This window comes from Gordonia lacunae (assembly GCF_002149015.1).
In the GTDB taxonomy this organism is placed as follows: domain Bacteria; phylum Actinomycetota; class Actinomycetes; order Mycobacteriales; family Mycobacteriaceae; genus Gordonia; species Gordonia lacunae.
The window spans coordinates 1-57,671 of the sequence record NZ_NGFO01000020.1; the positions used below are offsets into that span (position 1 = coordinate 1).

Annotated in this window: 54 protein-coding genes; 14 read left to right on the plus strand and 40 right to left on the minus strand. The window is 68.2% G+C overall.

The window, feature by feature from the left end; translation table 11 throughout:
* Window positions 1-416: 416 nt before the first annotated feature.
* The 13 genes from CA982_RS16775 to hrcA form a co-directional block, all read right to left on the minus strand.
* A complete protein-coding gene (locus tag CA982_RS16775; RefSeq protein WP_086536415.1) occupies window positions 417-830 on the minus strand; it encodes a hypothetical protein in 414 nt (137 codons plus the stop codon).
* On the minus strand, window positions 827-1,648 hold the full coding sequence (locus CA982_RS16780) for an isoprenyl transferase (protein ID WP_086536416.1): 822 nt from the start codon (window positions 1,646-1,648) through the stop codon (window positions 827-829). The genes CA982_RS16775 and CA982_RS16780 overlap by 4 nt, the downstream gene beginning before the upstream one ends.
* Window positions 1,629-2,432 carry a DNA repair protein RecO gene (gene recO, locus CA982_RS16785; RefSeq protein WP_086536493.1) on the minus strand — a complete coding sequence of 268 codons (804 nt, stop codon included), beginning with the start codon at window positions 2,430-2,432 and terminating at the stop codon, window positions 1,629-1,631. The genes CA982_RS16780 and recO overlap by 20 nt, the downstream gene beginning before the upstream one ends.
* 79 nt (window positions 2,433-2,511) lie before the next feature.
* Window positions 2,512-3,924, minus strand: a complete 1,413-nt coding sequence (locus CA982_RS16790; protein WP_086536417.1) for a YhgE/Pip domain-containing protein — start codon at window positions 3,922-3,924, stop codon at window positions 2,512-2,514.
* 56 nt (window positions 3,925-3,980) lie between these two features.
* Entirely contained in the window at window positions 3,981-4,892 is a 912-nt protein-coding gene (gene era / locus CA982_RS16795) for a GTPase Era (RefSeq protein ID WP_086536494.1), read from the minus strand.
* Window positions 4,885-5,229, minus strand: a complete 345-nt coding sequence (locus tag CA982_RS16800; protein ID WP_086536418.1) for a cytidine/deoxycytidylate deaminase family protein — start codon at window positions 5,227-5,229, stop codon at window positions 4,885-4,887. The genes era and CA982_RS16800 overlap by 8 nt, the downstream gene beginning before the upstream one ends.
* Window positions 5,226-6,695 carry a hemolysin family protein gene (locus CA982_RS16805; RefSeq protein ID WP_086536419.1) on the minus strand — a complete coding sequence of 490 codons (1,470 nt, stop codon included), beginning with the start codon at window positions 6,693-6,695 and terminating at the stop codon, window positions 5,226-5,228. Before CA982_RS16805 ends, CA982_RS16800 begins: the two co-directional genes overlap by 4 nt.
* Window positions 6,692-7,279: an rRNA maturation RNase YbeY gene (gene ybeY / locus CA982_RS16810; RefSeq protein WP_086536420.1), complete on the minus strand. Its 588-nt coding sequence runs from the start codon at window positions 7,277-7,279 to the stop codon at window positions 6,692-6,694. Before ybeY ends, CA982_RS16805 begins: the two co-directional genes overlap by 4 nt.
* The gene (locus CA982_RS16815; RefSeq protein ID WP_086536421.1) at window positions 7,276-8,358 is read right to left on the minus strand and encodes a PhoH family protein; all 1,083 of its coding nucleotides are present in this window, start codon (window positions 8,356-8,358) and stop codon (window positions 7,276-7,278) included. The genes ybeY and CA982_RS16815 overlap by 4 nt, the downstream gene beginning before the upstream one ends.
* Window positions 8,359-8,513: 155 nt before the next feature.
* Window positions 8,514-9,293, minus strand: a complete 780-nt coding sequence (locus CA982_RS16820; RefSeq protein WP_086536495.1) for an alpha/beta hydrolase family protein — start codon at window positions 9,291-9,293, stop codon at window positions 8,514-8,516.
* The gene (locus CA982_RS16825; protein WP_086536422.1) at window positions 9,290-10,039 is read right to left on the minus strand and encodes a 16S rRNA (uracil(1498)-N(3))-methyltransferase; all 750 of its coding nucleotides are present in this window, start codon (window positions 10,037-10,039) and stop codon (window positions 9,290-9,292) included. The genes CA982_RS16820 and CA982_RS16825 overlap by 4 nt, the downstream gene beginning before the upstream one ends.
* Before the next feature lie 63 nt (window positions 10,040-10,102).
* Complete coding sequence (gene dnaJ, locus CA982_RS16830; protein WP_086536423.1) at window positions 10,103-11,269, minus strand: molecular chaperone DnaJ; 1,167 nt, start codon at window positions 11,267-11,269, stop codon at window positions 10,103-10,105.
* Window positions 11,270-11,453: 184 nt separating this feature from the next.
* Window positions 11,454-12,488 (minus strand): heat-inducible transcriptional repressor HrcA, encoded by a 1,035-nt coding sequence (gene hrcA, locus CA982_RS16835; RefSeq protein ID WP_010841232.1) that lies wholly within the window; start codon window positions 12,486-12,488, stop codon window positions 11,454-11,456.
* Window positions 12,489-12,650: 162 nt separating this feature from the next.
* Between hrcA and CA982_RS16840 the strand changes: the two genes are divergently transcribed.
* Entirely contained in the window at window positions 12,651-13,109 is a 459-nt protein-coding gene (locus CA982_RS16840) for a type II toxin-antitoxin system VapB family antitoxin (protein ID WP_086536424.1), read from the plus strand.
* A gap of 18 nt (window positions 13,110-13,127) precedes the next feature.
* Here CA982_RS16840 and hemW read toward each other — a convergent pair whose 3' ends face one another.
* Window positions 13,128-14,294, minus strand: a complete 1,167-nt coding sequence (gene hemW / locus CA982_RS16845) for a radical SAM family heme chaperone HemW (protein ID WP_244176337.1) — start codon at window positions 14,292-14,294, stop codon at window positions 13,128-13,130.
* A gap of 400 nt (window positions 14,295-14,694) precedes the next feature.
* On the opposite strand from hemW, the gene CA982_RS16850 reads away from it, so the two are divergent.
* Genes CA982_RS16850 through CA982_RS16870 form a run of 5 tightly spaced genes read left to right on the plus strand, consistent with a single transcriptional unit; the run spans window position 14,695 to window position 20,216 of the window.
* A complete protein-coding gene (locus tag CA982_RS16850; protein WP_086536426.1) occupies window positions 14,695-16,470 on the plus strand; it encodes a nitrite/sulfite reductase in 1,776 nt (591 codons plus the stop codon).
* The gene (locus tag CA982_RS16855; protein ID WP_086536427.1) at window positions 16,467-17,216 is read left to right on the plus strand and encodes a phosphoadenylyl-sulfate reductase; all 750 of its coding nucleotides are present in this window, start codon (window positions 16,467-16,469) and stop codon (window positions 17,214-17,216) included. Before CA982_RS16850 ends, CA982_RS16855 begins: the two co-directional genes overlap by 4 nt.
* Window positions 17,198-18,187, plus strand: coding sequence for a sulfate adenylyltransferase subunit CysD (cysD, locus tag CA982_RS16860; RefSeq protein ID WP_208617977.1), 990 nt, complete (start codon window positions 17,198-17,200; stop codon window positions 18,185-18,187). Before CA982_RS16855 ends, cysD begins: the two co-directional genes overlap by 19 nt.
* The gene (locus CA982_RS16865) at window positions 18,187-19,482 is read left to right on the plus strand and encodes a sulfate adenylyltransferase subunit 1 (protein WP_086536429.1); all 1,296 of its coding nucleotides are present in this window, start codon (window positions 18,187-18,189) and stop codon (window positions 19,480-19,482) included. Before cysD ends, CA982_RS16865 begins: the two co-directional genes overlap by 1 nt.
* Window positions 19,479-20,216 (plus strand): sirohydrochlorin chelatase, encoded by a 738-nt coding sequence (locus CA982_RS16870; protein WP_086536430.1) that lies wholly within the window; start codon window positions 19,479-19,481, stop codon window positions 20,214-20,216. The genes CA982_RS16865 and CA982_RS16870 overlap by 4 nt, the downstream gene beginning before the upstream one ends.
* A 539-nt stretch (window positions 20,217-20,755) precedes the next feature.
* Here the strand turns inward: CA982_RS16870 and CA982_RS16875 are convergent.
* The gene (locus CA982_RS16875) at window positions 20,756-20,956 is read right to left on the minus strand and encodes a hypothetical protein (protein WP_004023035.1); all 201 of its coding nucleotides are present in this window, start codon (window positions 20,954-20,956) and stop codon (window positions 20,756-20,758) included.
* 148 nt (window positions 20,957-21,104) lie between these two features.
* On the opposite strand from CA982_RS16875, the gene CA982_RS16880 reads away from it, so the two are divergent.
* Window positions 21,105-23,123, plus strand: coding sequence for a glycoside hydrolase family 15 protein (locus tag CA982_RS16880; protein ID WP_086536431.1), 2,019 nt, complete (start codon window positions 21,105-21,107; stop codon window positions 23,121-23,123).
* Window positions 23,124-23,144: 21 nt separating this feature from the next.
* On the opposite strand, the gene CA982_RS16885 is transcribed toward CA982_RS16880, so the two are convergent.
* The 7 genes from CA982_RS16885 to lepA all read right to left on the minus strand — a co-directional run bounded on the left by CA982_RS16885 (window position 23,145) and on the right by lepA (window position 32,537).
* Window positions 23,145-24,140 carry a sulfate/molybdate ABC transporter ATP-binding protein gene (locus tag CA982_RS16885; protein ID WP_086536432.1) on the minus strand — a complete coding sequence of 332 codons (996 nt, stop codon included), beginning with the start codon at window positions 24,138-24,140 and terminating at the stop codon, window positions 23,145-23,147.
* Between the two features lies 1 nt (window position 24,141).
* Window positions 24,142-25,080 carry a sulfate ABC transporter permease subunit CysW gene (gene cysW / locus CA982_RS16890; RefSeq protein ID WP_086536433.1) on the minus strand — a complete coding sequence of 313 codons (939 nt, stop codon included), beginning with the start codon at window positions 25,078-25,080 and terminating at the stop codon, window positions 24,142-24,144.
* Window positions 25,077-25,958, minus strand: a complete 882-nt coding sequence (gene cysT / locus CA982_RS16895; protein WP_086536434.1) for a sulfate ABC transporter permease subunit CysT — start codon at window positions 25,956-25,958, stop codon at window positions 25,077-25,079. The genes cysW and cysT overlap by 4 nt, the downstream gene beginning before the upstream one ends.
* Window positions 25,955-27,007, minus strand: a complete 1,053-nt coding sequence (locus CA982_RS16900) for a sulfate ABC transporter substrate-binding protein (protein WP_208617980.1) — start codon at window positions 27,005-27,007, stop codon at window positions 25,955-25,957. Before CA982_RS16900 ends, cysT begins: the two co-directional genes overlap by 4 nt.
* Window positions 27,008-27,603: 596 nt before the next feature.
* The gene (locus tag CA982_RS16905) at window positions 27,604-28,512 is read right to left on the minus strand and encodes a cation diffusion facilitator family transporter (protein ID WP_086536436.1); all 909 of its coding nucleotides are present in this window, start codon (window positions 28,510-28,512) and stop codon (window positions 27,604-27,606) included.
* Between the two features lie 13 nt (window positions 28,513-28,525).
* On the minus strand, window positions 28,526-30,583 hold the full coding sequence (locus tag CA982_RS16910) for a M3 family metallopeptidase (RefSeq protein ID WP_086536437.1): 2,058 nt from the start codon (window positions 30,581-30,583) through the stop codon (window positions 28,526-28,528).
* A 34-nt stretch (window positions 30,584-30,617) separates the two neighbouring features.
* Window positions 30,618-32,537: a translation elongation factor 4 gene (gene lepA, locus CA982_RS16915; RefSeq protein ID WP_425269087.1), complete on the minus strand. Its 1,920-nt coding sequence runs from the start codon at window positions 32,535-32,537 to the stop codon at window positions 30,618-30,620.
* Between the two features lie 162 nt (window positions 32,538-32,699).
* On the opposite strand from lepA, the gene CA982_RS16920 reads away from it, so the two are divergent.
* Together CA982_RS16920 and CA982_RS16925 are read left to right on the plus strand one after the other, a co-directional pair.
* The gene (locus CA982_RS16920; protein WP_086536439.1) at window positions 32,700-33,389 is read left to right on the plus strand and encodes an alpha/beta hydrolase family protein; all 690 of its coding nucleotides are present in this window, start codon (window positions 32,700-32,702) and stop codon (window positions 33,387-33,389) included.
* Window positions 33,386-33,811 (plus strand): type II toxin-antitoxin system PemK/MazF family toxin, encoded by a 426-nt coding sequence (locus tag CA982_RS16925; RefSeq protein ID WP_086536440.1) that lies wholly within the window; start codon window positions 33,386-33,388, stop codon window positions 33,809-33,811. Before CA982_RS16920 ends, CA982_RS16925 begins: the two co-directional genes overlap by 4 nt.
* A 15-nt stretch (window positions 33,812-33,826) precedes the next feature.
* On the opposite strand, the gene CA982_RS16930 is transcribed toward CA982_RS16925, so the two are convergent.
* The 4 genes from CA982_RS16930 to CA982_RS16945 form a co-directional block, all read right to left on the minus strand.
* Window positions 33,827-34,675, minus strand: a complete 849-nt coding sequence (locus tag CA982_RS16930) for a transglutaminase family protein (protein ID WP_086536441.1) — start codon at window positions 34,673-34,675, stop codon at window positions 33,827-33,829.
* The gene (locus CA982_RS16935) at window positions 34,672-35,649 is read right to left on the minus strand and encodes an alpha-E domain-containing protein (RefSeq protein WP_086536442.1); all 978 of its coding nucleotides are present in this window, start codon (window positions 35,647-35,649) and stop codon (window positions 34,672-34,674) included. The genes CA982_RS16930 and CA982_RS16935 overlap by 4 nt, the downstream gene beginning before the upstream one ends.
* The gene (locus tag CA982_RS16940) at window positions 35,646-37,508 is read right to left on the minus strand and encodes a circularly permuted type 2 ATP-grasp protein (RefSeq protein WP_086536443.1); all 1,863 of its coding nucleotides are present in this window, start codon (window positions 37,506-37,508) and stop codon (window positions 35,646-35,648) included. Before CA982_RS16940 ends, CA982_RS16935 begins: the two co-directional genes overlap by 4 nt.
* Before the next feature lie 92 nt (window positions 37,509-37,600).
* The gene (locus tag CA982_RS16945) at window positions 37,601-38,752 is read right to left on the minus strand and encodes a sulfotransferase family protein (protein ID WP_086536444.1); all 1,152 of its coding nucleotides are present in this window, start codon (window positions 38,750-38,752) and stop codon (window positions 37,601-37,603) included.
* Window positions 38,753-38,991: 239 nt separating this feature from the next.
* Here CA982_RS16945 and rpsT point away from each other — a divergent pair, with 239 nt between their 5' ends.
* Window positions 38,992-39,252 (plus strand): 30S ribosomal protein S20, encoded by a 261-nt coding sequence (gene rpsT, locus CA982_RS16950; RefSeq protein WP_004023072.1) that lies wholly within the window; start codon window positions 38,992-38,994, stop codon window positions 39,250-39,252.
* A gap of 279 nt (window positions 39,253-39,531) precedes the next feature.
* Here the strand turns inward: rpsT and holA are convergent, their stop codons facing one another.
* Window positions 39,532-40,500 carry a DNA polymerase III subunit delta gene (gene holA, locus CA982_RS16960; RefSeq protein ID WP_086536496.1) on the minus strand — a complete coding sequence of 323 codons (969 nt, stop codon included), beginning with the start codon at window positions 40,498-40,500 and terminating at the stop codon, window positions 39,532-39,534.
* 164 nt (window positions 40,501-40,664) lie between these two features.
* Here holA and CA982_RS16965 point away from each other — a divergent pair, with 164 nt between their 5' ends.
* Window positions 40,665-42,077, plus strand: a complete 1,413-nt coding sequence (locus tag CA982_RS16965) for an amino acid permease (protein ID WP_086536446.1) — start codon at window positions 40,665-40,667, stop codon at window positions 42,075-42,077.
* 95 nt (window positions 42,078-42,172) lie between these two features.
* Here CA982_RS16965 and CA982_RS16970 read toward each other — a convergent pair whose 3' ends face one another.
* From CA982_RS16970 to CA982_RS17025, 12 genes are all read right to left on the minus strand, one after another.
* Window positions 42,173-42,985: a potassium channel family protein gene (locus CA982_RS16970; protein ID WP_086536497.1), complete on the minus strand. Its 813-nt coding sequence runs from the start codon at window positions 42,983-42,985 to the stop codon at window positions 42,173-42,175.
* Between the two features lie 199 nt (window positions 42,986-43,184).
* Window positions 43,185-44,582: a ComEC/Rec2 family competence protein gene (locus CA982_RS16975; RefSeq protein WP_086536447.1), complete on the minus strand. Its 1,398-nt coding sequence runs from the start codon at window positions 44,580-44,582 to the stop codon at window positions 43,185-43,187.
* Window positions 44,583-44,585: 3 nt separating this feature from the next.
* Window positions 44,586-45,581 (minus strand): ComEA family DNA-binding protein, encoded by a 996-nt coding sequence (locus CA982_RS16980; protein WP_086536448.1) that lies wholly within the window; start codon window positions 45,579-45,581, stop codon window positions 44,586-44,588.
* 119 nt (window positions 45,582-45,700) lie between these two features.
* Window positions 45,701-46,561 carry a DegV family protein gene (locus CA982_RS16985; protein ID WP_086536449.1) on the minus strand — a complete coding sequence of 287 codons (861 nt, stop codon included), beginning with the start codon at window positions 46,559-46,561 and terminating at the stop codon, window positions 45,701-45,703.
* Window positions 46,562-46,592: 31 nt separating this feature from the next.
* On the minus strand, window positions 46,593-47,402 hold the full coding sequence (gene octT, locus CA982_RS16990; protein WP_086536450.1) for a diglucosylglycerate octanoyltransferase: 810 nt from the start codon (window positions 47,400-47,402) through the stop codon (window positions 46,593-46,595).
* A gap of 13 nt (window positions 47,403-47,415) precedes the next feature.
* Window positions 47,416-48,129, minus strand: a complete 714-nt coding sequence (locus CA982_RS16995) for a histidine phosphatase family protein (RefSeq protein WP_086536451.1) — start codon at window positions 48,127-48,129, stop codon at window positions 47,416-47,418.
* Window positions 48,126-48,488 carry a ribosome silencing factor gene (gene rsfS / locus CA982_RS17000; protein ID WP_004023080.1) on the minus strand — a complete coding sequence of 121 codons (363 nt, stop codon included), beginning with the start codon at window positions 48,486-48,488 and terminating at the stop codon, window positions 48,126-48,128. The genes CA982_RS16995 and rsfS overlap by 4 nt, the downstream gene beginning before the upstream one ends.
* Window positions 48,489-48,498: 10 nt before the next feature.
* The gene (nadD, locus tag CA982_RS17005; protein WP_086536452.1) at window positions 48,499-49,278 is read right to left on the minus strand and encodes a nicotinate-nucleotide adenylyltransferase; all 780 of its coding nucleotides are present in this window, start codon (window positions 49,276-49,278) and stop codon (window positions 48,499-48,501) included.
* A gap of 48 nt (window positions 49,279-49,326) precedes the next feature.
* Window positions 49,327-50,724, minus strand: a complete 1,398-nt coding sequence (locus tag CA982_RS17010) for a vWA domain-containing protein (protein WP_086536453.1) — start codon at window positions 50,722-50,724, stop codon at window positions 49,327-49,329.
* Window positions 50,724-51,668 carry an AAA family ATPase gene (locus CA982_RS17015; RefSeq protein ID WP_208617978.1) on the minus strand — a complete coding sequence of 315 codons (945 nt, stop codon included), beginning with the start codon at window positions 51,666-51,668 and terminating at the stop codon, window positions 50,724-50,726. Before CA982_RS17015 ends, CA982_RS17010 begins: the two co-directional genes overlap by 1 nt.
* On the minus strand, window positions 51,668-52,978 hold the full coding sequence (locus CA982_RS17020) for a glutamate-5-semialdehyde dehydrogenase (protein ID WP_086536498.1): 1,311 nt from the start codon (window positions 52,976-52,978) through the stop codon (window positions 51,668-51,670). Before CA982_RS17020 ends, CA982_RS17015 begins: the two co-directional genes overlap by 1 nt.
* Before the next feature lie 111 nt (window positions 52,979-53,089).
* A complete protein-coding gene (locus CA982_RS17025) occupies window positions 53,090-53,380 on the minus strand; it encodes a metal-sensitive transcriptional regulator (RefSeq protein ID WP_208617979.1) in 291 nt (96 codons plus the stop codon).
* 127 nt (window positions 53,381-53,507) lie between these two features.
* On the opposite strand from CA982_RS17025, the gene CA982_RS17030 reads away from it, so the two are divergent.
* The 3 genes from CA982_RS17030 to CA982_RS17040 are packed head-to-tail and all read left to right on the plus strand — an operon-like array spanning window position 53,508 to window position 56,772.
* Window positions 53,508-55,673 (plus strand): MMPL family transporter, encoded by a 2,166-nt coding sequence (locus CA982_RS17030; RefSeq protein WP_086536455.1) that lies wholly within the window; start codon window positions 53,508-53,510, stop codon window positions 55,671-55,673.
* A 53-nt stretch (window positions 55,674-55,726) separates the two neighbouring features.
* The gene (locus tag CA982_RS17035; RefSeq protein WP_086536456.1) at window positions 55,727-56,131 is read left to right on the plus strand and encodes a DUF302 domain-containing protein; all 405 of its coding nucleotides are present in this window, start codon (window positions 55,727-55,729) and stop codon (window positions 56,129-56,131) included.
* A 35-nt stretch (window positions 56,132-56,166) separates the two neighbouring features.
* Window positions 56,167-56,772, plus strand: coding sequence for a mycothiol-dependent nitroreductase Rv2466c family protein (locus CA982_RS17040; RefSeq protein WP_086536457.1), 606 nt, complete (start codon window positions 56,167-56,169; stop codon window positions 56,770-56,772).
* A gap of 36 nt (window positions 56,773-56,808) precedes the next feature.
* Here the strand turns inward: CA982_RS17040 and CA982_RS17045 are convergent, their stop codons facing one another.
* Entirely contained in the window at window positions 56,809-57,597 is a 789-nt protein-coding gene (locus CA982_RS17045; RefSeq protein WP_086536458.1) for an HNH endonuclease family protein, read from the minus strand.
* Between the last annotated feature and the right edge of the window lie 74 nt (window positions 57,598-57,671).

Sequence of the window (57,671 nt, forward strand, 5' to 3'; positions counted from 1 at the left end):
CCCCTGAGGAGCGAGCTAGCGACCGTCACCCCCGCTCCCTGAGGAGCGAGCGTCACCCCCGCCCCCTGAGGAGCGAGCTTGCGAGCGTCACGAAGGGTCCTGGCGAGATGGGTGGCAGACCCTTCGTGACGCGCCCTCCGCAAGCTCCGGGCGCTCCTCAGGGAGCAGAGATTTGGCGCTTCCGCAAGCGTCCGGGCGCTCCTCAGGGAGCAGAGATTTGGCGCTTCCGCAAGCGTCCGGGCGCTCCTCAGGGAGCAGAGGTTTGGCGCCTCCGCAAGCTCCGGACGCTCCTCAGAGAACAGAGGTTTGGCGCTTCCGCAAGCTCCGGACGCTCCTCAGAGAACAGTGATTGGCCGCGCCCTCCGCAGGCTCCGGGCGCTCCTCAGGGGGCGGGGGGCGCTCACGCTCCTCGGTCGTCAGGGAGCGGAGGCCGGGCCGACCAGCCGCTCGGCGGCGTCGACACCGGCGGCGAGCACGATGTGCAACACCGTCAGCAGCGGCACGTCGTCGAGCTGGCTCGCCGGAAACGTGTAGTACTGCAACACATCTGTGGTGACCCCCGCACGATCGGAGCGTCGGAGGCTGCCGAAGCTGAGCTGGGCGGCGCACGCCTCGACGTCGTCGCGGAGCGTCGGGGTGTTGGGCAGGTCCATCGCGACCATCTGCGTCAAGGCCAGCACGTCGAGGCCGTCGGCCAGCGTGAGTACGCGGATCGACGCGCGGGTCGGACCGACCTGCACCACCAGCGAGTCGGCGTCGGGACGGTCGACGGGCCCGAGTTCGGCGACGATCTCGGCGGTCCGGTCGAGGAGGGCGGCGGCGTCGGTCACGACGGCTTCACCCCGCCGAAACGCCGGTCGCGCGAAGCATATTCGAGGCAGGCGGCCCACAGGTCCCGACGGTCGAAGTCGGGGAAGAGCTTCTCCTGGTAGACCATCTCCGCGTACGCCGACTGCCACAGCAGGAAATTCGAGATGCGTTGCTCGCCCGAGGGCCGCAGGAACAGATCGACGTCGGGCATGTCCGGCTCGTCGAGGTATCGCGCGAACGTCGACTCCGAGATCCGCTCGGGATCGATCTCGCCGCGTGCCGCACGCCGTGCGATCTCTCGTGCGGCATCGGCGATCTCGGCGCGGCCGCCGTAGTTGACGCACATCGTCAGCGTCATCGCGGTGTTGTCCTTTGTCATCTCCTCGGCGATCTCGAGTTCACGGATCACACTGCGCCACAGGCGCGGACGACGACCGGCCCAACGTACGCGAACGCCCATCTCGTGCATCTCGTCACGCCGACGACGGATGACGTCGCGGTTGAAGCCCATGAGGAACCGCACCTCGTCGGGGCTGCGGGACCAGTTCTCGGTGGAGAAGGCGTAGGCCGACAACCAGCCGACCCCCAATTCGATACAGCCACAGACGGTGTCCATCAGCACGGCCTCGCCGCGCTTGTGCCCCTCGGTGCGCGGGAGCCCGCGATCGGTGGCCCAGCGGCCGTTGCCGTCCATCACCAGCGCGACGTGCTTCGGCACGAATTCGGCGGGAATGGCGGGTGGCCGCGCACCGCTCGGGTGCGGATCGGGTGGGCGGATCTCGGTGCGGAGGTTCGCGGCCTTGCGCGCCTTCGCCGAACTACCCGGCCGCAACGCCATCGTCGACCCTCCTCACACCCGTGTCCACACCCGTCTCCATCAGCCTATGAGGGGCGGTGCGTTCGATCAGCGGCAGGGTTCGGAGCTGACGTTCCAGATGCCACTGCAGATGTGCGGCCGTGAGCCCGCTGGCCTGGCGACGCAGCGACGGAGTCGCGTCGACCACGTCGTCCCACCGGCCGCGGAACAGGGCCTCCATGAGGTCGAGCACGCCGGGCGACGGGGTCGCCGATCCGGGCGGGCGACACGGCAGACAGACGGCGCCGCCCGCGGCGACATGGAAGGCCCGATGCGGGCCGGGCGTCGCGCACCGCGCGCACTCCTCCAGCGCCGGCATCCAGCCCGCGCTGTACATGGCACGCAGCAGATAGGCGTCCAGGATCAGTTCTCGAGGCCGGCGGTCGTCGGCCAGTGCCGCCAGAGCCCCCACCGTCAGCCGGTGCAGCTGACGGGTGGGCGCTCGTTCTTCGCCCGCGAGCCGCTCCGCGGTCTCGAGGACCGCACACGCCGTCGTGTAGCGCCCGTAGTCGGCGACGATGGCATCGGCGAAGGCGTGCAGGCTGTGCACCTGGGTGACCACGTCGAGACTGCGGCCGGGATACAGGTGCACGTCGATGTGGGCGAAGGGCTCGAGCCGGGCCCCGAACTTCGACCGCGTCCGCCGGACGCCCTTGGCCACCGCGCGCACGAGACCGTGTTCGGCGGTGAGCAGCGTGATGATGCGATCGGCCTCGCCCAGCTTGTGCTGGCGCAGCACGACGGCCTCATCCCGGTAGAACCTCACCGCCACATTCTCCCACCGGGCACCGACACAGCAGTCCCCGACATGCCCGCCGACCCACCCCGGATCGATGTCGAATGGGTCAGCCGGCGTTGACGATCTTGTCCAGCCTCGGCGGCAGCGTCATCCCGCCGGGATAGCGGTGCCAGCCCTTGCGGTCGTAGTACTTGGTGCCGAGCAGACCGAGGAGCACGCCGACGAGCAGACCGATGAAGCACTGGATGATCGACCGGCCCAAGCCCGCCGACAGGTCGGCGTCGAAGTACAGGACCGCCCGCACACCGAGATAGATCACATGCATCGGCTCGATCGCGGCGATCCACTCGAAGAAGCGCGGACTCGCCTCGAGCGGAAGCGTCCCGCCCGACGACGGCAGCCCGAACACGACGAAGAAGAGCAGATTGAACAGCAGCCCGGCATTGCCGAACACCGCCATCATCGCGCTGGCGCTCACGCCGACGGCGAAGATGCCGAGTACCGAGAGCATCCAGAGCACGAATCCGTTCGGGATCGATGTCCCGACCATCGCGCCGACGGCGATGAACAGGGTCGAGAGCACCACCGCGACCAGGAACATGATCGTCCACTTCGCCGCGAGCGTCGCCCACCGGCTGATCGCGAGCCGCTCGCGCAGCTGATAGAACGGCCCGTATTCGATCGGGGTCTGGCCGAGCATGCCGTCGACGACGATGCTGACCATCATCGCCCCGGTGAAGCCGGCGAGGACGAGCAGCAGGGTCAGGTAGAACGCCGACAGGCCGTTGCCCGCACCGTTCGGGAGCGGCGTCGGCTCGGACACCTCGACGGCCACCGGGCTCGCGAGCGCGAGCTGCGCGGCGCCGGTGAACGTGATGTCGTTGCGATCGAGCTGCGTGCGGACCTGCTCGGTCAGCTGCGCGCCGACCTGATCGTTGACGCGCGTACGCACCTGGTCGGCGAGGGTGGTGGTGATCGACGACGCGAACGCCCCGGAGCCCCGGTTGATGAAGATGTCGATGGTCGGTTTCGCCGGTTCGGCGGTGAGGACCGTCGACCGGCCCAGTGCGACAGCCCGATTCGTGAAGTTCGAGCCGACGACGATGACGCCGTACACCTTGCCGCTGTTGAGTTCGGACAGGGCGGTCGACCGGTCGGTCCGGCTCACGACGATCCCGTTCTCCGCCGCCGAGGAGATGATGCCCTCGGCGACCTGGTCACCGAAGTTCTGCTGGGTGGACTGTCCGTCGGCGTTCTGCACCTCGCCGCCGGCGTCCTCCTGCACCAGTGCGACCGGGAAGTCGTGCAGGTGGCGCTGCGGGTCGACGACCGCCGCCATGTACAGCGCGGCCATCAGCGAGAACATCACCGCCACCAGCGCGAGTGGGGCGAGCCAGAAGCGTGGCGACCCCAGCACTCCCGCGATCGTGCGACCCGTCGGCTGATCGGCGTCCGGCGCTTCGTGCGCTCCCCTGCCGAGTGCGTCTCCCGGCTGTTCCGGCGACTCGTGCGTTCCCATCGGCGTACCTCCCCGCAGGCCGCCCCTGCCGGCGTCAGGCCGTCAGGAACACGCTGCTAGAAACCCAATCGACGCAACTGCTTGGGGTCGCGTTGCCAGTCCTTGGCGACCTTCACATGCAGATCCAGGTACACCTTGGTCCCCAGCAGCCGCTCGATCTGTGCGCGGGCAACTGTACCGACCTCTTTCAGACGCGCACCCCTGTGCCCGATGATGATGCCCTTCTGGCTGTCGCGCTCGACGAACAGCACGGCGTGGACGTCGACCATCGGCGGCAGCTTCGGATCCCGGTCCTCGCGGTCGATGACTTCCTCGATCACGACGGCCAGTGAGTGCGGCAGTTCGTCGTGCACGCCCTCGAGAGCGGCTTCACGGATGAATTCAGCCATCAGGACCTGCTCGGGCTCGTCGGTGAGTTCACCGTCCGGGTAGAACGCGGGGCCCTCCTCCATGAGGCTCACCAGCACGTCGGACAGCACGTCGAGCTGCTTGCCCGACTTCGCCGACACCGGGACGACCTCCGACTCCGGGCCGAGTACCTGCGACAGCGCCAGCAACTGCTTCGCGACCTGCTCGGGAGCGACGCGGTCGATCTTGGTGACCACGCCGATGATCGTCGTGCGCGGAGCCATCTCGCGCACCTGCGAGATGATCCAGCGGTCACCGGGTCCGATCGCCTCGTCGGCCGGTATGCAGACACCGATGACGTCGACCTCGGAGTATGTGTCGCGGACGAGGTCGTTGAGCCGCTGGCCGAGCAGGGTACGCGGGCGATGCAGACCGGGGGTGTCGACGAGGATCAACTGGGCGTCCGGCCGGTTGACGATCCCGCGGATGGTGTGACGGGTGGTCTGCGGCCGGTTCGACGTGATCGCGATCTTCTCGCCGACGAGGGCATTGGTGAGCGTGGATTTGCCGGTGTTGGGCCGGCCCACGAAACAGACGAAGCCCGAACGGAACTCAGGCATCCGCGCGCCCGATGCGCTGCTGCGGTGCACCCGCGGTGTCGGTCAGGACCGCGTACGCCTCGGGGCTGAGTTCGTGCAGGGTGTCCAGGCCCGGATCGTCGGGGTCACCGTTGACGACGACCGCCGCCTCGAAGGAGCGCGCCCCGCTCGAGAGCGCGGACGCCACCGCCACCTGCAGTCCGGTGAGGGTCAGGGTGCGGGTCCGCACGTCGGCGCCGGCGTAGGTGCGGCCGTCGCCGTCCCGGACCGCGGCACCCGACGGCGACTCGGCGCGCGCCAGCGCGCCCCGGGCGAGCACCACGAGCTTGCGATCCTCGTCGGTGAGGGTCTCGGTCACTGGTTCATCCTTGCTCTCGGATCGTCTGCGCTGTCGCGATCGGCGGTGTCGGCGTCCGGGGCGTCGTCGCCCTTGTCTCTCGCCGCCCGCTCGGCCCGCCGTTCGTCCTCGTGGTCGCGGGCCGCGGCACGTTCGGCACGTCCCTGCGATCGGCTCGAGTGGCCGCGGTGCTCGTCGCGCCGGGACTCCTCCTCCGCGCCGGGCACCCGCGTGACCAGTACCGTGATGATGCGTTGGCGGCCTTGGCGATTGGGGCCGCCCTCGGCCACCAGCTGCAGTCCGTGGTATTCGACCCGGGCGCCGGGCAACGGCACACGACCCAGTTCCAGGCCGACGAGTCCGCCGACCGTCTCGACCTCTTCCTCGGCGATCTCGACGTCGAACAGCTCGCCGAGGTCTTCCACCGGCAGCCGTGCCGACACCCGGTAGGACCCGTCACCGAGGTCCTCGACCGGGGCGAGCTCGTCGGTGTCGTACTCGTCGGTGATCTCGCCGACGATCTCCTCCAGCACGTCCTCGATGGTCACCAGCCCGGCGATACCGCCGTACTCGTCGACGAGCATGGCCATGTGGTTGCGCTCACGCTGCATGTCGGCGAGCACCCGGTCGAGGGGTTTGGAGTCGGGGATGAACTCGGCGTCGCGCATCACGTCGACGACGCGCAGCGTCGTGGGATCGACGCGCTGGGCGACCGTTCGCGCCACCAGGTCCTTGAGATACACAATGCCCAGGACGTCGTCGGTGTTCTCACCGATGACCGGGATCCGCGAATGTCCGGACCGCGTCGCGAGGCTCGTGGCCTGCAGCGCGGTCTTGTCGGCCTCGATCCACACCATCTCCGGGCGCGGGACCATCACCTCGCGGGCGCTGGTGTCGCCGAGGTCGAACACCGACTGGATCATCCGGCGCTCGTCGGCGGCGACGACGCCCGATGCCTCGGCGAGGTCGACGACCTCGCGCAACTCGACCTCGGTCGCGAACGGGCCGTTGCGGAATCCGCGACCCGGCGTGAGGGCGTTACCGATCAGGATCAGCAGGCGGGTCAGCGGTTTGAGCAGCACTCCCAGCGCGAACAGCAGGTACGACGACGCGAGCGCGATCGTGTACGCGTGCTGCCGGCCCAGGGTCCGGGGTCCGACGCCGACGGCGACATACGAGACCACCGTCATGGCCGCGATGGCCACCGCCAGTCCCCCGCCGACACCGATCAGCTGCGTCGCGGCGACCGCGACGAGCGCAACGGCCGCGGTCTCGCACACGACCCGGAGAAGCACCACGAGCCCGACATAGGTCGCGCGTGCGTCGAGGATGCCCGCCAGACGGCGCGCGCCCGCGCGCCCCTCGCGGACCATGTCGTCGACCCGGGCGTTCGACACGGTCGACACCGCGGTGTCCACCGCCGCGAAGACTCCACCGATCCCGATCAACACGACTGCGGCCACGATGAACCAGTAGTCAGAGGTCACCCTCGGTCCTCCTCGGACCGCGTCGGGGCACCGGGGGCCGGCGTTCCGCCCTCGATGCCGGTGAAACCGATGTTGGACAGCAGCCGCGAATCGCGGTCGGTCTGTCGTTGCTCCTGCGCGCGGCGATGACGTTCGGCGTAGAACGCGTCGAGGATGCGGTTCTGCAACCCGAACATCTCGCGCTCCTCCTCCGGCTCGGCGTGGTCGTAGCCGAGGAGGTGGAGGACGCCGTGGATGGTCAGCATCGCCAGCTCGTGCTCGAAGGAGCGTTTCGCCTCCCGCGCCTGCTTCCGGGCGAAGTCGGGGCACAGCACGATGTCGCCCAGAATCGCCGGACCCGGGTCGGTCGCGTCCGGCCGACCGCCGGGCACGAGTTCGTCCATCGGGAAACTCATCACGTCGGTCGGACCGGGCAGGTCCATCCACTGCACGTGCATGTCCGCCATGGTGTCCTCGTCGACGCACAGCACCGACAGCAGCGCCGCCGGATTGACGTCCATCGCGTTCACCGCGAAGCGGGCGGCGTCGATGATCAGCTCCGCCGGGACCTCGACCCCGGATTCATTGGCCAGTTCGATGCTCATGAGCGACGTCCCTGGGAGGCGGCCCGACGCGCGGCGCGGTTACCGCCCAGCGCCGTGTTCGGCAGTCCTCGCTGCGCCTCCTCGGCTCGTCCGTAGGCGTCGACGATGTCGGCGACCAGCCGGTGCCGGACCACGTCCTGGCTGGTCAGCCGCGCGAAGTGGATGTCGTCGATGCCTTCCAGGATCTCCGATGCCGCGAGCAGCCCGCTGCGGGCCCCGCCGGGCAGGTCCACCTGGGTCACGTCGCCGGTGACGACGACCTTGGAACCGAAGCCCAGGCGGGTCAGGAACATCTTCATCTGTTCGCTCGTCGTGTTCTGCGCCTCGTCGAGGATGATGAACGCGTCGTTGAGCGTGCGTCCGCGCATGTAGGCCAGCGGCGCGACCTCGATGACCCCGGCGGCCATCAACTTCGGGATCGCCTCGGGGTCCATCATGTCGTGCAGTGCGTCGTACAGCGGGCGCAGGTAGGGGTCGATCTTCTCGCTCAGCGTGCCCGGCAGGAAGCCGAGGCGCTCGCCGGCCTCGACCGCCGGTCTGGTCAGGATGATGCGGTTGACCGACTTCGACTGCAGCGCCTGGACGGCCTTGGCCATCGCGAGGTAGGTCTTGCCGGTACCGGCCGGACCCAGACCGAACACGATGGTGTGGGTGTCGATGGCGTCGACGTAGTGCTTCTGGTTGAGCGTCTTGGGCCGGATCGTCTTGCCTCGTCGCGACAGGATGTCGAGCGACAGCACGTCGGCGGGCGACTCCTCGGTGCCGTCGGACAGCATGGACACGCTGTGCCGTACGAGATCGGGTGTCAGCGGGGTTCCCCGGCCGACGAGGTCGACGAGTTCGGCGATGACGCGCTCGGATGCGGCGACCTCCGCGGACTCACCGGTGAGCGTCACCTGGTTGCCGCGGACGTGGATGTCGGCGGGCAGGAGCTGCTCGAGCGTACGCAGGTTGACGTCACTGGCGCCGAGCAGCCCGAACACGACTCCGGGAGAGACTTCGACAGTGGATGTGACCCCAGACCGGCGCGGCTGCGTACGGCTGGATTGCCCGCTCTGGTCGGGGTTGTCGTCACTCACGTATGAAATCACTCCTGGTGTTCTGTGCTGGATGCAGTTCTCTTCTGGATGCCTGCTGTTGTGTTCACGGCGACCCCGGCGTGGCGCGGCCGCGGCGCGCAGAGGCGTGGCCAGTGTATCGCGGTGCAACAGCCGATCAGCAGGCAATATTTCCGTCAGATCCCGAGCACCCGGATCGTCTGCCGCGTGCACGCGCTGCGCGGGTCGACGAAGGCGTCGTGCCCCTCCCCCGGGACGGCGAGGAATTCCGCGGACTGGCCGCGCGCGATCGCGGCCGCGACGTACCGGCGGCTGGACTCGATCGGGATGAGATCGTCGGTCTCGCCGTGTATCGCCACGACGTGGGCGTCGACGACCGGCGCCAGCAGGGGCGAGGCATCGGCGTACCGTCGCGGCGACTCGCTGAACGGCCGGCCCATGAAGGCCCGCACCGAGTCTCGGTCGGCCGCGGCGACGGTGTCGAGCACGGCTGCCTGGGCGACGACGGTGGTGATGGTGGCGGTCGCGGTGCGGGCGCCGAGCTGCCCGACGGCCCAGACCGCGAGCTGGCCACCGGCCGAGTGCCCGACGACCGCCGTCGAGGAGAAGTCGACGCCGCCCGCCGGGAGCAGGTCACGGATGGGCCCGTCGAGGGCACCGAGCGCATCGAGGACATCCCGGCCGGTGTTCGGCCATCCGCCACCCTCTTCGCCGACCCGGCGGTATTCGATGTTCCACACCGCCGCCCCGCGCTCGGCGAGCATGCGGGCGATCGCCGTCTGCGTCGTCGAGCCGAATTCGACCGACCAGGACCCGCCGTGCACGAGCACCACGAGCCGCGCGGGCCCCGCGGCGTCGAAACCGTCGGCGGGCACGTACAGGTGCCCGAATTGTGAAGGCGCCGAGCCATACTCGATCTTCGTTCGACGCACGGAGCGGCGTCCGACGACACTCATCGCGTCCACCGGCGGGTGAGCACCCCGATCGCACCGAGCGCCACCGCGGCCGCCGTCGACGTGCGCAGCACCTCGGGACCGAGCACGACCGACTGCGCACCGAGTGCGGTCAGGTCGGCGACCTCACCGCCGTCGAGACCACCCTCCGGCCCGACCACGAGCAGGATCTCGCAGGCGTCGGCGAGTGGCAGGTGTGCGAGGGGTTGGGCGGCCTCCTCGTGCAGAACGGCGACGACCCCGCCCGCGGCCACCACGTCCGCGCAGCGGGCTCGGACGTCGATGGTGGTCGCGAGGTCGGTGACCTCCGGTATCCACGGACGCCGACTCTGCTTCGCGGCCGCCGACGCCGCGGCCCGCCATTTGCCGACGCCTTTGTCCGCCTTGCCCGTCCATCGCGACACGCAGCGCAGTGCCTGCCAGGGCACGATGACGTCGACGCCGGCCTCGGTGGCGAGGTCGACCGCGAGTTCGGACCGTTCGGACTTCGGCAGCGCCTGTACCAGTGTCACCTGTGGGGTGGGGCGTGCCTCGAACGAGAGGTCGTGGACGGTCGCCACCAGCGTGTCCTTGGCGGTAATCTCCCGGATCTCGCAACCGCCCACCGATCCGGCGCCGTCACCGACGAGGATTCGTTCGCCGACACCGAGCCGGGCGACGGTGACCGCGTGCCGACCCTCGGGTCCGCTCAGGGTCACCTCGGCCCCGGGAGCCGGCACGGACTCCGCCCAGAACAACGGTGGACTCACCGCACACCCGCCGTCCGGGAGGAGCAGACCCGCCGAGCCCTCATCGCCGCGGACATGCCGGGTCTACTTCCCGGCGAACGCGTTGCGCAACCGTGAGAAGAGGCCACCCGGCGCCGCGGCGGCCGAGGTGTTCACGACCTCGATCTCGTCGGCGGCGACCTTGCGGTACTTCGTGAGCGCCTCGGTCTGCGCCGCATCGAGCCGAGTCGGTACGACGACGTCGAGGTGGACGTGCATGGTGCCCCGCACTCCGGAGCTGACGTGCGGCATGCCCTGACCCCGCAGCTTCACGATCTGCCCGGGCTGGGTACCGGGTGCGACCGTCACGGTGACCGGATCCCCGAGGATGGTCTCGACCTCGAACTCGGCGCCGAGCGCCGCGTCGGCCATCGGGACCTTCACCGTGCAGTGCAGGTCGTCCTTGTCGCGGAGGAACACCTCGTGCGGACGTTCGGACACCTCGACATACAGATCGCCGGCGGGACCGCCGCCCAGGCCCACCTCGCCCTGACCGGTGAGACGCACACGCATCCCGTTCTCGATCCCGGCGGGGATGCGCACGGTCATCGTGCGTCGCGAACGGTAGCGCCCGTCGCCGCCGCACTTGTGGCACGGATCCGGGATGACCTCGCCGACGCCGTGGCAGGTCGGGCACTCGCGAACGGTCATGACCTGACCGAGGAACGAGCGCTGCACCGACTGGATCTCGCCGGCACCCTTACAGATGTCGCAGGTCACCGGCTTGCTGTCCCCGTTGGTGCCCGAGCCGGTACACACATCGCACAGGATCGCCGTGTCGACGGTGATCTCCTTGGCGACCCCCTTCGCACATTCGGCGAGACCGAGGGTGAGGTTCACCAGCGCCGGCTCACCCGGCTGCACCCGCGACTTGGGTCCGCGACCCGAACCGAAGCCGCCGCCACCGCCGAAGGCGCCGCCGTTGCCGAAGAACGCCTCGAAGACGTCGCCGAATCCCCCGCCACCGCCGCCGAAACCACCGAAGCCGCCGGCACCCGCGCCGGCCAGCGGGTCGCCGCCGGCGTCGACGATGCGTCGCTTCTCCGGATCGGTCAGCACCTCGTAGGCAGTGCTGACCTCTTTGAATTCGTCTTCCTTGCCCGGGTTGACGTCGGGGTGCAGCTCGCGGGCCTTCTTGCGGTAGGCGCGCTTGAGTTCCTGATCACTGGCGCCCTTCGCCACACCCAGGATTGCGTAATAGTCACGTGCCACGGTTGTAGTGATCCTTCGGTCTCAGTTGGTGCCTGGCGGCGTGTGCTCTCACGATCGCGCGGGACGTGTGCGGGGCACCGTCCCGACCGCCGATCATCGACGCCGCTTCGTGCGCGGCCGCCGTCGTGCGGGCGGCGGGCCGGGAACAGCGGTCTGCCGGTCAGCGATCATGGGGGATCTGCGGTCATCGTTCGGCGAGCACCTCACCGATGTATTTGGCAACGGCCGCCACCGAGGCGATGGTTCCCGGATAGTCCATTCGTGTGGGGCCGAGCACACCGACGCCGCCGAACACGGTTCCCGATGCACCGTACCCCGTCGACACCACCGAGGTCCCACGCAGGTTCTCGGTCCGGGTCTCCTCACCGATCTGCACCGTGACCTGGCCCATGTCCTGCGTCGTCGCGAGGATCTTGAGCACCACCACCTGCTCCTCCAGCGCCTCCAGGACGGTGTCCATGCCGCCGACGACGGGGGTGAAGTCGGCTGCCGAGCGGGCGAGATTCGACGTGCCGCCGAGCACGAGCCGGTCGTCACCGCGTTCGACGAGGGTCTCGACCAGCACGGTCGCGATGTTGAGGACCGCACCGCGCAGATCCTCGGGCGCGGAGTTGGCGAGTTCGGCGACCGCCGCCGACGCGGCTTCGAGCCGTTTGCCGTGCAGTGCGGCCGAGAACAGATCGCGCAACCGGGCGATCTCGTCCTCGTCGTGGTCTTCGTTCAGCGCCACCATCCGCTGTTCGACCCGGCCGTTGTCGACGATGACGACGAGCAGGAGGCGCGACGGGGACAGCGTGACGACCTCGAGGTGACGCACGGTCGCCGCCGACAGCACCGGGTACTGGATGACCGCGACCTGCCGCGTCAGCTGGGCGAGGAGCCGCACCGACCGCCGCAGCACGTCGTCGAGGTCGACACCGGAGTCGAGCACCGAGAGGATCGCGCGGCGTTCGGCGGCCGACAGCGGCTTGATCTCGCTGATCCGGTCGACGAACATCCGGTAGCCCTTGTCTGTCGGCACCCGGCCGGAGCTGGTGTGCGGCTGGGTGATGTACCCCTCCGCCTCCAGTACCGCCATGTCGTTGCGGACGGTGGCGCTCGAGACTCCCAGCTGGTGACGCTCGACGAGCGCCTTCGAACCGATCGGTTCCTGCGTGTCGACGTAGTCGGTCACGATCGCACGCAAGATCTCGAAGCGACGATCATCGGTGGTAGACACGCGGTACACCTCCTGACTCGGATCCCTGCCATACAGTTGGGTGCGTTCCATAGTACGAAATGGGATCGCGATCACCGTGCCACGGCGTGGTGTCGCGCACTGACCGTCGACGCATCGTCGAAGAGCAGCAATCGTCGAGGCAGAGGCGTCGGAGGAGTTCGCATGATCTTCAAGGGGGTGCGGGAGGGCAAGCCCTACCCCGACCACGGGTTGTCCGCACGTGGCTGGGCCAAGATCCCGCCGCGGCAACTCCGGCTCGACCAGCTCACGCCGATCACCAAGGTGCTCGCCCTGGACAAACTCCTCAGCGAGGACTCGACCTTCTACGGCGACCTCTTCGCCCACGTCGTGCGGTGGGAGGGCGAGCTGTATCTGGAGGACGGACTGCATCGCGCCGTCCGCTCGGCGTTGCGCAACCGCCACATCATCCACGCGCGCACGCTCGACCTCGACTCCCTGGACCTGGCCGACACGGCGAAGCCCTTGGACGAACAACTCGAGGACACCGCCGAGATCCCCGCGCGCCGGCCCCCGGCCGCCCCCGATGGCGCGGGCGCGCACCGTCGCGGTCCCCGATCGACAGGCTGGACGAGTCCGCCTCGCCCCGACCAGAGTTGGTGACGATCAGCGTGATCCGCGTCAGCCCCAGAGCACGCGCCGGATCACGCCGTCGGCCAGCAGTCTGCCCGCATCGGTGAGCACATAGGCCCCGCCGGTCGGGGTCAACAGCCCATCGGCGCACAGCCGTTCGGCATTCGCGGTCTCGGCCTCGTCGAGGAGGTCGCGCGGCAGTCCGCTGCGGCACCTGGTGGTCAACATGACGGCCTCGAGGTGCCGGTCCGCGGAACTCAACTGCTCTGCCGATGCGACGGGCAACACCCCGTCCGCCAGCGACTTCGAGTAGCGCGCAGGGTGTTTGGCGTTCAGCCAGCGAACGCCGGCGACGTGGGAATGCGCCCCGGGGCCGATCCCCCACCAGTCGTGGCTGTGCCAGTAGGCGATGTTGTGACGGCAAGCCGACTCGTCACCGCGCGCCCAGTTGGACACCTCGTACCAGTCGAGCCCGTCGGCACGCAGGCGACTGTCGAGGATCTGGTATCGGTCGGCGAGGACGTCGTCGTCGGGCGCGGGCATCTCCCCGCGCCGGATCCGGCGTGCGAGCGCGGTGCCGTCTTCGACGATCAGCGCGTAGGCCGACACGTGGTCGACCCCGGCGTCCAGGACGGCATCGACCGTGGCGTGCAGGTCCGCATCGGTCTCGCCGGGTGTGCCATAGATCAGGTCGAGGTTGACGTGATCGAATCCGGCTGCCCGGGCCTCCCGCGCGGCAGCGACGGCGCGCCCCGGCGTGTGGGTGCGGTCGAGCAGCCTCAGCACGTGCTCGGCCGCCGACTGCATGCCGAGCGAGATCCGGGTGAATCCGGCGGCGCGGAGATCGGCGAAGAACTCGGGTGAGGTCGACTCCGGGTTCGACTCGGTGGTGATCTCGACGTCGTCGGCCAGCTCGAAGTCGGTCCGCACGGAGTCGAGAAGCCGGGTGAGACCGGCACCGCCCAGGAGCGACGGCGTGCCACCGCCGACGAAGATCGTCGAGACCGGCCGGGCCGGCGCCAGCATCTGCGCCGCGGCCCCCAGTTCGCGGGCGACCGCCTCCTGCCACGACTCCGGCGAGGACGAGGAGCCGAGTTCGCCCGCCGTGTAGGTGTTGAAGTCGCAGTAACCGCACCGGGTCGCGCAGAACGGGACATGCAGGTACAGCGCGAGGGGAACGTCCGCATCGACGTCGCGGCATGCATCCGCGACCATCTCGTCCGCGGGCGTTGCTGTCTCGACGTTCACCCTTCCATCATGCCGATCGTGCCGGCGCTCGAGGAAATCGATGACCCCGCCGGGAACAGCTTTGTCGCCGTCGGCGTTGTGCCGCTCAGGCGAGGACCTGCCCCGCCCGGTTTCCATCATCGTGATGGAAAATAACCCCAAGTAGACGAGCCGATGTGGAGCGTGGCACTATGGACCGCGTGATTTTCCCCGGGGTGTGGCTCGCCGCTCGACGCCACATTGATCTCAAGCGCGTCAACAGCGCTTTCTGTCGCATCTAGCGACGTCTCGGCCCCGATTTGTCCCTGTTCTGCCAGGGATGCCGGCACGTTTCAGCCCGTAAATCGTGCAACGAACGCCGGCCCTGTGCGCCGGCACAGGAGATTTCATGACGTCCACCACCGACGCCCCCGCCGCCACCGGCCCGGGTGCACCGAACGACGCTGCCGCCGAGCAGGCCACCGCAGCACCGGCCGCCGGCAAGCCCGCGCGTCCGGCTCGCAAGGCCCGTCCGACCAAGCGCCGCGCCGAGGGGCAGTGGAAACTCGGTTATCGCGAGCCGCTGAACCCGAACGAGCAGGTCAAGAAGGACGACAACCCGCTCAACGTGCGTGCGCGCATCGAGAACATCTACTCCAAGCAGGGCTTCGACTCGATCGACAAGCAGGACCTGCGCGGCCGGATGCGCTGGTGGGGTCTGTACACCCAGCGCGCCGAGGGTTACGACGGCACCTGGACCGGCGACGAGAACATCGACATCCTCGAAGACAGCCACTTCATGATGCGCGTGCGCTGCGACGGCGGCGCGCTCAACGTCGAGCAGCTGCGCACCCTCGGTGAGATCTCCACCGAGTTCGCCCGCGACACCGCCGACCTCTCCGACCGTGAGAACGTCCAGTACCACTGGATTCGGATCGAGGACGTCCCGACGATCTGGGAGCGCCTCGAAGGTGTCGGGCTCAAGACCACCGAGGCGTGCGGCGACTGCCCCCGCGTCGTGCTGGGCTCGCCGCTCGCCGGCGAGTCCCTGGACGAGGTCCTCGACCCCACGCCGGCCATCGACGAGATCGTCCGGCGTTACATCGGTGACCCGAAGTACTCGAACCTGCCGCGGAAGTTCAAGACCGCGATCTCGGGCCAGCAGGACGTGGTGCACGAGATCAACGACGTCGCCTTCGTCGGCGTGGTCCATCCCGAACACGGCCCGGGCCTCGACCTCTGGGTCGGCGGCGGACTGTCCACCAACCCGATGCTCGCCCAGCGCGTGGGCGCCTGGGTCCCGCTCGACGAGGTGCCCGACGTGTGGGAGGCCGTGGTCTCGATCTTCCGCGACTACGGGTACCGACGGCTGCGCGCCAAGGCCCGGCTGAAGTTCCTCATCAAGGACTGGGGCATCGAGAAGTTCCGCCAGGTACTCGAAGACGAGTACCTGGGCCGCAAGCTGATCGACGGCCCGGCCCCGGAGCAGCCCGAACGCCCGATCGACCACATCGGTGTGCAGAAGCTGCGCAACGGACTCAACGCGATCGGCTTCTCCCCCATCGCCGGACGCGTCTCGGGCACCGTCCTGACCAAGGCCGCCGAGGCCGTCGCCGCGGCCGGATCGGACCGCGTCCGGTTCACCCCGTACCAGAAGCTCATCGTCCTCGACGTCCCCGACGACAAGGTCGACTGGCTGATCGACGAGCTCAAGCCGCTCGGCCTGCACGGCCGGCCGACGCGGTGGCGTCGCAACCTCCTGGCGTGCAGCGGAATCGAGTTCTGCAAGCTCTCGTTCACCGAGACCCGCAAGCGTTCGCAGGTCCTCGCCCCGGAACTCGACGAGCGGCTCGCGGACATCAACTCCGAGCTCGACGTGCCGATCACGGTGAACATCAACGGCTGCCCCAACTCGTGCGGACGGTCCCAGATCGCCGACATCGGCTTCAAGGGACAGCTCGTCGAGGACGCCGACGGCAACCAGACCGACGGCTTCCAGGTCCACCTCGGCGGCAGCCTCGGCCTGGACTCGGGTTTCGGTCGCAAGCTGCGCCAGCACAAGGTGCTGGGCACCGAATTGGGCGATTACATCGAGCGCGTGGTCCGCAACTTCGTCGACCAGCGCGAGGAGGGCGAGCGGTTCGCGCAGTGGGCCGTTCGTGCCGACGAGGAGGCACTCCGATGACCATCGAGACGACCACCCGCACCGGCCGGCGCTTCAGCGAGGACCAGCTGCGTGACATCGCGGAGAAGGGCGCTGCGGACCTCGGTTCCGACGCCACTCCGGAAGAACTGATCCGCTGGACCGCCCAGACCTTCGGCACCAACTTCGTCGTCGCGTCGAACATGCAGGACGCTGCTCTCGTCGATCTCGCCGTGAAGCACATCGACCGCGATCTCCTCGACGGCGACCCGGTCAAGGTGCTGTTCCTGGACACCGGGTATCACTTCGCCGAGACCATCGGCACCCGTGACGCCGTCGAGCAGGTGTACGGCGTCGAGATGGTGAACCTGACTCCCGAGCACAGCGTCGCCGAGCAGGACGAGCTGTTGGGACGCAACCTCTTCGCGCGCGACCCGGGCGAATGCTGCCGACTGCGGAAGGTGGTGCCGCTCAAGGCCGGACTCGCCGGGTACGACGCGTGGATCACGGGCATCCGTCGCGTGGAGGCACCGACAAGGGCCAACGCCCCGCTCATCACCTTCGACGAGGGCTTCGGGCTGGTCAAGATCAATCCGATCGCGGCCTGGTCCGACGAGACGATGCAGGACTACATCGACACCAACGGCGTGTTGGTGAATCCGCTCGTCGACGAGGGCTACCCCTCCATCGGGTGCGCACCGTGCACCGCCAAACCCGAACCCGGATCCGATCCGCGCAGCGGCCGCTGGGCCGGTCGCGCCAAGACAGAATGTGGGCTGCACGCATGACCGTGACCGAAACACCGTCCGTTCCAGCGACGCCCGGCGTCACCGCTGCCCAGACGAGCGGCGCCGCCGCCGAGGCCGACGAGTTCACCACGCTCGACGCCCTGGAGTCCGAGGCGATCCACATCTTCCGGGAGGTCGCGGGCGAGTTCGAACGTCCGGTGATCCTGTTCTCCGGCGGCAAGGACTCGACCGTGCTCCTACACGTCGCGCTGAAGGCGTTCTGGCCTGCGCCACTGCCCTTCTCGTTGCTGCACGTCGACACCGGACACAACCTGCCCGAGGTCCTCGAATTCCGTGACCAGGTCGTCGAACGGCACAATCTGCGGCTGCACGTCGCCAAGGTCGAGGACTACCTCGCCGACGGCCGGCTCACCGAACGTCCCGACGGTGTGCGCAACCCCCTGCAGACCATCCCCCTGCTCGACGCGATCACCGAGAACCGTTTCGACGCGGTGTTCGGCGGCGGTCGCCGCGACGAGGAGCGGTCGCGTGCCAAGGAGCGGATCTTCTCGCTGCGCAACGCTTTCGGCCAGTGGGACCCGAAGCGTCAGCGCCCCGAGCTGTGGAACCTCTACAACGGCCGCCACGCACCGGGTGAGCACGTGCGGGTGTTCCCGCTGTCGAACTGGACCGAGCTCGACATCTGGCGTTACATCGCCCGGGAACAGGTACTCCTCCCGTCGATCTACTACGCCCACGAGCGCGAGGTCTACCAGCGTGACGGCATGTGGATGACCTCGGGAGTCTGGGGCGGTCCGCGCGACGGTGAGCAGGTGCAGCGCCTGTCGGTGCGCTACCGCACTGTCGGCGACGGCTCGTCGACCGGCGCGGTGCTCTCCGACGCAGCCGACAACGAGGCCGTGCTCGCCGAGGTCGCCGCGTCGCGGCTGACCGAGCGCGGCGCCACCCGTGGCGACGACCGGGTCTCCGAGGCCGCCATGGAAGACCGTAAGCGCGAAGGATATTTCTGATGAAGCACGCTCCTGATCTCCTCCGCATCGCGACCGCGGGCAGCGTCGACGACGGTAAGTCGACGCTCGTCGGCCGGCTGCTGTACGACACGAAATCCGTTCTGGCCGACCAGATCGACGCGGTCACGAAGGCGTCGGTGGACCGCGGTCTCGACACCCCGGACCTGTCGCTGCTCGTCGACGGATTGCGCGCCGAGCGCGAACAGGGCATCACCATCGATGTCGCCTATCGCTACTTCGCCACGCCCGCACGCTCGTTCGTGCTCGCCGACACCCCCGGCCATGTGCAGTACACCCGCAACACCGTGTCCGGGGCCTCCACGGCGCAGCTGGTGATCCTGCTCGTCGACGCACGCACCGGCGTCGTCGCCCAGACGCGCCGCCACGCCGCGGTGATGGCCCTTCTCGGGGTGCCGCAGCTGGTGCTCGCGGTCAACAAGATCGACCTCGTCTCCGATCAGGCGTCGGTGTTCGCCGAGATCTCCGCCGAGTTCGCCGAACTCACCCGGTCGCTGGGCTGGTCGGACGAGCAGGTCACCGCGATCCCGGTCTCGGCGCTGCACGGTGACAACGTCGCGAACCGCTCGGAGACCACCGCCTTCTACGACGGTCCGACACTCATCGAACATCTCGAGACCGTGCCCAATCTCCTGGAGCGCAGCGAGGTCGGCCTGCGCTTCCCGGTGCAATACGTCATCCGCCCGCGCACGCCGGAGCACCCCGACTACCGCGGTTACGCGGGCCAGATCGCCGCCGGCCGGGTCTCCGTCGGCGACGAGGTGGTCGTCCTGCCGTCGGGGCAGCGGACCACCGTCAGCCAGATCGACACCGCCGACGGCGAATTGCCCACCGCGCACACCGGACGCAGTGTCACGATCCTGCTGGCGGACGACGTCGACATCTCTCGCGGTGACGTGATCGCTGCCGCCGCCGATGCCCCGGAACCGCTGCAGCAGTTCACCGCAACCGTGTGCTGGCTCGCCGAGAAGCCGTTGCGTCCGGGCGCGCGCCTGCTCCTCAAGCACGGCACCAAGACCACCCAGGCGATCGTCGGCGCGCTCGATGCGCTGTTCGACGAGCAGAACCTCGCCCTGGTGGAAGCCCCGGAATCGGTGGAACTCAACCAGATCGTGCGGATCTCGGTGCAGACCGCCGAGCCGATCCCGGCCGACGACTACCAGGTCAACCGGGAGTCGGGCAGCTTCCTGCTCATCGACCCGCAGGGCGGCAACACGCTGGCCGCGGGGCTCGTCGGCGACGCATTGGCGCCGCTGCATCTCAAAGAGCTGGTGTGACACCGACTCTCGTCCTCGCAGCGCACGGCAGTCGCGATCCGCGCTTCGGCGCGACCGCGCGCCGTGTGCGCGACGCCGTCGCCTCGACCCTGCCCGGGGTCGACGTGGTGCTGTCCTACCTCGACCTCGACGAGCCACTGGTCGGCGATGTTCTCGCAGAGTTCGACGGATCGGTTGCGCACCACGTCGGTCCGGTGGTCGTACCGATGCTGCTGTCGGCGGGATACCACCACAAGATCGACCTGCCGTCGATCATCGCGTCACGCTGTCCGACGGCCCGACAGACCGACGTCATGGGCACCCGGTCGCTGACAGGCGCCCTGGCCGATCGTCTGGTGGAGGCCGGTCTGGGACCGCGTGACGGTGTCGTCTTGTCCGCCGTCGGCTCCTCCGACCCGGCTGCCGATCGATCGGTGCGCCTGCGCGCGATCGAACTCTCGACACGACTGCACCGGCCGGTGGAAGTGGTCTTCGCGACCAAGCTGGGCCCGGGACAGCGCGCGGTGGCCACGGCTGTGCGCCGGTTGCGCGCCGGCGGCGCCGACCGGATCGCCCTCAGTCCGTACTTCCTGTCGGCCGGGCTGCTCACCGAGCGGGTCGAGTCGGCACTCGACACCCTGGTCGACGACTCGCTCGTCGCAGGCCCCCTCGGCACTCACCCGGACGTCGTCGAGGCGATCGGCTCGCTCTACCGCGCGGCCCTCGACCGGCGCGCGGTGACCGCCGGACACTGAACCGTCCGCTCGCGGAGGACATACGGGAACGTTCGTCTGCTCCCCGATCCGATAGAACAACGCCCCTGAGACTCACTGGTCCGCTCTGCTCCCTGAGGCGCGCCCGGAGCTTGCGGACGGCGCGTCACGAAGAGTCTGGCGACCGAGGTTGCGGAGACCCTTCGTGACGCTCGCAAGCTCGCTCCTCAGGGATCGAGGGTGTGACGCTCGCAAGCTCGCTCCTCAGGGATCGAGGGTGTGACGCTCGTAAGCTCGCTCCTCAGGGAGCATCGAATTCGGCGCGCCGTGAGCTGCAGCGGTTCTTCGTAGTCCACGACCGCCGCCAGCCGCGGTCACTGCAGGCGCGAGGAGCGAGAGTACCGACCCCGCTCCCTGAGGAGGCCCGGAGCCTGCGGAGGGCCGTCACGAAGGGTCGCCGAACACGCCGATCAACCGGTGACGACCAGCCTGTGACACTCAGCCCGTGATGAGCCAGGCGATCACGACGAGGATCAGCAACGCCAGCAGGGCGAAGGTCACCGGCGAACGCAGTATCTTCTTCACAATCCGGTCCCGTCGTCGTCGGCGAAGCGGCGGCGGTCGACCAGGGTGGCAGCGGCGTCGACCAGCAGGCTGAGCACATAGGCGATGAGGATCGCCACCGGGATGACGACGGCGACCGTCACGAGCAGCTGGGGCACGAAGGACAGGCCCGTGAGCCACTCCTCCACGCTGTCCCACCAGGCGAAGAACGCCGACACCTCATCACCCCGTCCTTCGAGTACACATGGCGCGAACAGCAGTGCGCCTGTCCGCGGGCCTGCGATTCCAGGGTCCGTGATCACTGCCACCGCCCGGCTGCCGTGAGCCGAGTGGCGTCGGCGAACGCCCGTCGCAATGATAGAACCCATGTCTGTCGCAGATGACTCCACCGTAACGTCCCTGCCGACCGCGTCGCCGCGGGCATCCGGCACTGCGGCCGACGCCTCTCCGACCCCGACGCCGACTCCGACTCCGGCTCCGACGCCGACGCACATGAGCGCGTTCCCGCCCATCGGCGACTACGCGTTCCTCTCCGACACCGAGACGAACTGTCTCATCGCCCGCAACGGCTCGGTGGAGTGGATGTGTGTGCCCCGTCCCGATTCGCCGAGCGTCTTCGGTGCCATCCTCGACCGCAGCGCAGGTCACTTCCGCCTCGCGCCCTACGGGGTGAACGTCCCGGTGGATCGGCGCTATCTGCCGGGCAGCCTGATGGTCGAGACCACCTGGCAGACCGACACCGGCTGGATCATCATCCGCGACGCCTTGGTGATGGGTCCGTGGCACGACAACGAACGCCGTTCGAAGACGCACCGCCGGACGCCGACCGATTGGGACGCCGAGCACATCCTGCTGCGCACCGTGCGCTGCGTGTCCGGCACCGTCGAACTACACATGAGTTGTGAACCCGCCTTCGACTACCACCGCGGGACGACGAAATGGGAGTACTCGGGCCCGGCCTACGGCGAAGCGATCGCGAACGCCAAGGACATCGACGCCGACACGCCCACCCTGAAACTCACCACGGACCTCCGTCTGGGTCTGGAGGGTCGCGAAGCGCGGGCACGCACCCGGCTCGTCGAAGGCGACAACCGCTTCGTCGCACTCAGCTGGTCACGGCAGCCGGCACCACAGAACTTCGAGGAAGCCGCCCAGAAGATGTGGGCGACGAGCGAGTCCTGGCGTCAGTGGATCAACATCGGCAGCTTCCCTGATCACCCGTGGCGCTCCCATCTGCAGCGTTCGGCCCTCACACTGAAGGGACTCACCTACTCCCCGACCGGCGCGCTGCTCGCCGCCGCGACCACGTCGCTGCCGGAAACGCCTCAGGGCGAACGGAACTGGGACTACCGCTATGCGTGGGTGCGCGACTCGACCTTCGCTCTGTGGGGCCTGTACACGCTCGGCCTCGACCGGGAGGCCGACGACTTCTTCTCGTTCATCGCCGATGTCTCGGGCATCACCAACGGGGAACGCCATCCGCTACAGGTGATGTACGGCGTCGGTGGCGAGCGCACGCTCGAAGAGGAAGAGCTGACGCATCTCTCCGGGTACGACGGCGCTCGGCCGGTCCGCATCGGCAACGGCGCGTATAACCAGGCGCAGCACGATATCTGGGGCACGATGCTCGACTCGGTGTACCTCAACATCAAGTCACACGAGGCGGTGCCGGAGACCCTGTGGCCGGTGTTGAAGGCCCAGGTCGAGGAGGCCATCAAGCACTGGAGGGAACCCGATCGCGGGATCTGGGAGGTCCGTGGGGAGCCGCAGCACTTCACGTCGTCGAAGGTGATGTGCTGGGTCGCGCTCGACCGCGGCTCGCGTCTGGCGACCATGCACGGCGAGCAGGCCCATGCAAGTAAGTGGGCGGCCATCGCGGAGGAGATCAGGGCCGACGTCCTCGCCCACGGGGTCAACGAGCGCGGGGTGTTCACCCAGCGCTACGGCGACGACGCGCTCGACGCCTCGTTGCTGCTCGTCCCGCTGCTGCGGTTCCTGCCGCCGGACGACCACCGGGTGCGCGCAACGGTTCTCGCGATCGCCGACGAGCTCACCGAGAACGAACTGGTGCTGCGCTACCGGGTCGAAGAGACCGACGACGGCCTCAGCGGGGAGGAGGGCACATTCACGATCTGTTCGTTCTGGCTGGTGTCGGCTCTGGTCGAGATCGGTGAACTCCCACGGGCGAAGACCCTGTGCGAGCGCCTGCTCTCCTACTCGAGCCCGCTGAAGTTGTACGCGGAGGAGATCGACGCCAAGACCGGACAGCACCTCGGCAACTTCCCCCAGGCGTTCACCCACCTCGCACTGATCAACGCGGTGATGCACGTGATCCGGGCCGAGGAGGCCGCCCATCAGGCCACCTTCCAGCCGGCGAACCACTGAGCGCGATCAGCGCGCCCGGACCTAGACCTCGTTCAGCGCAGGAACCTTGGTCGCCCGCGCGTAGACGGTCTCACCGGCCTGCAGGCCGAGCGCATTCTGGTCCCCGCGGGTGATCTGGGCCGCGAACTCCTCACCGGACGCCGTCGCGATGAGTTCCACACGGGTTTCGAAACCGAGATTGACCACACGCTGGACGGTCGCTTTGAGCACGCCGACGTCGAGCGACGCGTCGGGGGCCGGCGACGCCATCTCCGGGGTTCGTCCGATCCGGATGTCGTGGGGCCGAACGAGTTCGCCGTTCAGACGAACCGTCGATCCGAGGAACGAGGCCACGAACTCGTTGACCGGGTGATCATAGAGCGTATCGGGCGTGCCGACCTGCTCGATGCGTCCCTTGTTGAGAATGGCGATCCGGTCGCTCACGTCGAGCGCCTCCTGCTGGTCGTGCGTGACCAGAACCGTGGTGACGTGGACTTCCTCGTGCAGTCGCCGAAGCCAGCGACGCAACTCGTCGCGCACCTTCGCGTCCAGGGCACCGAACGGCTCGTCCAACAGCAAGACCTTGGGGTCGACGGCGAGTGCTCGAGCCAACGCCATACGCTGCCGCTGGCCACCGGACAGCTGCGCGGGGAACCGCTTCTGGAAGACGGACAGTCCGACCACGTCGAGCAGCTGGTCGACCTTGGCGTCGATTTCCTTCTTGGGCCGCTTTCGGATCTTGAGACCGAAGGCGATGTTGTCGCGCACGGTGAGGTGCTTGAACGCGGCATAGTGCTGGAAGACGAAACCGATGTCGCGCTTTTGCGGCGACTGTCGGGACACGTCGTTGTCATCGATCACCACGGTGCCCGAGTCCAGTGTGTCCAGCCCGGCGATTGCCCGCAGGAGGGTCGACTTACCCGAGCCCGAGGGACCCAGCAGCGAGGTCAGCTGGCCATCGGGGATGTCGATGGAGACGTTGTCGAGTGCAGCGAAGTCGCCGTAGCGCTTGTTCGCACCGATTACCTGGATGGACATGTCACACGCCTTCCTTGTTCTGCGCGTACTCGTGGACGAGTTGCTTGGCATCGACGGGTGCGGGCCCGTGCGGTGGAGTGAGGTCGACCTCGGTGAGCTCGACGCTTCCCGGGCCGGATTCACTCGCATCGGCGAGACGGGACTTGGCGCGCCGTTCGATCAGGGACATTGCCACCAGCACCAGAATGGCGACGAACATCAGCAGGGTTGCCGCCGCGTAAGCACCGAATTCGTTGTAGTCGTCGGTGTAGCGGGAGTTGACCAGCAGCGTGAGGGTCTGGGAAACACCGGGATAGTTCGACGACACCATGATCACCGCGCCGTATTCGCCGAGCGCTCGAGCAACTGTCAGGACGATGCCGTACGTGAGCCCCCAGCGAATCGCCGGGAGCGTGACCCGCCAGAAGACCTGCCACGCGCTGGCACCCAGTGTCGCAGCGGCTTCCTCCTGCTCGGTTCCGATCTCGCGCAGGACCGGTTCGACCTCGCGAGCGACGAACGGGAGGGTGACGAACAGCGTCGCCAGGACCAGTCCGGGGAAGCCGAAGATGATTCGGAAGCCGAGGCTCTCGATGCCGCCGAACCAGCCGCCGTACCCCCACAGCAGGATCAAGGCGACACCGGCGACCACCGGCGACACCGCGAACGGCAGGTCCACAACTGCTTGGAGTGCCCCCTTGCCGGGGAATCGACCACGGGCCAGGGCGAGTGCGGTGAGCACGCCGAAGATCACGTTGAGCGGCACGACGATGGCGACGATCAACAGGCTGAGTTGCAGCGCCGAGATGGCCGCCGGAGTGGTGATCCATTCCCAGAACTGGACGATGCCGTGCTCGAAGGAACGATAGAAGATGGTGCCGACCGGGACCAGCAGCAGGACGAACAGGTAGACGAGGGCGACAGTGCGCAGCCCGTACTTGGTCAGTGGCGACACCTTCATCGGTCTGCATCCTCCCGCTGGGCCTGCCCTCGGCCGGCGATACGCAGGACGAGCAGGGTCACGAAGGCGATCACCAGCAGGACAACCGAGATCGCGGCTGCGTTCACCGGCGCGTCGATCTCGATCTGCTGCTGGATGTACTGCGACGCCACCTGGGTGTCCCCGGGGATGTTGCCGCCGATGAGCACCACCGAGCCGAACTCTCCGATGGCGCGGGTGAACGCGAGGCCGGCGCCGGTCAGGATGGCCGGGAGCAGGGCGGGCAGGACTATCTTGCGGAAGATCGTGAGGTTGTTGGCGCCGAGCACCGCCGCAGCTTCCTCGACGTCGGCGTCGAGTTCGATCAGGACCGGTTGGACCTGTCGCACCACGAACGGCAGCGTCACGAAGGTCAGTGCGATCACCAGCGCCGGCTTGGTGGCGTTGAGTTGGATGTCGATGGGACTGTTCGGTCCGTACAGCGACAGCAACACCAGACTCGCGACAATCGTCGGCAAGGCGAACGGAAGGTCGATGATGGCGTTGACGAACCCCTTGCCGGGGAAGTCGTCTCGTACCAGCACCCACGCGATCAGGGTGCCGAACACGACGTTGATCAGTGCCGCGATCACGGACACGAGAACCGTGATCCACAACGTGTCCACGGCGGCCGGCGCTGACACCGCATCCCAGAACCCGCTCCAGCCGTCGTCGAAGGAATGCACCGTGATCGCGGCCAGCGGCAGCAGGACGATGATGCTGAGCCAGAGCCAGGTGATGCCGATGGACATCGGGCTGACGCCGGTGAAGGTCCGTGAGCGCCCCAGGAATCCGCCTGGCGGTTGGGCGTCGGGAACCTGCGAGGCGGTTCGCGTCGCCGGTGGATCGACCGCGGTCACTGTCTTCCCCCTGCGTCGTAGATCTCGGTGATGGCGCCCTTCTTTCCGAACAGGGCTTCGTCCACGGCCTTCCAGCCGGTCAGATCCTTGCCGTCATTGTCCTCGGCCGTACCCTTGCCGAGCACCTTGCCGACCTCGTCGATCGTCCACAACTTCTCGATGTCGCCGGGGAACAGGTTCTGGGTCTCGGCGATGACCTCGGGGTCGACCGGCCGGAACCCCTGCTGTGCCCAGATTCGCTGCGCTTCCGGGGTGAACAAGAAGTCCACGAAGGACTTTGCGCCCGCCAGGTCGTCGGAGGTGTTGACCACTGCGACCGGGTTCTCGATCTTGAACGTCTGCGGTGGGATGACGTATTCGACCTGGCTGTTGGCTGCGGCCGTGGCGTTGGCCCGGTCCAGCATGATCGCCTCGTTCTCGTAGCTGATCAGCACATCGCCCTGGCCCTGCTCGAATGCCGTGGTGGCCTCGCGACCCGACTTCGGAACCACCTTGATGTGGTCACGCACCAGCTCGGCCACGTAGTCCAGGCCGGCTTCCGGGTTGACTCCACCATCACTCGCGGCGGCGAACGGCGCCAGCAGGTTCCACTTCGCCGATCCGGAGCTGCCCGGATTGGGAGTGACGACCTGGACACCGGGCTTGAGGAGGTCGGCCCAGTCATGGATGTCCTTCGGGTTGCCCTTGCGGACCACCAGAGCGACGACCGAACCGAAGGGGGTGCTCTTGTACGGCGCCTGCGCTTTCCAGTCCTTGTCGACCAGGCCGGCCTTCACCAGCCGAGTGATGTCGGGTTCCACGGAGAAATTCACCACGTCGGCGGGTACTCGACGGGCCACCTTCCGGGATTGGTCACCGGATGCTCCGTACGACGCCGAGAAGCCGATGTCCTCGCCCGCCTCGGTGGTACGGAATGCCGGGATGACCTCATCGAAACCGATCTTGGGAACGGCATAGGCGACCAGATCGAGGTGTCGCGAACCACTGGAGATGTCTGCTCCCCCGGGTTCGTCGGTCGATCCGCCACCACAGCCCGCGACGAGCACCATCGCCAGTGCCAACAGACACACCAGTACGGGGGTGCTGCGCCTCGCGGCAGGGCCAGCGCTCACTGCTTCCTCCAAGACTCTTCTGGACCGGTCAGGACACGACTACGACCGGAGGGGACCGGAATAAGCTAGCAACCCACGGGCCTCCCGAGGCCGTGCGGCAATCCGTCGTGGACTGATACACGTCGAGTGTGTTAGCGCATCGTCAGCTTGTCCAGAACCGGAGAAAGTGGCGAAGACGAGCAACCCAGGGGTGCCGTTCGAGCGGAACCCCTCCTTCCGATCGAGGACGGCGCGGTCGGTGATCAGTAGCATCGGCCGTCATCTCTACACCACTGACCAGCGCTTTTTACGCGCCGGATGCGACCGAGCCGAGGCCTGATGTGACAGCGGCGCGGTCACCGGCACATCGGAACCCACGCCATGAGTCGGGCGGACCGGACGGCGTCATCCATACACGCGAGCGGGTGACGGTGACCGTTGACGTTGTCACAGCTGCGCGGCCGGAGTTCAAGTCACATCAATCTGAATTCGCGGACGAGGCGGGTCCGCCCAGATGATGCGGTGGCCCTTCCCACCCGGGCGGTGTCCAGCAGCTACTCCAGCCGCCAGTCCTCGTATGCGCGCGGGTCGTTGATCGGTTCGACGTGCACCGTCACGGTGAGATCCTCGACGACGGCGCGGAGTTCGTCCTCGATCTGCTCGGCCAGGTCGTGTGCGCGCTGCACCGACCAGTCACCGGGAACGAGCATGTGCAGCTGCACGAACCGTTCGTGACCCGCCTCGCGAGTGCGGATGTCGTGGAAGTCGATGCCGTCGCCACGGTGGCGGTCCAAGACCCCGTCGATGGCGGCGCGCTCGTCGTCGGGCAGTGCCGAGTCCATCAGCCCCGCACCGGATCGCCACACCAGTCGCCCGCCCACGACGAGGATGTTGATCGCCACCGCGATGGCGATCAGTGGGTCGAGCGGCAGCCAGCCCGTCGCGGCCACGAGGAAGACGCCGACGACCACCCCGATCGTCGTCCACACGTCGGTCATGAGGTGCTTGCCGTCGGCTTCGAGCGTCACTGACCGGTGGCGGCGGCCGGCTCGGATGAGCACCCAGCCGACGACCGCGTTGACGACGGTCGCACCGATCGAGATCGCCAGTCCGACACCGACTTCCTCGAGCTCTCGCGGATTGACCAGCCGGTCGACGGCCGTGACGATGATGGCCACCGCCGCGACGACGATCATCACTCCCTCGAACACCGCCGAGAAGTATTCGGCCTTGGTGTGCCCGAAGTTGTGGCCGCGGTCCGGCGGCTTCGCCGCCACCCGCAGCGCCACGAAAGCGCCCACCGCCGCAACGAGATTGACCAGCGACTCGAGCGCGTCGGAGAGCAGACCGACCGAACCGGTGATCCGCCATGCGATCAGCTTGAGGCCGATCACGACGATCGCGGTCACGATGCTCAGTACCGCGAACGCCGACAGGTCGCGGCGTGAGGTGCGCGTCGTCATGGCCACACCCCGCTCAGGCCGCGAGCCCCCGGCGCCGCAGCAGCGGGTCTATTCGCGGCCGGCGGCCGATCAGACCCTCGTGCGCGGCGAGCGGATCGACGCTGTCGCCGCGGGAGAGGGTGGCGTCGGCGAAGCGCCGGCCGTTCTCGCGCTGCAGCCCGCCCTCGGCGAGGAACCACTGCTCGGTCTCGGCGTCGAGCACCTCCGACCAGATGTAGCTGTAGTACCCGGCGGAGTAGCCGCCGCCGAAGATGTGGTTGAAGTACGAACTCCGGTAGCGCGGTGGGATCAGTTCCGTGTGGAGTCCCGCGTCACTGAGCGCCTGCGACTCGAAGGTCTCCACATCGGAGATCGCCGCGGCCTCCGACACGGACAGCCGATGCCAGGCGAGGTCCAGGGACGACGCGGCGAGGTACTCGATGGTGCCGTGCGCCGACTCGGTTCCCGCCGATTCCCGTGCCGCCTCGGCCAGTTCGGCCGGAATCGGCTCACCGGTCTGGTGATGGCGGGCATAGTTCGCCAGCACCTCGGGGTGCAGGGCCCACATCTCGTTCACCTGTGACGGGAACTCGACGAAGTCCCGCGGCACCGACGTTCCCGACTGCGACGGGTACTCGACCGCCGACAGCAACCCGTGCAGCGCGTGGCCGAACTCGTGGAAGAGGGTGGTGAGCTGATCCATCGTGAGCAGACACGGCTGCCCGGCATCGGGCTCGGTCAGGTTCAGCACATTCACGATGATCGGGTGGGTCTGCAGCACCGACGACTGATCGACGATGTTGTTCATCCACGCGCCACCGCGTTTCGACGGCCGGGCGTAGAAGTCGCCGAGGAACAGCCCGATGCCGATTCCCGTGTCGTCGCGCACCTCCCACGCGCGTACGTCCGGGTGATACAGCGGCAGATCCGTCAACTCGACGAAGCGCAGTCCGTACAGCTTGTTCGCGGCGTGGAACACGCCCCGGGTCAGCACCGTGTCGAGTTCGCAGTAGTCGGCGAACCCGTCGAGCGGCACCGACGCATGCATCCGCTTCTCGCGGTCGAGCCAGTACGTCAGATCGGCGGGACCGATCGGCACGTCGCCGGCGAATTCGGTGAGGCGGGTGAGTTCGCGGCCGCCGGCACGCATGGCCGACGCGTTGAGTTCCCGGAGCAAGTCGTCGACGGCTCCGGGATCGGGCGCGGTCTGTTCGGCGATGACGAACTCGGCATGGTCGCGGTAGCCGAGCAGTTCGGCGCGCCGTGCCCGCAACCGGACGATTTCCAGGACCAGGTCGCGGGTGTCGTGCTCGTTGCCCCGCGCGCATCGGTTCACCGACGCCTCGAAGACCCGCTGTCGCACATCGGCGTTCGTCAGCTCGGTCAGCACCGACTGACTCGTCGGCAACTCGAGGGTGATGAGGTGCCCGCTCTCGTGTCCCGCCTCGACCGCGGCACGGCGCGCGGCCGCGATCTGCCCGGCCGACAGGCCGTCGAGCTCGGTTGCCTCGCCGACGAGAACCGCCGAGTCGTTGGTGTCGTCGAGGATCTTCTGGGAGAACGTCGTGGTGAGATAGGCCAACCGGGAGGCGATCTCGCGCATCTCCTGCTGCTCATCCGCGGCGAGTCCGGCACCGGCGCGGACCGATTCCCGATACCGCTTGTCGAGGAGGCGGCGCTGCGGCTCGGACAGGCCGAGCTCGTCGGCGCGGCCGTGGAGATCGGAGATACGCCCGAAGAGAACCGGATTCATCGCGATCGTGTTCGCGTGGTCGGTGAGGAGCGTCGAGAGTTCCTGGGAGATCTCGTTGCGCGTGGGGTTCGTGTCCGGGCCCACGAGGTTGAAGAAGATTCCCGACGCGCGGGCCAGATCGCGACCCGACAGCTCGAGCGCCTCGATCGTGTTGACGAACGTCGGAGCCGCGGGATCGGCCGCGATCGCCTCCACCTCGGCCACCTGGGACGCCATGGCGGCGGTGAACGCCGGCAGGAAGTCGGCGTCGGAGATCGCCGCGAAGTCGGGGAGGTCGTAGGGCAGACTGCTCTGTGCCAGTACCGGATTCACGCCTGTTGCATCCTGCCCTGCGGTCATCGTCCGCACCCGCTCCCGGTCTGTCCGCCGCCCATCACTTCCCCTTCGGCTTGTCACCCACCGCGTCGGTGGAGAGCGCGGCCACGAACGCCTCCTGCGGGACGTCGACGCGGCCGATGGTCTTCATCCGCTTCTTACCCTCTTTCTGCTTCTCGAGCAGCTTGCGTTTACGGCTGATGTCGCCGCCGTAACACTTCGCGAGCACGTCCTTGCGGATGGCGCGGATGTTCTCGCGCGCGATGATCTTGGAGCCGACGGCGGCCTGCACCGGGACCTCGAACTGCTGGCGCGGGATCAGCTCCTTGAGCTTGATCGCCATCCGGTTGCCGTAGGCGTAGGCGGCATCCTTGTGGACGATCGCGCTGAAGGCGTCGACGGCCTCGCCCTGCAGGAGGATGTCGACCTTGACCAGGTCGGCCTCCTGTTCACCCGCTTCCTCGTAGTCGAGGCTGGCGTAGCCACGCGTGCGGGACTTCAGGGCATCGAAGAAGTCGAAGATGATCTCGGCCATCGGCAGCGTGTACCGCAGTTCCACCCGCGTCTCCGACAGATAGTCCATGCCGCCGAGCTCGCCGCGGCGGGACTGACACAGCTCCATGATGGCGCCGATGAACTCGCTCGGCGCGATGACCGTCGTCTTCACGATGGGCTCGTAGATGTGGCGGGTTTTCCCCTCCGGCCAGTCCGACGGGTTGGTGACCACGTGCTCGGAACCGTCCTCCATCTCCACGCGGTAGACGACGTTGGGGGCGGTCGAGATCAGGTCGAGGTTGAACTCGCGCTCGAGTCGCTCGCGGGTGATCTCCATGTGCAGCAGGCCGAGGAAGCCGCAGCGGAACCCGAAGCCGAGGGCGACCGAGGTCTCCGGCTCGAAGGTCAGGGCGGCGTCGTTGAGTTGCAGCTTCTCGAGCGCCTCACGCAACACCGGGTAGTCGGAGCCGTCGAGCGGATACAGCCCCGAGTAGACCATCGGCTGCGGCTCCCGGTAGCCGGTGAGCGCCTGCTCGGCGCCGTGCCGGGCGGTGGTGACGGTGTCGCCGACCTTCGACTGCCGCACGTCCTTCACACCCGTGATCAGGTAACCGACCTCGCCGACACCCAGCCCCTTGGTCGGCTTCGGCTCCGGCGACACGATGCCCACCTCGAGCAACTCGTGCGTGGTGCCGGTCGACATCATCAGGATCTTCTCCCGGGGCACGACCTTGCCGTCGACGACACGGACGTAGGTGACCACGCCGCGGTAGGTGTCGTAGACCGAGTCGAAGATCATCGCGCGCGCCGGGGCGTTGGGGTCGCCCACCGGGGCGGGCACCGAGCGGATGACCTCGTCGAGCAATTCGGTCACGCCGACACCGGTCTTGCCCGACACGCGCAACACGTCCTCGGGCTCGCATCCCACGATGTGGGCGAGCTCGGCGGCGTAGCGCTCGGGGTCGGCCGCGGGCAGATCGATCTTGTTCAGCACCGGGATGATGGTGAGGTCGTTCTCCATCGCCAGATACAGGTTGGCGAGGGTCTGCGCCTCGATGCCCTGCGCGGCGTCGACGAGGAGCACCGCGCCTTCACACGCCTCGAGCGCGCGAGAGACCTCGTAGGTGAAGTCGACGTGCCCGGGGGTGTCGATGAGGTGCAGGACGTAGTCCTCGTCGCCGGACTCCGACTTCACCGTCCAGGGCAGACGCACGTTCTGCGCCTTGATGGTGATGCCGCGCTCCCGCTCGATGTCCATCCGGTCGAGATACTGCGCCCGCATCTGCCGCTCTTCGACGACGCCGGTGAGCTGCAGCATCCGGTCCGCGAGCGTCGACTTGCCGTGATCGATGTGCGCGATGATGCAGAAGTTCCGGATGCGTGCCGGATCGGTGAAGGTGGTGTCGGCGAAGTTGGGAATGGGAACTACTCCTCGAACGAGAACTGCGGTAGAGAACGGGTGTGGACAGAGGTTGAGCTCCAGTTTCTCATGACCGGCCGCCGCGCCGCGCCCGGCCACGTCTCCCCTTCGAGACGGCCCTCCGCAAGCTCCGGACCTCCTCAGGGATCGGAGGGGCCGGCCCTCCGCAAGCTCCGGGCCTCCTCAGGGATCGGGGAGGTCCGTGAACGCCTCTCAGGCGCTACGGTGGCAGCCGTGTCCGCGTCCACCGTCACCACCATCGAGTCCGACGACGTCGCCGCCGAGGTCCACCGTCCGGGCACCCGGGCGCGCGCCACGTTCGTCCTCGCGCACGGCGCGGGCGGCAACCGCGACGCCGTGATCCTGCGCGCCCTGGCCGACGAGCTGTGCGACCGCGGGTTCGTCGTCGCCCGCATCGATCTGCCGTACCGGCGACGCCGGCCCAAGGGACCGCCCAGCCCGTCCACCTCCCCCGCCGACCGGGACGGGATCCGCGCCGCCTGTTCGGCGTTCCGCGGCGAGTCCGACGGGCCGCTGTTCGTCGGCGGACACTCCTACGGTGGCCGGCAGGCTTCGATGGCCGTCGCCGAAGACGGCCCGACCCTGGCCGACGCCCTGCTGCTGACGTCCTATCCGCTGCATCCGCCCGGCAAACCCGACCGGCTGCGGACCGAGCACCTGCCGTCGATCACGGTCCCCACGCTCGTGGTCCACGGCAGCACCGACCCGTTCGGCACCACCGACGAGATGAGCCGGGCCGTCGGCCTCATCGACGCGCCGACGCACATCGTCGAACTGGAGAAGGTCGGACACGATCTCAATCCGACGAGGAAGCCGACCGCATCCCTCACCGCCGACGCGGTGCGCGACTTCCTGATGCCCCTGTTCCCGGAGACCGAGGAGAAGCCCGAGTGACCAGCCGCGACGCCCGGCCCGATGTGAGGCCGACCACCGACCTCGCTCGTACCATCAGCTACTCCCCCGACCTCGACGGCGATGCCGACCCGGGCGAGATCGTGTGGACCTGGGTCGCCTACGAAGACGATCCGAACCAGGGGAAGGACCGGCCGGTGCTGGTCGTCGGCCGCGACGCCCGCGCCGACCAGGCCGACTCCGTGCTCGGTCTCATGCTGTCGAGCAAAGATCATCAGTCCGACGGCAACTGGCTTCCCGTGGGATCGGGTGCGTGGGACTCCCAGGGACGACCGAGCTTCGTCCGCCTCGACCGCGTGCTCGTCGTCGACGACGATGGCATCCGCCGGGAGGGCGCGATCCTCGGTCGTCCGACGTTCGATGTGGTCGCGCACGAACTGCGCGAGCACTACGGCTGGCAGTGACCGGCCGCCGAAACCTCAGGCGAGCCTGGTGATCTCGACGATGACGTCGAGATCGGTGGCGCCCCCGCCGGTGTAGATGCCCTTCAGCGGTGACACATCGGCGTAGTCACGCCCCACACCCACCGACACATGTTGTTCGGTGATCGGGGTGTCGTTGGTCGGGTCGTATCCCCACCATCCCCCCGTCCACGCCTCGATCCAGGCGTGGCTCTGGCCCTGCACCGTCTTGTCGATCTCGGCGTCGGGCTCGGGATGGAGGTAGCCGGACACGTAGCGTGCCGGGATCCCGAGACCGCGGAGCATCAGCAGGGTCAGATGCGCGTAGTCCTGACACACGCCCTTGCGATCGGTCCACGCGTCGACAGCCGTGGTGTGCACACCCGTCGTCCCCGGGACGTATTCCATCTCGCTGTAGATGAAGCGGCACACGGCCTCGACGGCCTCCTGGGGCGTCAGCCCCTTGGTGACCTTCTTCGCGGTCGAGAGCAGCTGCCTGTTACGGGCGACGAACTCCGTGTAGGACAGCATCTCGTCGTAGCGGTCCTTGATCGCCTCGCCGTTGATCTCGTCCCACGACACCTGGTCCTCCTCGTCGGGCCGGTGCCCGACCTCGGTCTCGACGACCGACAGCCCCGAGACCTCGAGTTCATGGTGCGGCGCATGCAGATCGAACGCGGTGACCGCCGAGCCCCAGTAGTCGGTGTAGCGGTAGGACCTCGTCGCGGGGACCGTCTCGACCCGGTTCACGATCACGTTCTGCCGGGTGTCACTGCGCGGCGTGAGCCGGGCCTCGTTGTACGACGAGGTGACGGGACTGTGGTAGGCGAAGCCCGTGGAATGGACGACACGCAGACGCCAGCTCACAGCTCACTCTCCTCGATGACGTGCCCGTCGCTCACCCGGGCGTCGGCCCACGAGACATAGGGCGACACATGGAAATACTGTTTCGTGACGGCTTCGTTGACCGCGCGGCAGGTGTCCTGCAGGTCGACGAGCCGGTCCTGGAGATCGTCCAGCAGCTTGCCGGGTTCGAGGAATTCGAGCGAACTGCGCGCGCGACCGAGCAGCAACTGCGCCTCGGCCTGCGCGCCGACCCGGCTGGGACCTTTCTCGAGCTGACCGAGATTGTGCTCGGCGACGCTGAGGGCGTGGAAGATCGACCGCGGGAACAACCGGTCGAGGAGCATGAACTCGACGATGTTCTCCGCGTCCAGCACGCCGCGGTAGGTGCGCAGGAAGGTGTCGTGCCCGCCGGCGGACACCAGCACATTGACCCACGCCGGCGATGACGTCCGGTCCCCGGCCCGGGACAACAACATCCGGATCGTCATGTCGACCCGCTCCACCGACCGGCCCAGCAGCAGATACCGGTAGCCGTCGTCGTGGCTCAGGGTGGCGTCGGCCAGGCCGGCGAACATCGCCGCCCGGTTCTTCACGTAGGACAGGAACTCGTGGGGTCCCAGGCGACGCGACCGGCGCTCGGCGGCGTCGAGACCGTTGTAGGTGGTGTTCAGGCACTCCCACAACTCGCTCGAGGTGACTTCGCGTGCGCCGCGGGCGTTCTCGCGCGCCGCACGGATCAGATCGACGATCGACCCGACCGCGTCGGCGTCATAGGCGACGCGTTCGGTCAGCGACCACACGTCGAGTTCGTCGTCGTCCTCCGGTGCGGTGAGACCGAGCACCTGGATGATCAGTCGGGCCTGCCGGTCGACGTCGACCGTGGTGTCCTCGAGGATCTGATGGATCGCGACGTCGAGGATTCGCGCCATGTCATCGGCTCGCTCGACATACCTGCCGATCCAGTACAGCGACTCGGCGTTGCGCGCCAGCATCATCGGACATCACCGCCCTGTCGCTGCGACATCGTGGCGGACCGCGTCACCGAGGATCGGGACATCGAATCCAGTTGCTGCGTCATGCCACCCAGTTGCTGCGTCATGGAACCCTGCTGTTGCTGCTGGGTCTGCGTGTGCACCGGATCGGGTGCGCTCTCGGCGGGGCGGGCGGCGGCGACGCCGCTCGTCGTGACGACTTTCGCGCCCGACAGCTCGCGGTCCCCCTCCGAGGTGCGCGAGGCCAGCACCCAGGTGTCCTTGGAACCGCCGCCCTGACTCGAGTTCACGACGAGCGATCCCTCCGGGAGCGCGACCCGGGTGAGGCCGCCGGGCAGGACCCACACGGACTCACCGTCGTTGACCGCGAACGGGCGCAGATCGACGTGGCGCGGGCGGATGTCGTCACCGATCTTGGTCGGCACCGTCGACAGCTGCACGACCGGCTGCGCGATCCACCCGCGTGGATCGTTGCGGACCTTGCGCGCCAGCGCGTCCAGTTCGGCGCCGGTCGCATCGGGCCCGAAGACGATGCCGTATCCACCCGATCCCTCAACGGGTTTGACGACGAGTTCGTCGATGCGGTCGAGCACCTCTTCGCACTCGTCGGGCAGCCAGCAGCGGAGCGTGTCGACATTCTGCAGACTCGGCTTCTCGCCGAGGTAGTACTGGATGATCTCCGGGACGTAGGTGTAGATCAGCTTGTCGTCGCCGACGCCGTTGCCGACGGCACTGGAGATCACCACGTTGCCCGCGCGGGCCGCATTGAGCAGACCGGCCACACCGAGCATCGAATCCGGGCGGAACTGCATGGGATCGAGGAAGTCGTCGTCGATGCGCCGGTAGATGACGTCGACCCGCTGCTCGCCTTCGGTGGTGCGCATGTACACGACGTTGTCGCGGCAGAACAGATCTCGACCCTCCACCAGCTCGACGCCCATCAGCCGCGCCAGCAGCGAGTGTTCGAAGTAGGCGGAGTTCGCCACGCCGGGGGTGAGCACGACGATGTTCGGGTCGGCCTCGTTGAACGCCGCCGACGCACGCAGCGCGCGGAGCAGATGACTCGGATAGTCCGCGACCGCACGTACCTTGTGCTTGGAGAACAGATCCGGGAACACCCGCGCCATGGCCCGCCGGTTCTCGAGCACGTAGGACACACCCGACGGCGACCGCAGGTTGTCCTCGAGGACGCGGAAGTCACCGTTCTCGTCGCGGATCAGGTCGATGCCCGCGACGTGGATGCGAACACCGTTGGGCGGGCGGATGTTTGCGGCCTGCCGATGAAAATGCTCGCAGGAGTGGACCAACCGCTTGGGCAGTACCCCGTCGCGCAGGATCTCCTGCTCGCCATAGATGTCGTCGAGAAACAGTTCGAGGGCCTGCACGCGCTGGGTGATCCCGGCCTCCAGCTTGTTCCACTCCGCCGCCGAGATCACGCGTGGCACAACGTCCAACGGGAACGGACGTTCCTTACCGGAGAGCGAGAACGTCACCCCCTGGTCGAGGTAGGCGCGCCCGAGTGCTTCCACCCGGGCCTCGACGAGGTCGGACTGATCCTCGTCGGCCATCGCCTTGTAGATGCCGCGGTACGGCGTGCGCACCTCGCCGGCGGCGTCGAACATCTCGTCATAAGCCTTGCCGTACGGGCCTTTTGCGTACCCGCCGAAGTTGCCGGTGAAATTGTCCCCGGACGCGTTGTCGCCCGCCGCACCCTTCGACGACCGGCCGCCGGAACCGGAACCCTTGGTCGAGCCGGATCGACCGGAGGCCGTCCGCCCGGACGAGGTGGACGACGCCGCTTTCGCGGCTGCGGACTTACGCGCCGCCTTCTTGGCTGGCGCACTTGTCGATGCGGGGGTCATAAACTGCCATGGTGCTACAGAATGTCGAAATCGGCAGGACGTCGACCGGCCGTGTCACCGACGAAGCCGGACCGACGTCCCGAGGCCGTCGATCACGATGATCGGCGCGCGGCGATCACCCGCCGTTTGACCCTCCGGAGGACGTTCGCCGCCCGCGTCCGCGCGCGCGGACCCACCTTGGGCAGCGGCGCCGCGAGCACCATCGCCGCGATGGTGTCGAGCGCGACGTCGAGCACCTCGCCGTCCGACGGCGACGGTACGTCGCCGGCATCGTGCTCGGCCGACACGACGAGATCGTCGAGGTCGCCGGCGACGTCGTAACCGGCCGCACGGACCGCCGCGACCATCCGCCGGGACTCCCCCGCCGCCCATTCCCGACTCTTGTCCGAGAGCCCCTGCGGCGGACCGGAGGGCGCTTCGAACAGGATCTCCCCGATCAGCTGACCCTTGATGATCCGCTCGTACCGGCGCCACTCGATGGTCTCGGGCTGCAGGCGGCGGTTGAGGCCGCGCAGGAACTCGGCCTGCGGTGCGGACAGGGAACTGTTCAAGCTGGGGACGGGAATGCGCAGCGGGGTGGGATCGATGTCCATCACCTGCAGGAACCGATCCCACAGGGTGTCACCCCGCGCGGCCCCGCGCGGCGGCACGGTGACGACGTGCACGCGTCCGGGGCCGACGAACCGCGACCAGCGGTCGAGGATGCCGATGTAGTCCTGGAACTCCCAGAACGGCTCCTCGTCCGCGGCCGGGACGTCGACCGCGATGGGTCCACCGTTGCGGCGACCCTCGGATGCGAACGCCACCGAGTCGACGAACTCGTCGAACGAGGCACGGCGCTGGTTCTTGACGTTCTCCTGCCAGACCGATGGGAGCTGACGACCCAGGTCCCGCACGGTCGCGATCACGTGCACCTCGTCGGCGAAGGACAGATCGGCCATCAGTCGCTCGATCTGCTCGACGGTCGCGGTGCTGTACAGCTCGTGCGAGAGCAGCGAGGTCTGCGGCCACGCCCGGATCTGACCGAGCAGCTTCGGCCAGGTGCCGGCGAACGCGGGATCGACCCAGTCCAGGTATCGCTCCGGTTGCAGATGCACCGCGGCGTGGAAGTGGTCGGAGATCACGTTGCCCGGATACAGGAGACCGGACGACTGCAGCGCCAGGTCGCGGTTTCGCCAGAGGCGATCCTGGAGGTGGGTTGTCCCGGTCTTGGGAAGGCCGATGTGCACATAAACGACGGACATGATGAGTCCACCGTAGACATAAGTTCACGATGATTCTTATTGTCCGGCGCGACGTCGAGGAGTATCCGCGTCGCGGATTTTGGCGGGCTGACCCCGGCTGGTAATGTGGTGCGCTGTTGCGGTGACGCCGTGGAGATGCTCCGCGCGCCGACGCCGCCAGGTGCGAGTTCGACCCCCGCGGCCGACCGCCCGACCCGAACAGACAGACATATCCACCAGCAACGACAGAGGTAACACGCGTGGCAAACATCAAGTCTCAGATCAAGCGCAATCGCACCAACGAAGCGAACCGCCAGCGCAACCAGTCGGTGAAGTCGGCCCTTCGTACCGCGATCCGCAGCTTCCGTGAGGCTGTCGAGTCCGGCGACAAGGCGAAGGCTGCCGAGCTCGGCCAGACCGCCAGCCGCAAGCTCGACAAGGCTGCCAGCAAGGGCGTCATCCACGCCAACCAGGCCGCCAACAAGAAGTCGGCCATCGCCCTCGCGGTCAACAAGCTCTGAGCTGACGCCGACCCCGGTCTGCTCGACGGCTCGCCGTCGTCACATCTTCATACCTTCGCTCACCCCGGCAGCATCCACGCGGTTGCCGGGGTGAGTGACGTCTCTGTCCCACTCCGCTGATCGACCCGGAACCGCCCCACTTGGTCGAGCCGGCACCGAGCGCAGCCGCCGGGCCGAGCGAGCGACGTAGGAGCGCGCCGAGGTCGAGGCGCCGAGTCGAAGCCACTCCCTGCCACCCACCGACTGCTGTCGGAGCCGACTTCGATCCAGCCGCGACAGTCAGCTGCGTCGGCGCCCGTCGGGCCGGAGTTCCGCGACGGTCGCAACCGCATGGGTGAGGCTGTAGTCGGGGTCGGCTGCCTGGCCCTTCACGTCGGCATTGAGCGCGGCGACCACCCCGACCGCCCGCGCGATCGATTCCGAATCCCACGCCTTGGCCTTCGCCTGGACGTTCTTGACCCGGTTGGGTGGCATGCCGAGCTCCCGAGCCGCGTCGAAGTGGTTGATCGACCCCATCGGCCGGATGCGCGCGATCGCGTGCACGGCCTCGGCGAGCGCGTCCGCGAGCAGCACCCTCGGCACGCCGTGGTGCAGAGCCCAGGCCAGGGACTCCAGCGCACCCGCTCGGTCGCCCGTCACCGCGCGGTCGGCCACCTCGAAACCGGTCACCTCGGGGCGGCCCTGGTAGTACAGCCGCACGGTGTCGCGGTCCACCTTTCCGCCGGTGTCGGCGACGAGTTGCGCACACGCGGCGGCCAGCTCACGTAGTTCCGAGCCGACTCCTTCGACGACCTGCTCGACGACGTCCGCACCGACCTTGACACCCAGCGACCGGAATTCGTTGCGCACGAACGTCATCCGCTCCGACGGCCATTTGGGGGCCGTGGTCTCGTGCTCGACGGCGCCGGCTTTTTTGAGCGCGGGGACCATCGACTTGGCCCGCCCACCACCGTGGTGCACGACCATCAGCGTGATGCCCTCGGGCAGTGACGACGCCGTTGCGGCGATCAGCGCGGCCGGCTCCTTGCCCGCCTCGGCGGCCGCCTCGACGACGACGATCCGCTCCTCGGCGAACAGCGACGGGCTGAGCAGTTCGGCGAGCTCGTGTTCGCTCACGTCGCCGGCGCGCACCCGCGTCACCGGCACGGGGGTCCCCGCAGCCTTCGACGCCGCGTCGGCCACCGCCGAGATCACCCGGCCGGTGAGGAAGTCGTCGTCTCCGAGCAACAGGTGCAGGCGATCGGTCACGGCGACAATGGTGCCAGACGAACCCGACACGATCGCCGGACCGCTACCCGGTCCATCGAATACGACAAAGTGGACAGGGCCTGTGGGCGAGTGAATCGGGTTGATCGCGGGTCGTTACGGTGAGCTTCTGCCAGAGGTCCACCGACATTTCAGGAGTCGCCCGCGTGACTGTCGAGCACCCCGGCACCGACACGGGTGCCGACACCGACGAGGGGTACCAACGCGGCCTCACCGCCCGCACCGTGCAGATGATCGCCATCGGCGGTGCGATCGGCACCGGACTGTTCTACGGCGCGGGTGGTGCCATCGAGAAGGCGGGACCGGCCCTCATCCTGGCGTACGCGCTGGCGGGGCTCGCGATCTTCATCGTGATGCGCGCTCTCGGTGAACTCCTCATCTACCGGCCGATCTCCGGGGGCATCAGCGAGTACGCCGACGAGTTCCTCGGACGCTTCGCCGGGTTCAGCCAGGGTTGGACCTACTGGGCCGTGTGGACGACGACGTGCATGGCCGAGATCACCGTGGCGGGCAAGTACATCAACTACTGGTGGCCCTCGGTTCCGGTGTGGGTCACCGCCCTCGTCGCGCTCGTCGTGCTGTTCGGCGCGAACCTGATCTCCGTCGGGGTGTTCGGTCGCGCGGAGTTCTGGTTCTCCGCCATCAAGGTCACCGCCATCCTGGGCATGATCATCGTCGGCATCGGTGTGCTGCTCCCGATCGCGGGCCTGGGACCCGAGACCGGGCCGTCGGTGACGAACCTGTGGAACGACGGCGGGTTCTTCGCGACCGGCTTCAGCAACGCGCTGCTGAGCCTGCAGATCGTCATGTTCGCCTACGTCGGCGTCGAGCTCGTCGGCGTGACCGCGGGCGAGGCGCAGAACCCGCGTGTCACGCTGCGCAAGGCGATCAACACCGTGCCGTTCCGCATCGGCATCTTCTACGTCGGCTCGCTGCTGGTGATCCTCTCGGTCCGCAGCTGGAAGGACTTCCAGGCCGGCGAGAGCCCGTTCGTCTCGGTGTTCTCCTACATCGGCATCCCGGGTGCGGCCGGCATCGTCAACTTCATCCTGCTCACCGCCGCTCTCTCGTCGTGCAACTCAGGGATCTACTCGACCGGGCGGATGTTGCGGTCGCTCGCCCACACCGGCGACGCCCCGCGTCAGCTGACCCGGCTCTCGAACCGCAAGGTGCCGGCCGCGGGGATCACGCTGAGCGCCGCGGTGATGGCGATCGGCGTGGTGGTGAACGTCATCGATCCCGTGCACGCCTTCGCCTACATCACCGCGGTGTCGACGGTCGGCATCATCGTCATCTGGTCGACGATCCTGGTGTGTCAGATGGCGTACCGCCGCAAGGTCGCGCGCGGCGAACTGCCTCGGTCGGACTACCGGGTCCCCGGTGCCCCGGTGACCACGTGGCTCGCACTCGCCTTCCTCGCGATGGTGTTCGTCCTGCTGTTCTTCGATCGCGACGGACGGATCGCACTCATCGTCGGGGCGGTCTGGTTCGCCGCGGTCGGTATCGGCTATCTGGTGTGGAACCGCACCGCGGGCGAGCTGGCCGACCGCGAGGTCTGACGGCGGGGTCACGCGAACGGGGACCACACCTCCACACTCGCCCAGCTCACGCCGCCGAGAGTGCGTGCGCAGGCGACCATCCACCCTGGGTCCAGTCAGCCTGAAGTCTCCTCGATGCGTGAAGCCCGATTCGCCTGCCGAGTGCGATGAGGACGATTTTGGCCGGCACTCGAAGGGTCGGTGGCCTCCCATGACAACGCGGCGAGCAGCGTCTGGAGTTTCTGAACCTCATCCCGGAGGCTCTCGATCTGAGCACGCGTCGCGGCCGCGTTCGCATCGTCGCCTTCCGACACCCGCTCGACAATCCACGAAGCGATGGTCGCAGTCACCACGCCGATGAGACTGATCCCGCCGATCATGAGACACGCAGCGATCACCCGGCCTGACGCAGTCACCGGGGAGTAGTCGCCGTAACCGACGGTGGTCACGGTCGTGACCGACCACCACAGAGCATCGCCGAACGACGCGATCGACGCTCCCGGGACGTCTCGTTCGGTCTCATAGATCGCAAGAGATGCTGCGTAGAGGAACAGGATCGCGCTGCACACGGTGTAAACCGCGACACGGCCACGGATCGCCGTCCCGATCGCTCGTTGCAGCGCAGCGACGACCACCAGTAGTCGCAACAAACGCAAGGGCCGGAGTGCAGGAAGGACGACTATGGCGAGGTCGAGGACATGCCGAACGAACCACCGCCCGCGGTCGGGCGCCAGAGCGAGTCTCGCGACGTAATCGACTGCGAAGACGAGCCACGCGATAGCCAGCACCCAATCCAAGCCCACACGTACGGAAATACTTGGATCGGCGAGTACTTGGACGGAGTACACGACGAGGAAAATCACTGCGACGATGGCCAGCGGCCACTCCGCACGGCGCTCCCACCGGTCGAGTGCTTGACTGCTTCCCATTGTGTTCGCCTCGCCGACCACAGTTCCCCCACTTCAACATTTCCAACCCGGTGTGCGGACCCGCGGGTAGCGCACGTCCGACGTACACGCACCAACTGAGCGATCATGCCGTGCCTGGACCATTTACGTGCAGGGTCGGTGTCCGCATTGGCATGGTCTCATCGCGTAGTCACGCGACGCGGCTCGTCCTGCCATCAATTCACATCCACGGCAGGGACACCTCCACACTCGCCCAGCTCACCCCGCCGAGGGTGCGTGCGCAGGCGACCATCCACCACAGCTCGGGTGCGAGGGCGCGCACGAGCAGTTCGCCCACGAACGCGCCGGGTCCGTCGGGCGGTCCGATCGCACCGATGAGTGCGGCGAGGGTGCCGACCACGCTGATCACCGCGACGACCGGGGCGACCAGCAGGTTCGCGACGATCCCCACCACCGAGAACGTGCCGGTCACCATGACCACGATCGGCGCGGTCACCACCTGCGCGGTGACCGCCATCGCGACGACCTCGGCCACGCCGGTCGGACACCGCCATTCGCGAAGCCGGTCGCGGAGCCGCGGGGCCCACAGCACGATGGCGCCGGTGGCGGCCACCGAGAGCGCGAACCCCGGCTGCAACGCCAGTTCGGGCCACCACAGCAACCCACCGACGACCGCCGCGCCCAGCGCCGGAAAAGCTTGCGCACGACGAGAGGCGAAGAGCGCCAGCACCCCTACAGCACCCATGAGGGCCGCCCGCAGCACACTCGGCGACGGTCGGACGAGCACCACGAACCCCAGGATCACGATCAGTCCGATGATCGCGGCCGCCCGCGGCGGCACGCCCACACTGCGAACCACCAGAAGTGCTGCGCCGCACACGATCGCGAAGTTGCTGCCGCTCACCGCGGTGAGGTGACTGAGTCCCGCGGCGCGGAAGTCGTCGCGCAAGCCGTCGTCGAGTGAGCTCTCGTCACCGAGCACGAGCCCGGGCAGGAGTCCGGCCGCCTCCTCGCCGAGCCCGCGGGCAGCCAGCGTCTGCAGCCGTTCCCGGATCGCACCCGCCACCTTCTGATGGTCGGGCGGCGAACCCACCGGCCGCGGCCCCTGTGCCGTCAGCGTCGCCACGAGAAGCGAGTGCGCGGGCGGGGGCCGCACCCGAACGGTCGTGACCACCCGTTGGCCGGGCAGCAGTCCCGACCACTCCCGGACATCACCCATCAGATCGGCGGCCGCGGCCCGGACCCGGAGCGGTCCGACCTGTTCCACCTCCACCCTGACCCGGACCCGTCCGGCGGCTGGGTGCCCGATGACCGTGGGGTCGCCGCGGACGGCCAGCACGACCGTCGCCTTGCCGGTCGTCGCCGCCAGCGGATGATCGGCGCGGGCCTCCTGACGGAGCGTGAGCGAGGTCGCGCACACGGCCGCGAGTCCGGCGACCACGACGACGAGTCCGATCACGTCCCAACCGCTCCGGCCGCTTACACAGGCCAGGGTGCCGGCCAGAGCCACCGCGCCTGAACAGATCGCGAACCCCAGCGTGTACCCGGTTGGCACCATCAGCCCGAGCACCGTCACCGACCACACCGCCCCCGCCGGGACCAGCAGGCGGTAGTCCACCGATCAGACCGTCACGAGGTCGCGCAGCCGGGCCAGACGCGCCGGACCGATCCCGTCGACCTCGGCGAGCTGGTCCACGGAGGTGAAGCGTCCGTTCCGTTCCCGCCACGACAGGATCGCCTTCGCGGTCACCGGTCCGACCCCGGGCAGTTCGTCCAGGTCGGCCTCGGTGGCGGTGTTGAGGTTCACCAGTCCATTCGGATCGGGCGGGCTTCCCGTGCCGCCGGCGGGCGGACCGGGACCCGTCGGCGCAGCACCGGCCGGCGCCGACGGCGCGCCGGAAGCCCCGACCACGGCACTGCGCAGCGACATCTGGCCCTCGCCGCCCGCGTATCCGACGAGGATCTGGTCACCGTCGCGGAGCACCTGCGCGAGATTCAGCGAGAGCAGATCGGCGTTCTTGCGCACACCACCCGCCCGGTCGATTGCCTCGGCGACCCGCGCGCCCGGGGCGAGGCGCACCAGTCCCGGCTGGTGGACGAGCCCGACGACACTCACCACCATCAGTGTCGGAGTGGACTCGGTCGGCGGCGCGGGCGGCGACGAGACCGGCACCCGCGAGGTGCCCGCCACCGCACCGAAATCCACGACAGGCGCCGACTCCGAACCGCGGAACAGCCCGACAGCCGCAACCGCACAGACGACGACACCGACCGCGATCAACGCGAGAGCGGCCGGTGGGGCAACCGCGAAGCGGCGTCGAGGAATCGGATCGTCGTCGGTCTCGTCATCCTCTTCGGCGTCAGTGGCGTCGGTGGCGTCGTCGGGGTCGGTCCGCCGGCGCGGCGTCCGCACCGGCGGGGTGTCGAGCCACGTCGGCATTCCGCCGATCCCCCACCCGGGGTGCTCGGGCTCAGCCGCCGGCCGGACCGGGTCATCGGTCTCCGACGAGCGCGACGGGGAGTCCGGATCGGCTCCCGCTGCACCGCTTCGGCGGTCCGGCAGCTCGGCGACCGGCACCAACCGGTCCAGCGGGTTCGGCCGTCCTGATGCGCTCATGAGGCCACACGCTAGGTCCGTCCTCACCCTTGCTGCGGGCGTGGAGAGGCGGACTCCCCGATCTGTGGACGGTCAGGCCGAGTTGTGGATGACGCCGGCCACGGCGGGCCGGGCCGTTCTCACTGCTCCGCGAGGCCTTCGATCGGATCGAGATGTGCGGCGATCACGACGCCCACCGCACCGGGGCCGACATGCGTGCCGAGAATGGGACCGAGGTCGACGATCAGCTCGGAGGTCACCACCCGCAGTTTGGTGTGGACGGCGGCCCGCAGTTCCTCGGCGACCTCGGGACTCTGGCAGTGCTGGATTCCGACCGTCACCGCGCGACCGCCCGCGGAGTCGGCCGCGGCGTCGACCATCTTGTCCAGCGCCTTGGAGAAGGTGCGGTGGCGCTCTCGGAGGGTCAGGGTGCCGTCGACCATGTGCAGGATCGGTTTGATCGACAGCGCCGACCCGAACAGTTTGCCCGCGGCGCTGATGCGGCCACTGGAGCGCAGATTGTCCAGTTGCTGCACGCACAGCAACGAGTCGACCGTCGCGGCCTGGCGGATCGCGGACTCGTACACCCGGTCCCGGTCGGCGCCGTCAGCGGCGGCCTGTGCGGCCGCGATGGCGGTGAAACCGACTGCGAGACCGACGGATCGGGAGTCGACGACGCGCACCTGTCCGGAGAACTTCTCCGCGGCCAGCCGAGCCGAACTCCAGGTCCCCGACAGCCGGCGGGACATGTGGACCGCGACGACCCCGGCGCCCTCACTCGCCTCGAGCGCGGCGTCGAAGTACTCGGACAGATCGCCGGGGTTCGCACCCGAGGTGGTCACGCCCGGCGTGGTCACGATGTCGGCGGGGATGTCGTCCACGCCCTCGCGGTAGTCCTTGTCGTCGACGGTGACATGCAGCGGGACCTGCCGGATTCCGTAGTGCTCGGTCACCGACCGCGGCAGTCGGGACGAGGAGTCTGTGACGACGACGACAGGCACGCGTCTACGTTAACGGGTTCACGCGCCGAGCTCACACGGGCGTCGGTGTCGGCCCCTCGGCGTCGCGGCCGGCGCTCGGCCGCACCGCCTGGACGACCGGGGCGACCAGGTCGGCGATCCCGCGGTGGCACGCGAAACCCCAGTGGATTCCGTCCGGGTTCATCTCGACGGCGGGGTCGTCGAATGCGTCCCGAGTGACCGGGTGGAAGTCGACGCACGACAGCGCGTGGCGCGACGCCCACCGGGACATCGCCGCGGTCGTCGGGATCCGGCCGGCGTGGACGTTGCCGTAGTACGGGCTCCGGTGGGTGGGCGGCAGGCACACCACGATGGGCAGATCCGGACGCAGCTGGGTGAGCGCCGCCCGGATCTTCTCGAGGTACTCGATCGTGACGCGCGGCGGCAAGGCGAGCGGCCAGCCGAGGCGCGAGCCCCGCGGCTGGACCCAGGCGTAGGCGTCACGGACCTTCTGCCGCAGCCCATTCGGACGGATGTAGCGAATCTGCTCCCGCAACGCCGTGGGCAAGGGTGACGGCAGGGTGTCCATGCCGCCGAATGCGAGGACCACGACATCGGCACGGGGCACGGTGGCCCAGATGTTCGGGTCCTGGGTGAGCGCCCACCAGACGTCCCGACTCGTCCACCCGATCCGGCCGAACAGCCGGACCGACGAACCGGTCGCCGCCCCCACGAGGCTCGGCCAGATCCGCGGGTCGTCCGCGGGCAGGCCGCCCTGCGGACCGTAGTAGGCCAGCGAGTCGGACAGGATCAGCACGCACCGCTCAGGCGCGTCGACGCCGGCGTCGGGTGGAGGCGGGGCATCGGCCGTCGTCCCACTCATCACAGGGTCCCGCTCACTGCACCGCCGGATCGGAGTCCTCGGCGGATGCGTTCCACACGTCCAGACGCCATCGGGGCAGTTCACCCGGCATCCCGTGACCCGACAGCTGCACCCAGCTGGTGTTCGCCAGACCGCCGAAGGCAGGCCAGTTCTCGACGGGCAGACCGAGGAGTGCCGCCGTCATCGCGGCGATGACGCCGCCGTGGGCCACCAGCACCACCGGCGCCTCCGGGGTGTCGCCGGTACCCCACTCCGGCAACTGCTCGATCAGTTCGTCGACCAGCGGGGTGGATCGTCGGGCCACGTCGACGCGACTCTCGCCGCCCGGGGGTGTCCAGGTCGCGTCGTCACGCCAGATCGCGCGGGCCCCTGGCATCACGGCATCGACATCCAGATGGGTCAGACCCTGCCACTCACCCAGATGTGTCTCGCGCAGGCGGACATCGGTGGTCACCGGCAACCCGGTCCGCTGCGCCAGCGCCTCGGCGGTGTCGCGTGCCCGCCGCAGATCCGACGACCAGATCACCACCGGCTGCCGCTTGGCGAGCTCCACTGCGGCCGAATTGGCCTGCCGTACACCTAGTTCGGACAGATCGGTGTCCAGCTGTCCCTGCATCCGGCTGGCGGCGTTGTATTCGGTCTGCCCGTGCCGCAACAGGATCAGGCGTCGGACCACCGGGGTGAGACGTTCGACCGCGGTGTCGTGTGAATCCGGACCACCACTCACGACAGCCCGTCCACCTCGACCACCGGACAGTCCTTCCAGAGGCTCTCCAGCGCATAGAAGCGCCGCTCGTCGGTGTGCTGGATGTGCACCACGATGTCGGCATAATCGAGAAGCGCCCAGCGACCTTCGCGCGTGCCCTCACGCCGCAGCGGCTTGTGACCGGCCTCCCGCAGCTTCTCCTCGACCTCGTCGACGATGGAGTTCACCTGGCGCTCGTTGTCCGCCGATGCGATGACGAAGGCATCGGTGATCACCAACTGCTCCGACACGTCGATCACGGTCACCTCGTGGGCGAGCTTCTCGGCCGCGGCCAGAGCGGCCACCTTGGCCATCTCCAACGCTTCAGCTGACGCAGTCACACTTGTCTCCTCATTCGCTCACGGCCTGTTCGCCCACGGCCCGGTCCGATCCATCGGCATCGTCCGTCGACTCCCCTGGCCGGGACTTCCCGGCCGGAACCTTCTCGGGGCGGTTGGCCCCCGGCAGGGCCGGGGCGGACACGCCGGGCGACGACGCCCGAGGCGCACGATACAGCTTTCGCTTGGCGATGTACTGGACGACGCCATCGGGCACCAGGTACCAGACGGGCCGTCCCAGTGACGCGCGCGTCCGGCACTCGGTGGACGAGATGGCCAGCGCCGGGATCTCGAGGAGGTGGAGGGTGTCGGACGGCATGGCTTCGAGGTGGTGCGCCAGATGCGTGGCGTCGAGTTCGTAGCCCGGCCGGCTCACGCCGACGAAGCGGGCGAGTCCGAACAGTTCCTCCCAGTCCTGCCACGACAGGATCGATTCCAGCGCATCGGCGCCGGTGATGAAGTAGAGCTGAGCGTCCGGGAGCAGCGCCCGCAGGTCACGGAGGGTGTCCACGGTGTAGGTGTCCCCGTCGCGATCGATGTCGACGCGACTGACGCTGAACTGCGGATTCGACGCGGTCGCGATGACCGTCATGAGGTACCGGTCCTCCGGGGGACTCACCGTCTCCTGCTCGCCGATCTTCTGCCACGGACGGCCGGTCGGGACGAAGATGACCTCGTCCAGCGAGAACCGATGGGCGACCTCACTGGCCGCGACCAGGTGTCCGTTGTGGATCGGGTCGAACGTGCCGCCCATCACGCCGATACGGCGCGCACGTGGGCGGTCGGGTGACATGGACGGTCAGTCTACGCGTCGGGTGCTGATGGGAGACGGCGGCGCCGGTCAGATCGGCAGCAGATCGGCGATGACCGTGCCCAGTTGCGTGGCGTTGCGGCATTCGAACATGTCGATGACATCGGCGTAGTCGGTCGCGGCCGAGTCTCCCGTGCCCCAGTGCTGCTTGGCCTCCGGATTCAGCCAATAGGCGTGTCTGGCACGGTCGACCAGCTCGGCCAGCGCATCGGCATGCGGGTCGTGATAGTTGTTCCGGCCGTCCCCGAGGATGAGCAGCGCACCCCGGTGGGTCAGCGAATCGCCGTAATCGGCGACGAACCCGGCCAGCATGTTGCCGTAATCGGAATGCCCGTCGCGGGTCGAGATACGCGCGGTGGAGATCATGTGGTGCATCGCCGCACCGAAATCCTCCTCACCGTGGTCGAAGTAGTCCGTCACCTCGTCGACGGTGTCGACGAACGCGAACACCCGCACCTTCGAGAACTGTTGGCGCAGTGCATACACCAGCCGCAGTGTGAACTGACTGAATCCGGCGACCGACCCTGACACGTCGCAGATGATGATGAGTTCGGGACGCCCGGGCCGCGGTTTGCGGTGACTGAGTTCGATGGGCACTCCGCCGGTGGACATCGACGCGCGCAACGTCTTCCGGACATCGACCGCACCCCGATGGGCCCGACGCCGCCGGGTCTCGAGCTTCGCGGCCAGCAACCTGGCCAGGGGTTCGATGGTCTTGCGGATCTCGACCTGTTCCTTGGCGCCCGCCGAGAGGAAATTGACGTTCTCCGGCAACGGCGGCACCGCGTAGGCGCCGACCTTCTCGCGGCCGTTGCGGTCGGCCATGCGTCGCTGCGTCTCTCGCTCGATCGCCGCCCGCAGATCGTTGGCCTTCTGGCGGGCGGCCTGACGGTACAGCGGTTCGGTGCCGGCGCGCCCACCGTCGTCGCCACCCGAATCACCGGCCATGGCGGCTGCGATCTTCGCGATCAGCGTCTGCGGGCTGACGGCCGTGATGGCCTGATAGGCCGAGAACGCCTCGCCCCGAGTCGATCCGTACCGCCCCAGCTCGTCGACGATCATCGCGATGGCCTGGTCCAGCCGGCCGTCGTTGGCCGACGCATCGTCGGCCAACATCTCCGCCAGCGCGTCCCGGACCGCGTCGACATCGAGCTCACCGTCGGGCGTGCGCGGGAGATCCTCGGTGACGGTACGCATTCCGGCACCGACCGGAAACCACAGGTCGAAGACCCGGTCGAACACACCGCGATGAGCATGGTCGACGAGCAACGTCGTCGCGAGGCCCTCCCGCAATCGAGGACGTTCGAGGAGGTCGAGAACCTCCATCGCACTCGCCGCGTCGATCAGCGCCGACGGTCCGACCACGATCCCGCGTCGGCGGAGCTCATCGACGAAGTCGGTGAGGTGCGCGACGAGCGGAGCCGTCATCAGCCCAGCTTGAGTTCTTTGAGGGCCGTCTTGAGGTCCGGTCGATGCTTGAGCACCACGCCGAGCGTTCGGGCGATGAGCCCGTCGTCGAATCCACCGCCGCTCCTCGCCGTCGCCTTTTCACCGGCTCCCAGCGCCAGCAGGGTGTTGGCCCAGTCGATCGTCTCGGCCACCGACGGCTTCTTCCGGATGTCCAGGGTGCGCAGGACGCCGACGATCCGCACCAGCTCGGCGCTGAGCGAGTCCGACAGGTTCGGCACGCGCGACGCGAGGATCGCCTTCTCGCGCTCGGCATCCGGGAAGTCGATGTAGAGGTAGAGGCAGCGGCGCTTGAGCGCCTCGGACAGCTCACGGGTCGCATTGGACGTGAGCAACACGATCGGCCGCCGTTGCGCGGCAACGGTTCCCATCTCCGGGATGGTGATGGCGAAGTCGCTGAGCACTTCCAGCAGCAGACCTTCCATGTCGACGTCGGCCTTGTCGACCTCGTCGATGAGGAGCACGGTGGCGCCCTCACGCGAGATCGCCTTCAGCAGCGGGCGCGGCAACAGGAACTCGTCGGAGAAGATGTCGGCCTTGGCCTCATCCCACGCGCGGTCCCCCGTCGCCTGGATGTGCAGGATCTGCTTGGCGTGGTTCCACTCGTACAGGGCGCGGGCCTCGTCGATGCCCTCGTAGCACTGCAGCCGGATGAGTTCGGCATCCGTGGCCGTGGCGATCGACCGGGCCAGTTCGGTCTTGCCGACACCCGCGGGCCCCTCGACCAGCAGCGGCTTGCCGAGCCGGTCGGCCAGGAAGGTCGATGTCGCGGTGGCGTCGTCGGCGAGATACCCCGTGCCCCGCAGCCGGCCGACGACGTCGTCGACGCCCTCGAACGAGGGCACGACGGCCGGTCCCGAACCCGTGTACTGAGCGGTCCCCGTACCCGGGGTCTCGTCGCTCATCAGGCGGGCCGCACGTGGCCGTTGCCCCAGACCACCCATTTGGTCGAGGTCAGTTCCGGCAGACCCATCGGGCCGCGGGCGTGGAGCTTCTGGGTGGAGATGCCGATCTCGGCGCCGAAACCGAACTGCTCGCCGTCGGTGAAAGCCGTGGAGGCGTTCACCATCACGGCGGCGGCGTCGACGCGTCGGGTGAACTCGTCGGCGGCCGCGAGGTCGGTGGTGATGATCGCCTCGGTGTGGCCGGTTCCGTAAGTGTCGATGTGCGCGACCGCGGCGTCGAGGTCGTCGACGACCTTCATCGCGATGTCCATCGACAGGTATTCCATCGACCAGTCGTCCTCGGTCGCCGGTTCCATGCCCGGTTCGTCGCCGTGGATGACCACACCCTGCGTCTGGAGGACCGAGGTGATCCGCGGGAGCGCGTCGGCGGCGACGGCCTTGTCGATGAGCACGGTCTCGGCGGTGTTGCAGACACTCGGCCTGCGGGTCTTGGAGTTGAGGATCACGCGTGCCGCGACGTCGAGGTCGGCGAGTGCGTGCACGTAGACGTGGCAGTTGCCGACGCCGGTCTCGATGGTCGGCACGGTCGCGTTCGACACCACGGCTTCGATGAGCCCGGCACCCCCGCGGGGGATGACCACGTCGACCAGTCCACGCGCCCGGATGAGTGCGGTGACACTGGCGCGATCCTCGGTGGGGAGCAACGACACCGCGTCCGCACTGACCCCCTTGGACGACAGCGTCTCCCGCAGCACGCGAACCAGTTCGGCGTTCGACGACGCTGCTGATGACGAGCCTCGCAGCAGTACCGCGTTGCCGGACTTGAACGAGATCCCGAAGGCGTCGACGGTCACGTTGGGACGCGCTTCGTACACGATGCCCACGACGCCGAGGGGCACGCGGAGCTGACGAAGCTGCAGGCCGTTGGGGAGGGTCTTGCCCGCCACCACCTCACCGATCGGATCCGGGAGCACGGCGACCTGTCGCAGGCCGTCGGCGATACCGGCGACGCGCGACTCGTCGAGCCGCAGACGATCGAGCAGACTCACCTCGATATCGGCCTGTTCGGCACGCGCGATGTCGTCGGCGTTGGCGGCGAGGATGGTCTCCGTCGCGGCCTCGACGGCGTCGGCCGCGGCGAGGAGGACCTCGTTCTTGGCAGCGGTGGTCAGGCCACTCAGCGAGCGGGACGCCGACTTGGCGGCTCGGGCGAGTCCGAGGACGACCTTTTCGATGTCGGACTTGCCCGCGGCCTTCTCGGCGCCGGGCCCGCCTTCTGCGACGGTCTGCTCTGCGGTGGGTGCGCTCATCAACATCCTCGACTTCGCGGTGGTTCCGGGCGGCACCGCCCGGAAAGTGCCGTTCTCAAGAGTAGCGCCGGTGGTTCCGAGTCCCCAACGAGATGCGACGGGCCGGGTCCCTCAGGCGAGTGCGAGGAACAGCTTCTCCAATTCGGCCTCGGTGAGCGGCGGTTGCTCACCGTCAACGGTCTCGATGCACTGCCGCATTCCCGAGGCCACGATCTTGAACCCGGCGCGGTCGAGCGCCCGGGACACCGCGGCGAGTTGGGTGACGACATCTTTGCAGTCGCGGCCCGCCTCGATCATCGCGATCACGCCGGCGAGCTGTCCCTGCGCACGGCGCAGACGGTTCAGGACGGCACTCATCGCGTCGTCGCCGACGGCCAGGTGGGGCCTCTCGTCATCGGCCATCGAGGCCTCCTCGGTGTCGTGCACCACCGACGTCCGGTTGGGTGCTGGATTCTTGACGCCAAGATACCCCCTTGGGTATGTTGGCCGCCAGGTAGATACCCCCAGGGGTATATGAGAAAGGAAAACCATGGCGCCGATCACCGCCCTGTCCGACGACGAGGCGACCACCTCCGACCCCGCGGATCCCCCGGCCGGGGTCCTCGGCCGGTGGGGTGCGACCATGGCCGCGCACGCCCGCTGGGTGTTCGGCGTGTGGCTCCTCGTCCTGCTCGTCCTGGGAGCCGCGGCCCCCTCGGTGTTCTCCGCACTCGCGGGCGCGGGCTGGCAGGCCGACGGGTCGGAGTCCGTGCAGGTCCGCGAGCTGGCCCAGCAACATTTCGGCGGAAACTCGTCGGCCGCGGTGCATGTGGTCGTCCACTCCGAACGCGACACGGTCGACGGTCCCGCGATTCGGGCGGTGGTCGGCGAGATCGCTGCACTGGCCGGCACGGACAGCCGGTTCGCGCAGGTCGTCCCGCCACAGCCCGGGATGTCGGTCAGCCCGGACGGCCACACCGGGATCGTCATCGTGGGCGCGGCCGCCGACACCGACGAGATGGTGCGCGCTGTCGATGAGCACAAGGACGCGTTGATCGCCCTGTCCGGGAACGGGATCGAGGTGTACCCAACGGGCGCCTCGGCACTGTGGAGCGACTTCAACGAGGCCAATCACGACGCGATGATCAAGGCCGAGCTGTTCTCGTGGCCGGTCACGCTGACGATCATGGTGCTCGCGTTCGGGTCGCTCGTCGCGGCCGGTCTGCCACTGTTGCTGACCATCGCCGGTCTCGTCGCATCCGCGGGCGGTCTGGTGTTGTTGAACCAGGTCACCCCGATCTCGGTGTGGGCCATGAACTTCGCCATGATGTTCGCGCTGGCGCTGGGCATCGACTACGCACTGTTCCTGGTGTCGCGGTTCCGCGACTCGGTCCGGGAGCAGGGCGACGACATGCGCGCGGCGGTGGCGCAGACGATGGACACCGCGGGCAAGGCGGTGTTGCTGTCCGGCATCACGGTTCTGGTGAGCCTGTCGGCCGTGCTGCTGGTTCCGGCACCGGCGGTGCGCACGATGGCGGTGGGAATCATGCTCGCGGTGGCCTTCGTCCTCGCGGCGACCCTCACTCTCCTACCCGCCGCGCTGGGCGCCCTGGGTGGCCGGATCAACGCGGTCTCGCTGCCGTACGCGCGCCGACAGCAGCACCGTTCGCCGGTGTTCGCACGCTGGGGCGGCTTCCTGCAGCGCCATCCGTGGGCTGTCGCCACCGGCTCCCTGGTTGTTCTCGTCGCGCTCGCGATCCCGGTCGTCGGGTTGAAGGTCGCGATGCCCTCCATCGGCGTCGTCCCGGCCGACGCCCCCGTCCGCCAGGGCTATGAACTCGTGCAGTCGCAGATGGGCGAGGGCGCACCGGGGATACTGCAGATCGTCGCACCCGCCGACGAGGCGCGGCAGGCCGCCGCGGTCGCGGCACAGTCCCCGGGGATCACCATGGTCACTCCCGCGACGCCGGCCGCGGACGACTCGGACTTCGTTCTCATGCAGGCTCTTCCGACTGTCGATCCGTCCGCCGACCAGATGGCGACGATCGTCGACGACCTGCGTGACGCATTGCCCGACGGCGCTCTCGTCGGCGGCGCGCCCACCGAGAACCTCGACCTGCAGCAGGCTCTGAACGACTACTTCCCGCTGGTCGTCGCCGTCATTCTCGTCCTCGGTTTCCTCCTGCTGCTGGTGTCACTCCAAGCACCGCTGATCGCACTCATCGGCACTGTGGTGAGCCTGTTGTCCACCGCAGCGGCGTTCGGCGTCGCGAAGCTGATCTTCCAGGACGGGCACCTGGCAGACCTGCTGGGCTTCACACCTCAGGGATTTCTCGACGGCTGGGCCCCGGTGTTCTTCTTCGCCATGATCTTCGCGATCGCGATGGATTACACCGTGTTCCTCCTCGCCACCGCCAAGGAACACTACGAACGCTCCGGGGATCCATCGACCGCGCAGGTGGACGGCATGGCCCACTCCGGGCGGATCATCTTCGCCGCAGCTGCGGTCATGGTCGCCGTCTTCTTCACCTTCGCCCTGGCCGAACCACTCCCTCCGAAGGAGATGGGGATCATCCTGGGTGTGGCGGTCCTGCTCGACGCCGTCCTGATCCGGCTCACCCTCCTGCCGGCGCTGCTACGCATCACCGGCCGGGCGGCGTGGTGGACACCATCCTGGCTGCGCCGGATTCTCCCGTCGATCAGCTTCTCGCATTGACCTCACCCGAATCGGGTACACGCCCCTCGAGGGCCGACACGAAAGGACACACGATGTCACTCGCACTGACCACCACGCTGCCGCACCCCTTCGCGGAGGCGGTCGAACGGACCAGAGCCGCGCTCGCCGACCAGGGATTCGGCATCCTCACCGAGATCGACGTCCAGGCAACGCTCAAGACGAAGCTCGACGAGGACATGGAGCCGTACCTGATACTCGGCGCATGCAATCCACCGCTGGCACACCGGGCACTGGGCGTCCAGCGGCAGATCGGGTTGTTGTTGCCCTGCAACGTCGTGGTCCGCGCCGACCCGGACCGTCCCGACCACACACTCGTGGAGGCGATGAATCCCGATCTCATGGTGCGGGTCTCGGGCGAACCGGACCTCGAACCCGTCGCGCGCGACGCCGCGGAGAAGCTGCGCGCCGCGATCGACGCCCTGTCCGCGCAGTCGTGAGCACACCGTTCCGACTTCGAGATCCTGGAGTTCTCATGACCCACTTCGACTTTCACTTCGATCCCGTGTGCCCCTTCGCCTGGGCGGCCTCCAGGTGGCTCATCGACCGGGCCGACGCGCACCGCGCCTCCGTCGACTGGCACGTGATGAGCCTGGCGATCCTGAACGAGGATCAGGAGCCGGACTCCGCCGAGCAGCGCCGGCAACTCGACACCTCGCGGCGACTCGGACGCGTGCTGATCGCCGCCGTCGAGGACGCCGGTCCCGATGTGCTCGAGCCCCTGTACTCCGCGATCGGCCGACGACTCCACCACCGCGGCGACGAGATGACCTCCGCGGTCGTCGCCGAGACCCTGTCCGAGGTGGGACTTGGTCCGGGACCGGCCGAGGCGATGGATGACGCCTCGTTCGACGAGGCGCTGCGCGCATCGCACCAACGCAGCCAGGATGCGCTGGGCGAAGCCGGCGGCAGCCCCATCACCGGCATCGACGGGAGCCACTTCTTCGGTCCGGTACTCTCTGCCATCCCGACCGGCGACGAGGCGGAGGCGCTTTTCGCCGCGCTCGTCACACTCGGCGGCACATCGACTTTCGCGCAGGTCAAGCGTCCGAACGCGGGTCCGCCGACCTTCTCGCCGTAGGTCTCGGCGCCGCCGCGGGCGGAGGGCGGTCTCCCGCTATCCCCCGCACCGGAGGGCCGCTGACAGGACACGCCGCGACGGTTCGTCGATGGCCAATCCGTAGGCCGCCGTGACGATCACGAACTGGATTGCGTACTGGCACCAGAATCCGGTCTCGGGCGGCATCCAGCGGGCCGGTTCCGAGTCGCTCTTGTCCTGATTCGACTGTCCGTCGACCGCAACGAGATTGGCCGGATCGTTGGCGAAGTCCAGCCTCCGGGCGGCTGTCCACGACCACGCGCCCATGTCCCAGGCGTATGACAGCGGGACGATGTGGTCGATCTGCACCGCGGACGCGCTCCGGTCTCGTCGGAAGACGACGAAGTCGCCGGTGTACGGACTCCGCAGCTCGCCGGCGAGGACCGCTCGCGGGCAACTCGACACCGGGCCGGCGCTGACATCGTGCAGATCGCGGGCGAGGACGTCGTTGCGCGTATCGCATCCGTTGCCACTCCCGGGCACGGACGCGGCGTCGGACCAGGCACTGCCGAAAGCCGACCGGTCGTAGTCCTCGCGATCGGTGCGTCCGGCCGAGACCGGTATCGCCGCCAGCGACACCGCCGCCTCACCGGCCAGTGCCCGTATCTCCGGGTCGATGGCGGGGCCGGCCCGGTGACCGTCGACGCCGACCGCGACCGCCACCGCCGTGACGACGGCGGCGATGAGCACCGCCCACCGGCGCGCCGGCCAGGACGGCGTGTCCCGTGGCGTCCGGAGCATCCATCGCAACCGCATGCGTGCCCGCCGAAGTGTCGGCGAACGCAGCCGACGATCACGCACCACCATGCCTTCTCAGACGCATGCGGCGACCATCCGGTTCCGCGACGAACCTCCGACCCCCGCGGATGACGCAGAACGTG

Coding starts and splice junctions, on each gene's coding strand:
- CA982_RS16780 (WP_086536416.1), bottom strand. CDS start 1,648: ATGGCGTTGCGGCCGGGTAGTTCGGCGAAGGCGCGCAAGGCCGCGAAC.
- CA982_RS16790 (WP_086536417.1), bottom strand. CDS start 3,924: ATGGGAACGCACGAGTCGCCGGAACAGCCGGGAGACGCACTCGGCAGG.
- era (WP_086536494.1), bottom strand. CDS start 4,892: ATGCCTGAGTTCCGTTCGGGCTTCGTCTGTTTCGTGGGCCGGCCCAAC.
- ybeY (WP_086536420.1), bottom strand. CDS start 7,279: ATGAGCATCGAACTGGCCAATGAATCCGGGGTCGAGGTCCCGGCGGAG.
- CA982_RS16820 (WP_086536495.1), bottom strand. CDS start 9,293: ATGAGTGTCGTCGGACGCCGCTCCGTGCGTCGAACGAAGATCGAGTAT.
- CA982_RS16840 (WP_086536424.1), top strand. CDS start 12,651: ATGATCTTCAAGGGGGTGCGGGAGGGCAAGCCCTACCCCGACCACGGG.
- hemW (WP_244176337.1), bottom strand. CDS start 14,294: ATGGTCGCGGATGCATGCCGCGACGTCGATGCGGACGTTCCCCTCGCG.
- CA982_RS16850 (WP_086536426.1), top strand. CDS start 14,695: ATGACGTCCACCACCGACGCCCCCGCCGCCACCGGCCCGGGTGCACCG.
- CA982_RS16855 (WP_086536427.1), top strand. CDS start 16,467: ATGACCATCGAGACGACCACCCGCACCGGCCGGCGCTTCAGCGAGGAC.
- cysD (WP_208617977.1), top strand. CDS start 17,198: ATGTGGGCTGCACGCATGACCGTGACCGAAACACCGTCCGTTCCAGCG.
- CA982_RS16865 (WP_086536429.1), top strand. CDS start 18,187: ATGAAGCACGCTCCTGATCTCCTCCGCATCGCGACCGCGGGCAGCGTC.
- CA982_RS16880 (WP_086536431.1), top strand. CDS start 21,105: ATGTCTGTCGCAGATGACTCCACCGTAACGTCCCTGCCGACCGCGTCG.
- CA982_RS16885 (WP_086536432.1), bottom strand. CDS start 24,140: ATGTCCATCCAGGTAATCGGTGCGAACAAGCGCTACGGCGACTTCGCT.
- cysW (WP_086536433.1), bottom strand. CDS start 25,080: ATGAAGGTGTCGCCACTGACCAAGTACGGGCTGCGCACTGTCGCCCTC.
- CA982_RS16900 (WP_208617980.1), bottom strand. CDS start 27,007: ATGGTGCTCGTCGCGGGCTGTGGTGGCGGATCGACCGACGAACCCGGG.
- CA982_RS16905 (WP_086536436.1), bottom strand. CDS start 28,512: ATGACGACGCGCACCTCACGCCGCGACCTGTCGGCGTTCGCGGTACTG.
- CA982_RS16910 (WP_086536437.1), bottom strand. CDS start 30,583: ATGACCGCAGGGCAGGATGCAACAGGCGTGAATCCGGTACTGGCACAG.
- CA982_RS16935 (WP_086536442.1), bottom strand. CDS start 35,649: ATGATGCTGGCGCGCAACGCCGAGTCGCTGTACTGGATCGGCAGGTAT.
- CA982_RS16940 (WP_086536443.1), bottom strand. CDS start 37,508: ATGACCCCCGCATCGACAAGTGCGCCAGCCAAGAAGGCGGCGCGTAAG.
- CA982_RS16945 (WP_086536444.1), bottom strand. CDS start 38,752: ATGTCCGTCGTTTATGTGCACATCGGCCTTCCCAAGACCGGGACAACC.
- CA982_RS16970 (WP_086536497.1), bottom strand. CDS start 42,985: ATGGGAAGCAGTCAAGCACTCGACCGGTGGGAGCGCCGTGCGGAGTGG.
- CA982_RS16980 (WP_086536448.1), bottom strand. CDS start 45,581: ATGAGCGCATCAGGACGGCCGAACCCGCTGGACCGGTTGGTGCCGGTC.
- octT (WP_086536450.1), bottom strand. CDS start 47,402: ATGAGTGGGACGACGGCCGATGCCCCGCCTCCACCCGACGCCGGCGTC.
- nadD (WP_086536452.1), bottom strand. CDS start 49,278: ATGTCACCCGACCGCCCACGTGCGCGCCGTATCGGCGTGATGGGCGGC.
- CA982_RS17010 (WP_086536453.1), bottom strand. CDS start 50,724: ATGACGGCTCCGCTCGTCGCGCACCTCACCGACTTCGTCGATGAGCTC.
- CA982_RS17015 (WP_208617978.1), bottom strand. CDS start 51,668: ATGAGCGACGAGACCCCGGGTACGGGGACCGCTCAGTACACGGGTTCG.
- CA982_RS17020 (WP_086536498.1), bottom strand. CDS start 52,978: ATGAGCGCACCCACCGCAGAGCAGACCGTCGCAGAAGGCGGGCCCGGC.
- CA982_RS17025 (WP_208617979.1), bottom strand. CDS start 53,380: ATGGCCGATGACGAGAGGCCCCACCTGGCCGTCGGCGACGACGCGATG.
- CA982_RS17030 (WP_086536455.1), top strand. CDS start 53,508: ATGGCGCCGATCACCGCCCTGTCCGACGACGAGGCGACCACCTCCGAC.
- CA982_RS17035 (WP_086536456.1), top strand. CDS start 55,727: ATGTCACTCGCACTGACCACCACGCTGCCGCACCCCTTCGCGGAGGCG.
- CA982_RS17040 (WP_086536457.1), top strand. CDS start 56,167: ATGACCCACTTCGACTTTCACTTCGATCCCGTGTGCCCCTTCGCCTGG.
- CA982_RS17045 (WP_086536458.1), bottom strand. CDS start 57,597: ATGGTGGTGCGTGATCGTCGGCTGCGTTCGCCGACACTTCGGCGGGCA.